The 44,286-nt window shown below is 42.3% G+C and carries 31 protein-coding genes (1 of these 31 running past the window's edge); 18 read left to right on the forward strand and 13 right to left on the reverse strand.

All coding sequences use genetic code 11. From position 1 onward, the window contains the following. Positions 1 to 1,009: the 3' portion of a TldD/PmbA family protein gene (locus NVS78_RS06405; RefSeq protein ID WP_286358412.1), read on the forward strand. Its footprint begins 698 nt before the window's first position; only the last 1,009 of its 1,707 coding nucleotides appear in the window; its start codon lies off the left edge, out of view; it ends in the stop codon at positions 1,007 to 1,009. Between the two features lie 49 nt (positions 1,010 to 1,058). Continuing rightward, positions 1,059 to 2,705 (forward strand): metallopeptidase TldD-related protein, encoded by a 1,647-nt coding sequence (locus NVS78_RS06410; protein ID WP_286358413.1) that lies wholly within the window; start codon positions 1,059 to 1,061, stop codon positions 2,703 to 2,705. A gap of 50 nt (positions 2,706 to 2,755) precedes the next feature. On the opposite strand, the gene NVS78_RS06415 is transcribed toward NVS78_RS06410, so the two are convergent. From NVS78_RS06415 to NVS78_RS06435, 5 genes are all read right to left on the reverse strand, one after another. After that, the gene (locus tag NVS78_RS06415) at positions 2,756 to 4,108 is read right to left on the reverse strand and encodes an efflux transporter outer membrane subunit (protein WP_286358414.1); all 1,353 of its coding nucleotides are present in this window, start codon (positions 4,106 to 4,108) and stop codon (positions 2,756 to 2,758) included. A gap of 37 nt (positions 4,109 to 4,145) precedes the next feature. Then, the gene (locus NVS78_RS06420; RefSeq protein ID WP_286358415.1) at positions 4,146 to 7,265 is read right to left on the reverse strand and encodes an efflux RND transporter permease subunit; all 3,120 of its coding nucleotides are present in this window, start codon (positions 7,263 to 7,265) and stop codon (positions 4,146 to 4,148) included. Continuing rightward, complete coding sequence (locus tag NVS78_RS06425) at positions 7,262 to 8,398, reverse strand: efflux RND transporter periplasmic adaptor subunit (RefSeq protein WP_041505145.1); 1,137 nt, start codon at positions 8,396 to 8,398, stop codon at positions 7,262 to 7,264. Before NVS78_RS06425 ends, NVS78_RS06420 begins: the two co-directional genes overlap by 4 nt. Before the next feature lie 278 nt (positions 8,399 to 8,676). Further along, positions 8,677 to 10,749 carry a M3 family metallopeptidase gene (locus NVS78_RS06430; RefSeq protein WP_286358416.1) on the reverse strand — a complete coding sequence of 691 codons (2,073 nt, stop codon included), beginning with the start codon at positions 10,747 to 10,749 and terminating at the stop codon, positions 8,677 to 8,679. Between the two features lie 91 nt (positions 10,750 to 10,840). Continuing rightward, on the reverse strand, positions 10,841 to 11,347 hold the full coding sequence (locus NVS78_RS06435) for a calycin-like domain-containing protein (RefSeq protein ID WP_059026259.1): 507 nt from the start codon (positions 11,345 to 11,347) through the stop codon (positions 10,841 to 10,843). Positions 11,348 to 11,423: 76 nt separating this feature from the next. Here NVS78_RS06435 and NVS78_RS06440 point away from each other — a divergent pair, with 76 nt between their 5' ends. From NVS78_RS06440 to NVS78_RS06480, 9 genes are all read left to right on the forward strand, one after another. Next, positions 11,424 to 11,888: a hypothetical protein gene (locus NVS78_RS06440; protein ID WP_286358417.1), complete on the forward strand. Its 465-nt coding sequence runs from the start codon at positions 11,424 to 11,426 to the stop codon at positions 11,886 to 11,888. A 66-nt stretch (positions 11,889 to 11,954) separates the two neighbouring features. Beyond that, a complete protein-coding gene (locus NVS78_RS06445) occupies positions 11,955 to 12,512 on the forward strand; it encodes an RNA polymerase sigma factor (protein ID WP_286137594.1) in 558 nt (185 codons plus the stop codon). Positions 12,513 to 12,625: 113 nt separating this feature from the next. After that, on the forward strand, positions 12,626 to 13,807 hold the full coding sequence (locus NVS78_RS06450) for a FecR family protein (protein ID WP_286358418.1): 1,182 nt from the start codon (positions 12,626 to 12,628) through the stop codon (positions 13,805 to 13,807). 186 nt (positions 13,808 to 13,993) lie between these two features. Then, the gene (locus NVS78_RS06455) at positions 13,994 to 17,494 is read left to right on the forward strand and encodes a SusC/RagA family TonB-linked outer membrane protein (protein WP_286358419.1); all 3,501 of its coding nucleotides are present in this window, start codon (positions 13,994 to 13,996) and stop codon (positions 17,492 to 17,494) included. A gap of 5 nt (positions 17,495 to 17,499) precedes the next feature. Continuing rightward, complete coding sequence (locus NVS78_RS06460) at positions 17,500 to 19,056, forward strand: RagB/SusD family nutrient uptake outer membrane protein (RefSeq protein WP_286358420.1); 1,557 nt, start codon at positions 17,500 to 17,502, stop codon at positions 19,054 to 19,056. Positions 19,057 to 19,080: 24 nt separating this feature from the next. After that, the gene (locus NVS78_RS06465) at positions 19,081 to 19,731 is read left to right on the forward strand and encodes a hypothetical protein (RefSeq protein ID WP_286358421.1); all 651 of its coding nucleotides are present in this window, start codon (positions 19,081 to 19,083) and stop codon (positions 19,729 to 19,731) included. Positions 19,732 to 19,743: 12 nt separating this feature from the next. Continuing rightward, on the forward strand, positions 19,744 to 20,142 hold the full coding sequence (locus NVS78_RS06470; protein ID WP_059026252.1) for a hypothetical protein: 399 nt from the start codon (positions 19,744 to 19,746) through the stop codon (positions 20,140 to 20,142). Positions 20,143 to 20,153: 11 nt separating this feature from the next. Next, positions 20,154 to 20,387, forward strand: coding sequence for a hypothetical protein (locus NVS78_RS06475; RefSeq protein ID WP_286358422.1), 234 nt, complete (start codon positions 20,154 to 20,156; stop codon positions 20,385 to 20,387). Positions 20,388 to 20,752: 365 nt separating this feature from the next. Next, on the forward strand, positions 20,753 to 21,304 hold the full coding sequence (locus NVS78_RS06480; RefSeq protein WP_286358423.1) for an RNA polymerase sigma-70 factor: 552 nt from the start codon (positions 20,753 to 20,755) through the stop codon (positions 21,302 to 21,304). A gap of 171 nt (positions 21,305 to 21,475) precedes the next feature. Here NVS78_RS06480 and NVS78_RS06485 read toward each other — a convergent pair whose 3' ends face one another. The 7 genes from NVS78_RS06485 to NVS78_RS06515 form a co-directional block, all read right to left on the reverse strand. After that, on the reverse strand, positions 21,476 to 23,770 hold the full coding sequence (locus tag NVS78_RS06485; protein WP_286358424.1) for a Gldg family protein: 2,295 nt from the start codon (positions 23,768 to 23,770) through the stop codon (positions 21,476 to 21,478). 20 nt (positions 23,771 to 23,790) lie between these two features. Next, a complete protein-coding gene (locus tag NVS78_RS06490; RefSeq protein WP_286358425.1) occupies positions 23,791 to 24,711 on the reverse strand; it encodes an ABC transporter ATP-binding protein in 921 nt (306 codons plus the stop codon). A 128-nt stretch (positions 24,712 to 24,839) separates the two neighbouring features. Continuing rightward, entirely contained in the window at positions 24,840 to 26,468 is a 1,629-nt protein-coding gene (locus NVS78_RS06495; protein ID WP_286358426.1) for a PKD-like family lipoprotein, read from the reverse strand. Positions 26,469 to 26,486: 18 nt separating this feature from the next. After that, a complete protein-coding gene (locus NVS78_RS06500) occupies positions 26,487 to 27,191 on the reverse strand; it encodes a DUF4843 domain-containing protein (protein ID WP_286358427.1) in 705 nt (234 codons plus the stop codon). An 18-nt stretch (positions 27,192 to 27,209) separates the two neighbouring features. Then, entirely contained in the window at positions 27,210 to 28,733 is a 1,524-nt protein-coding gene (locus NVS78_RS06505) for a RagB/SusD family nutrient uptake outer membrane protein (RefSeq protein WP_286358428.1), read from the reverse strand. An 18-nt stretch (positions 28,734 to 28,751) separates the two neighbouring features. Then, positions 28,752 to 32,162, reverse strand: a complete 3,411-nt coding sequence (locus NVS78_RS06510) for a SusC/RagA family TonB-linked outer membrane protein (protein ID WP_286358429.1) — start codon at positions 32,160 to 32,162, stop codon at positions 28,752 to 28,754. Between the two features lie 108 nt (positions 32,163 to 32,270). Then, on the reverse strand, positions 32,271 to 33,443 hold the full coding sequence (locus tag NVS78_RS06515; protein WP_286358430.1) for a FecR family protein: 1,173 nt from the start codon (positions 33,441 to 33,443) through the stop codon (positions 32,271 to 32,273). A gap of 306 nt (positions 33,444 to 33,749) precedes the next feature. On the opposite strand from NVS78_RS06515, the gene NVS78_RS06520 reads away from it, so the two are divergent. Beyond that, the gene (locus NVS78_RS06520; protein WP_286358474.1) at positions 33,750 to 34,319 is read left to right on the forward strand and encodes an RNA polymerase sigma-70 factor; all 570 of its coding nucleotides are present in this window, start codon (positions 33,750 to 33,752) and stop codon (positions 34,317 to 34,319) included. A gap of 82 nt (positions 34,320 to 34,401) precedes the next feature. After that, positions 34,402 to 34,788, forward strand: a complete 387-nt coding sequence (locus tag NVS78_RS06525) for a hypothetical protein (protein ID WP_286358431.1) — start codon at positions 34,402 to 34,404, stop codon at positions 34,786 to 34,788. 142 nt (positions 34,789 to 34,930) lie between these two features. Here the strand turns inward: NVS78_RS06525 and NVS78_RS06530 are convergent, their stop codons facing one another. Continuing rightward, positions 34,931 to 35,257 carry a cupin domain-containing protein gene (locus NVS78_RS06530; RefSeq protein WP_286358432.1) on the reverse strand — a complete coding sequence of 109 codons (327 nt, stop codon included), beginning with the start codon at positions 35,255 to 35,257 and terminating at the stop codon, positions 34,931 to 34,933. Positions 35,258 to 35,566: 309 nt separating this feature from the next. Here NVS78_RS06530 and NVS78_RS06535 point away from each other — a divergent pair, with 309 nt between their 5' ends. From NVS78_RS06535 to NVS78_RS06555, 5 genes are all read left to right on the forward strand, one after another. Then, positions 35,567 to 36,742 (forward strand): FecR family protein, encoded by a 1,176-nt coding sequence (locus NVS78_RS06535; protein WP_286358433.1) that lies wholly within the window; start codon positions 35,567 to 35,569, stop codon positions 36,740 to 36,742. 85 nt (positions 36,743 to 36,827) lie between these two features. Further along, positions 36,828 to 40,193: a SusC/RagA family TonB-linked outer membrane protein gene (locus NVS78_RS06540; protein WP_286358434.1), complete on the forward strand. Its 3,366-nt coding sequence runs from the start codon at positions 36,828 to 36,830 to the stop codon at positions 40,191 to 40,193. Between the two features lie 17 nt (positions 40,194 to 40,210). Continuing rightward, positions 40,211 to 41,797 carry a RagB/SusD family nutrient uptake outer membrane protein gene (locus NVS78_RS06545; protein ID WP_286358435.1) on the forward strand — a complete coding sequence of 529 codons (1,587 nt, stop codon included), beginning with the start codon at positions 40,211 to 40,213 and terminating at the stop codon, positions 41,795 to 41,797. Between the two features lie 24 nt (positions 41,798 to 41,821). Then, positions 41,822 to 42,580, forward strand: coding sequence for a DUF4843 domain-containing protein (locus NVS78_RS06550; RefSeq protein ID WP_286358436.1), 759 nt, complete (start codon positions 41,822 to 41,824; stop codon positions 42,578 to 42,580). Positions 42,581 to 42,600: 20 nt separating this feature from the next. After that, complete coding sequence (locus NVS78_RS06555) at positions 42,601 to 44,178, forward strand: PKD-like family lipoprotein (protein ID WP_286358437.1); 1,578 nt, start codon at positions 42,601 to 42,603, stop codon at positions 44,176 to 44,178. Positions 44,179 to 44,286 lie beyond the last annotated feature (108 nt).

Raw genomic sequence — 44,286 nt, forward strand, 5'->3', positions numbered from 1 at the left:
AGTCGTGCAGAACCGTACGTACGCTCGTATTATCATTTCTGCTTCCATGAAAGCCGAAGACGGGATGGATTTACCGTTGAATCTTTCTTATTTTGCTTATGAGCTGAAAGATCTTCCTTCCAACGAGCGTTTGATTGCGGATGCGAAAGATATGGTAAAAAGATTGAGTATTTTGCGGACGGCTCCGGTTGTTGATCCTTATACGGGACCGGCCATCCTTTCAGGGCCTGCCAGCGGTGTATTTTTTCACGAAATCTTTGGACATCGTTTGGAAGGTCATCGGATGAAGAGCGGCGGACAAACTTTTAAGAAAATGGTAGGCGAGCAAGTTTTGCCGGTTGATTTCCAGGTGTATTCGGATCCCACGCTGAGACAATATGCAGGAGATTATATGAACGGTTTTTATCTGTATGATGACGAGGGAGTTAAAGCCCGTCGGGTGGATGTCGTTACGAACGGAGTATTGAAAGAGTTTTTGATGAGTCGGGTTCCTTTGGAGGGATTCCCTCATAGCAATGCTCACGGACGTACTGCCGGAGGAGGGGATCCCGTATCCCGTCAGGCCAATTTGGTTGTGGAAACGACGAATCCCCGGACTGAGGCTCAATTACGCCAGATGTTGATAGAGGAAGCTAAGAAACAAGGAAAAGAATACGGATATTATTTCAAAGAGGTAACGAGTGGTTTTACTTATACGGGAGAGGGGGGAAGTTTGAACTCCTTTAATGTAACTCCGTTGGAGGTATACCGTGTTTACGTGGACGGTCGCCCGGACGAGTTGGTTCGGGGGGTAGACCTGATCGGTACACCCTTGTCTATGTTTTCCAATATCGTAGCCGGTGGAGATCAGCCGAGCGTTTTCACGGGAATGTGTGGCGCTGAGTCCGGATGGGTACCCGTAACGGCGAGTTCTCCCATGATTTTCGTTAATAAGATTGAAACGCAACGGAGAGAAAAGTCTCGGCAATTGCCTCCCATTCTGCAGGCTCCGAGTGAAAACAAGAAATAAAAGTCATTATACTTTGGTTTAAAGTCTAAAATCGTAAATCTAAAATAAGATGAGATATATATTAGCTGTATTTTTGCTTTTTTTGCTGGTTGCTCCGGTATCGGCACAAAGTGATTCCGATAAGGTAGTTTTCAAAGCTATGCAAGATGAGATCGAGCGGAATAAAGAAGAAATTGTTTTGCCGAATATGCAAAGACCTTTTTTCCTGTCTTACGCGTTGGGACATTATCGTCAGTTTGAAATAGTGGGGGTATTGGGAGGGGTAGTAAACTCCTACGTGTCGAATGGGAATACGACAGGGGGAGTCCAGTTGATGTTGGGTGATTATAATCACACGAGTGATGCCATGTACGTGGGACAATATGCAGAGGCGTCTATCCCCGAAGAGATGGATTATTTGGGTGTCCGGAGAGGTTTTTGGTTGGCAACCGATGTCATGTATAAGTTTGCCCTGCAATCGGCATCTGCCAAGGATGCTTATTTGAAAGCTAATCCACAATCTACTGAAGAAGCTCAATTGGCTGATTTGGAAAAAGTAGAACCTATCGTAAGGATCGTGGAACCCAAGGAGCCTTATACGATCGATCGTTCTAAGTTGGAAGAGATTGTAAAAGAATTGTCCGTTATTTTTAAAAATTACAAGGAGATATACAATACACGGGTTGTGGTAAGTGGTATAGATATGGAGTTGTATCGCCAAACGACGGATGGGGTTTCCGTGAAGCAACCTTCTCGTTTTGTGAATCTTTTTGCACAGGGAACCGTAACGACTCCGGAAGGCGAGAAGATTACGGATACTTATTCTGTTTTGGTAAAAACCCCGGAGGATTTACCTTCCATTGAGGAATTGAAGAAAAATGTAACGAAATTTGCGGAGAATCTGGTTAAATTGAAAGATGCTCCTAAAGTTGAAGAGTATTATTCCGGTCCGGTATTATTTGAGGACGGTGCCGCTTCTTCGATCTTCACTCGTAATCTGTTGAATAAACAAGGTCTGTTTGCTTATCGAAAGCCTAATTCAGACCGTGTTCAACAAGTAAAGACATTAGACGACCGAATGGGGAAGAAGATCATAGATTCTCGTTTGACTGTAAAAAATTACAGCACATTGGATAAATACAACGGAGTTTCTTTGATCGGTGCTTATGAGATCGATGCAGAGGGAGTTGTTCCGGAAAAAGAGATGACTTTAGTAGAGCATGGTATTCTTCGGGGAATGTTGAACGGTTGTGTACCTACATCGAAGGCTCCGCACTCTACCGGTAGTTCCCGGTTCGTGTATAGCGGAATTGCTTACGTGACTGCTCCCGGTACGATTCATATCCAAGTGGATAAAGGGATTAAGCCGGAGAAGATGAAAAAAGCCTTAATTAAAGCCGCGAAGGAAGAAGGGTTGGATTATGCTTACATCGTTCGTCGTATAAGTGGTATCGGATCTTTGCTTTATCGGGTGAATGTAAAAGATGGTAGCGAAACATTGACCCGTACGGCTGATATTTCTGCGATTACTTTACCTAAGATTAAGCGTGTATTGGAGATCTCAAACAAAGAAAATGTCTCCAATTACATTTTGAACAATGATGTTTTATCTTCTTTGATTTATCCTTCTGCAATTTTAATTGAAGATGTCGAGATCGGTAAATTGCCTGTTAAGGCCGAGAAAGCGCCTGTATTGACTTATCCATTGCAACGATAAAAGTTTTTTCATATAAAAAAAGCCGGATTTTTTATCCGGCTTTTTTAGTTTTACCATCCGCCGCCGAGGGCAAGGTATAAATAGACTACCGAAAGTAATTCGTCCCGGATGGCGTTATTCAGGCTGATTTGAGCGTCAAAATAGCCACGTTGTGCGTCCAATACGTCTAAGTAACTGATTACACCGTTAATGTATTGAAGGGTTGCCAAATCCATATAGGAGTGAGCAGCTTCTTCCAAATGTAAACGTGATTCTCGTATCTCTTTTATTTTCTGGTAGGAAGTCAGGGCGTTGTCAACCTCTTTAAAAGCGGTCAACACGCTTTTTTGATAGGCGTATACTTCCTGTTCGTAGGCAGCCTTTGCCGCTTTCAGTTTGGCCCTGTGTTTACCCATGGCGAATAAAGGTTCGAGTAATTCGCCTCCTATATACCAATAGGGTGCTTTCAAAAAATGACTGAGTTCATTATTCTCCAGGCCGTATACCCCGGTTAGTTTGAAATTAGGGAATAAGTTCGTGTAGGCAATGCCGACTTTGGCATTTGCTGCCTTTAGCTTTAGTTCAGCTTGCCGGAGATCCGGGCGGCGTTCCAATAATGTGGAGGGTAAACCAACGGGTAATGACGGGGGTAGAGCTTGATTTACGATATCTTGTCCGCGAGGGATTTGTCCCGGGTAGTGTCCGGTAAGTAAAGAGATTTCGTTTTCTTTTAATTTTATTTTGCGTTCCAAATCCGGAATCAAGGTTTTGGTTTTAGCCAATTCCACCTGTGCTTGTCTGTAAGAGGTCTCGGATGTCAACCCTCCTTCGAAACGGAGTTTAGCTAAATATACGCTTTCTTCCCGTGCCTTGAATGTTTGTCGTACAATACTTAGTTCTTGATCCAGTGCTCTGAGTTCAAAATAAGCTTGTGCGACTTGTGCGATCAGTGTCATTTGCAAGGCTCGTTTGCCTTCTACCGTTTGCAGATAAGCGGCTAAGCTTTCTTGTGTGGCCCAGCGCAGTTTACCCCATAGATCAACTTCCCAGGTGAGGTTTAATTTAGCCTCGAAGGTATTCTCCGGGGTTGCGTCATACTCTCTCTCTCCACCGATTTGTCCTTCGATTTGTGGAAATAAATCGGCCTTGCTGATCCGTTGGTAAGCTTTGCTTTCCTTGATCCGGGCAGCGGCAATCAACATATCTTTGTTGTGTTCCAACGTCGTTTTTATCAATCCCTGCAATACGGTATCCCTATACAGTTCCCACCATTTGATATGTTGGACGGAAAGGGTGTCTTTGCCTCCGGCAAGAATCGCTTGCGGGAGATTTAATTCGGGACGGGTATATTTTTGTCCTAATTTACAGGAGGTAAGAAGAACTCCTGTCAGTAGTCCGATGCTTATGAGCTTATAGTGTTTCATAGTCTTACATAACTTTAAAGTGGGTGTCGAATTTATTTCAGTTTGAAATTTCGTTTGGCACCCTGCGATGTTTTTTCTGCTTCAGTTTATAGATCATGATGAAGAAGAAGGGGACCAGAATAATTCCGAGCGTGATTGCGACGATCATACCGAAAAATACTCCCGTGCCGATAGAATGACGGCTGGCAGATCCCGGACCGCTTGCTATTACGAGAGGAAGCATACCTAAAACAAAAGCCAGTGAGGTCATTAAAATAGGACGGAACCGGGCCCTTGCGGCTGTAACAGCCGCTTGTACGGCATCGATACCCCGGTCGACTTCTATTTTGGCAAACTCCACGATTAAAATGGCGTTTTTGGCGGCCAGACCAATAAGGGTAACTAATCCGATTTGGAAATAAATATCGTTTTCCAATCCGAAAACCCATATCCCTAAATAAGCTCCGAAAGCGGCAACCGGAAGGGATAGTAACACGGAGACAGGCACGAGCCAGCTTTCGTATAGAGCGGCTAAGAACAAAAATACGAAGGTAAATACCAGAATCATGACGAGTCCGGTTTGTCCTTCTGCTTTTTTCTCCTGGAAGGAAAGACCGCTCCATTCGATACCCATATTTTCGGGTAAACGGGTCCGGGCTATTTTTTCTATGGTGTTCATGGCTTGTCCGGAACTGTATCCCGGTGCGGCAGAGCCCCGAATCACGGCGGTAGAGAACATATTGAATCTTTTGATGCTTCCCGGTCCGGTCGTGTATTCGGCTGACCCCAATGCCGTCAGGGGAACCATGTTTCCTTTGGCCGTTTTAACAAAAAACAGATTCAGGTTATCTTTGTATTTACGGTACGGGGATTCTGCTTGAATGTAGACTTTATATACCCGGTTGAACATATTGAAGTCGTTCACGTAAACCGATCCCGTGTAAGCTTTCATCGTTGAAAATATGTCGGCCAGCGGAATGCCCAATAATTGGGCTTTATCACGGTCTACATCGAAATACAATTGTGGAATCTCGGCTTGTAATGAGGAGGATATTCCTGTAATGGCCCGGGAACGGGAAGCGTATTTCATTAACGTGTCGACGGCTTCCACGAGATTTTCGAATGTGGCTCCGTTGCGTGCCTCTATTTGCATTTCAAAACCTCCGGAGGCTCCTAATCCTGGGATCACGGGAGGTGTGGATAAAAATACCTGTGCTTCCGGGTAATTGGAAAATTCGGAACGTACCTCCTCCATGACTTTCTCCAATGATAAGTCACCTCTTTTTCTTTCCTTCCATGATTTAAGTATGACGGTCAATTCTGCTCTGGATTGTGCCGTTCCGATCCTCGGACTGGTTCCCGTCACATTTTGTACATACTCGACAGCCGGATGTTTTTTCAGAAATTCTACGGCTCTTTCCGTTACGATACGGGTACGTTCAAGACTTGCCCCTTCTGGTAGAGCCAATTCGACTTTAAAATATCCCTGATCCTCTTCGGGTAAGAAACTGCTCGGAATAAACCGGTTCAACACGAATATGAGTATAAGGATCATGCCGAATCCGGCAATGATTCGGCGGGGGCAATTTACGGCTTTATATAAAGTCCGAATGTAAAAATTGTTGCCTCTTGCCAACCATTCGTTGATTTTGCGGAAAATAAAATTTTTCTCATGTTTATTCGGTCGAAGCATGATGGCACACATGGCCGGACTCAGAGTCAGGGCTACCAATGTAGAGATCAATACGGAGACGACTATTGTTATGGCAAATTGGCGGTAAAGCATTCCCGTGATCCCCGGAAGAAAACTGACCGGAATGAAAACGGCTGCCAAAACCAATGAGGTCGCGATCAAAGCGCCGGTTAATTCTTTCATTGCCTTGCAGGTGGCTTGGTAGGGGGAGAGTCCTTCTTCCATAAGGCGTTCGACACCTTCTACGACGACAATGGCATCATCCACAACAATGCCGATAGCCAGTACTAATCCGAGTAATGTCAACATGTTCAGGGAGAATCCCATCATGAGCATAACACCGAAAGTACCTATTAAAGAGACGGGAACCGCAAGTAACGGGATGACGGAGGCTCTCCAGTTTTGCAAAGAAAGAAAAACCACCATGATAACTAAAAAGAGGGCCTCGAAAAGTGTTTTGTAAACTTCATGTATTGATTCCGATATGTAAGTGGTGATGTCGAAAGGAATAGAGTAACTTAATCCTTCCGGGAAGTTTTTGCTGATCTCTTCCATGGCTTCTTTCACGTTATCGGCTACTTCTATGGCATTGGCTCCCGGAAGCATGTATATGCCCAATACGGCGGCATTCTCCCCGTTTATACCGCTTTCCGTGGAATAGGATCCCGCTTCCAACGAAACCCTGGCCACGTCGCGTAAGCGGATTATGGAACCGTCCGGATTGGCGCGAACGACAATTTCTTCAAATTCATTAATGCTGGAGAGACGTCCCGGGGCGGAAATAGGGATGGTCAGATCCGATCCGGAGATCGGTTGTTGACCTAAAACTCCGGCGGCGGATTCCCGGTTTTGATCTTTCAGTACATTTTGGAGGTCTTTGACCGTTAGTCCGAAGTTTGCCATTCGGTCGGGAAGTACCCAGATACACATGGCGTAGTATCGGCTTCCGATATTGGAAACCCGTCCCACTCCCGGTATCCGTCGAAGGATATCCAATACGTTGATCGTGGCGAAATTACTCAGATAAATTTCATCAAAACGAGTGTCGGATGAGGTGAGGCACAAGGTCATCAACTGACTGGATGACTGTTTCTCTACTTTAATGCCGTTTTGTATTACTTCGGCCGGAAGACGCGATTCCGCTAATTTAACCCGATTCTGAATATCCACGGCAGCGAGTTCTGCATCGGCCGAGATGTCGAAAGTTACGTCGATAGAGAGACCACCGGAGTTGGAACTACTCGATTCCATGTAAAGCATTCCCGGGGTTCCGTTTAACTCTTGTTCAATGGGTGTGGCCACGGCCTGAGAAACCGTAAGGGCACTGGCTCCCGGATAGGAAGCCGATATTTTTACTACCGGAGGGGTGATTTGCGGGTATTGATCGACAGGAAGAAGGAATAAACCGATAAAACCTATGATCACGATTACGATAGAGAGAACGGCCGAGAAGATCGGCCTATCGATAAAAAAGGTTAATTTCATAAGCTTTTTTCCTCCTCTTCTTTAGTGGCAACGACTGGAAGCACGAGACTTCCCGGGGTTAATTTATGGAAACCTTCCACCACGATAAGTTCTCCTTCTCCCAATCCCCGTTCTACGACGACCTGATTTTCAAATTCCGGACCTAATTCGATGAAACGTTTTTCTGCCGTACTGTCTCGTCGTACGACATAGATATAAGCACCTCCTTTTTCAGTTACGACGGCTTTCGTGGGAACGACGATGGCATGCTCCCGTACATCGAGCAACAGTTTTACTTTGGTAAATTGTCCGGGTAACAGGATACGATTCGGATTCGGAAGTTCGGCCCGTACCCCGAACGTTCCGGTTTGAGGATCAACCTGCGGTTCCGCGAAGTCAACGACTCCCTTTATGGGATAAACGGAGTTATCCGCCAGGGTTATCGTGACGTTAGGCTGCCAGGAGCGGTTAGCGTCTTTTTCTCCTAAGCGGACATTACGCTGCTGGCTACGTAAGTAGTCCAACGCGGTCAAACTGAAGTCAACAAGCACCTCGTCACTCTCCACGATCGTGGCTAAAAGCGATTTGGAACCCGGACCTACCAATGTCCCTATATCCACATAGCGTTCGCTAATGTAGCCGTCGATAGGGGACTTCACGGTCGTGTAGCTTAATTCCAATTCGGCTTGAGCCAGATCGGCCTTGCTCATGGCAACGTTGGCTTCTGCGCTTTCCGAAGCGGCTTTTGCGTTATCCAAATCCAATTGACTGGCGGCTTTTTGAGCGTATAAAGGTTGAAGACGTTCGACATCCCGGTCCGATTTGGCTTTTTGGGCGTTGTCTTTTTTTAGTTGAGCTTTTGCTTTATCCACTCTTGCTTTATATAAATCGCTGTTGATCCGGAACAGAGGTTGGTTTTTATGTACTCTTTTTCCTTCTTCGAATAACATTTGTTCGAGATAACCTTCTACTCTGGCCCTAACTTCCACGAAACGTTTGGCTCGAATTCTTCCCACGTATTCACCATATATCTCAACATCATCAACACCGACTTTTTCCACGGTTACAACTTGTCTTTCCGGTTCCTGATTTTTTTTACATCCGACTAAAGATACAAGCAAAAAAATAATAAGGACTTCACATAATCTATTCATACTTTTTTGTTTTAATTTCGTACACGATGTCCATTCCTATGAAAATGGCATGCTATTTTTGGATAATTCGATAATATTAATTGTATTCGATTGGTTATCAGCGATGTGTTTTACGTGCCCCGGATGGAAATTGTTTAATGTCCGGCCAAAATCTTGAGGCGTTTTTCCACGGTGTTGGGGAATTTTTCTACGTTGAAATGATTTTACAAAAAAATAATTAACATCCGGAATTTAATGAAGATGTTAACTATTTTTTGTTTTTGGAATAGGGCCGAATGTTATTTCAAGCCGCTTCGTTCAAGAAGAGCATCGACCGTAGGTTCCTGACCGCGGAAACGTTTGTAGAGAATCATGGGATTTTCCGAGCTTCCTTTTTCTAAAATGTTTTTGCGGAAAGAAGTTGCCGTTTCCTTATCGAAGATTCCGTTTTTCTTGAAAACGGAAAAAGCGTCAGCATCCAGGACTTCCGCCCATTTGTAACCGTAATATCCGGCAGCATATCCTCCTGCGAAGATATGCCCGAAGGCTGTTGAAAAGGCACTTCCTTTTACTGCTGGCATGATCTCCGTTCTACCCATAGCCCTATTCTCGAACTCGATCAAAGGTTCCGTCACCGGTTGGGTAATGGTATGCCACGCCATATCCACCATAGCGAAACTTAATTGCCGGTCGCTGGCATATCCGCTTTGGAAGTTAGCTGACTTCTTGATTTTGTCTATGTATTCTTGAGGCAGTTTTTCTCCGGTTTGGTAATGTACGGCCCAGGTATCCAGCCACTCTTTTTCCAATGCCCAGTTCTCCATGATCTGGGAAGGCAACTCCACGAAATCTCGATATACATTTGTCCCGGAGGTTGAGCCGTAAGTACATCGGGATAACATGCCGTGCATCGCGTGTCCGAATTCGTGTAAGAATGTGGTTACTTCATTAAAAGACAGGAGTGAAGGTTTCGTCTCTGTCGGTTTGGTAAAATTCATTACCATGGAAATCAACGGGCGGGAATCCTTGCCGTCTTTTATTTTTTGTCCTCTGAATTCGGTCATCCATGCACCGCCGCCTTTACTTTCTCTCGGAAAGAAATCCAAATAAAGTACACCTAAATAGGTACTGTCTGCATCGTAAACCTCGAATGTTTTCACCTCTTCATGATACAACGGAATATCGTGAACCTCTTTGAAGGAAATTCCATATAATTGGTTGGCTAAATCGAATATGCCGGATTGTACGTTTTCCAGTTTGAAGTAAGGTTTCAACATTTCATCATCAAGGGCATATCTTTCTTGCATGAGCTTATTAGAATAATAGGCCCAGTCCCAGCGTTGTAGTTCTCCTTTTAGACCAGATTTGCGAGCATACTCCTCTACCTCTTCTTTATCTTTTAAAGAGGCAGGATGGGATGCTTTATGTAATTCTTCAATAAAACTGTTCACGATCTCCGGTGTATTGGCCATGCGATCCGTGAGAGCGTATTCTGCATAATTTTTATATCCCATGATTTGAGCCAGTTCCAATCTCAGGGCGGTGATCTTTTTTATAATTTCTTCATTATTGTATTCGTTTTCGCGGTTTCCTCTGGAAGAGTTTGCCCGATACATTTGTTCTCTTAATTTCCGGTTATCGGCGTATTTCATGAAAGGAGCGAAACTGGGATAATGGAGCGTGAAAACCCAGCCTTCCTTGCCCTTTTGTTTGGCTGTCATTGCGGCCATCTCTTTTACTCCTTCCGGCAATCCGGACAGTTCTTCTTCTGTGGTCACGTGTAACTCGAAGGCATTGGTTTCCGCCAGTTCGTTTTTATCGAAGGTCAGACTTAATTTGGAGAGTTCTATGGAAACCTCTTTGAATCGTTCTTTGTCAGGACCTTCCAAATTGGCACCTCCTTTGATAAAGGCTCTCCATGTCTTCTCCAGTAATGCATTCTGTTCCTGGTTCAGATTCAGTTTTTCTTTTTGCTCGTAAACTTGTTTGATCCGGTTGAAAAGTTCTTGATTCATGTATATTTCGTGACCGTGTGCCGTTAACTTGGGAGAAACCTTTTGTGCTATATCTTGCATCAGGCTGTCGGTCATGGCAGAATTCAAGTTGAAAAAAATATTTGAAATATACTCTAAACGCTCGCCGCTGTTATCGAGGGCCACAACGGTATTTTCGAATGTGGGGGGCTCCTTGGAGGTGGCAATCAGGGTAACCTCCTTTTGGGCCTCTTCAATAGCTATGTCAAAAGCCGGTTCGTAGTGTTCCGCTTTTATTTTATCGAACGGAGGGGTCTGGTGCGGGGTATCGAAAGCCATTAATAAGGGATTTTGATCGCTTTTACCGCAAGAGGCCATAACGAGAATAATTGCAGCCATAAAAGTTATTTTTTTCATTTATAAAAGTCAGTTTAATTTATACTTCAAATTGCGGGTACAAAAATAAGATTTTTTCCGCTTTTCCGGTAGATTATTTTTTTCCTTTAAAAAGGATTTGAACTTCCAATATCATAGGAATGATACTTACCGTTATCTTCAAGTCCATTTCGTTTTCCTTGATCGTTCCGTTAGGAGAATAACCGATGGTTTGTTTGCCGTAAACGACGTTTCCGTTTCCAGCCAAATAGAACGTGTCTGCCGTTTGGGTTATTTGGCATTTTGCCGGTTCTATTTTGATTCCTTCTACGGGCATTTTGAAATCAATTAATTGGATGAAAATTTCCTCTTCCGCGTTTCGGGTTATTTCTAATTTGCAGGGAACCGGTTCGTCCGGTATTAATTTTTTCCCGTCGGGAGCCGGTTTGATCATACTTTTAATATGGTCCGGTAATTCGATGGTAGCTTCTCCTTTGTACACTCCCGGCAAGGAGGTGACATCATTTGCTTTTTTTCGGCTGCACCCCGTACAGGAAGTCATGAGATGTACCGTTGATGATAGTAAAAAAAGAATCCCGCAAAAGAGTAGTATCCGCTTCATTGTTTTTGATATTATTTTTTGTATTTTCGAACGGCTAAAATAAGAAAACCTTTTTAAGAATTAAACAGCTTGAATAATGAAATTCGTACGCGTATTCCTTTTTATTGTAATAAGTATTTTTGGGGTTGAAAATTGCCTGTTCGCGGGTGATAAGGAAAAAAAAGACAACGCGGCTTCGGTTGCAGGAGTATACGAGGGAACGGCCTTCGTGGAGATCATGCAACAAGAGATGGAATTGAAACTGGAACTGATACGAATTCATAAGGATAGCGTTATCGTGAAGGTGACGAATTTCGTACTGCCTAACGGTCAAAAATTCAATTACCGTTCTCAAGGTGTTTCCGTGAAATCGGAAATAAAGCAAGGGAAAACGATTTATAATCTTTATATATCTTTTTCCTATACCTACAACGGAATGCCGATGGAGGTAAAAGCTTCAGGAAAAGTGATTGACGGTCAGCTCGATTCTGAAGTGAAGGCTACCATCATGCAATCCATGGAAACCAAAGTGACCTATAAGGCGAAAAAACAAGAAAAGTAGTATATTCTAAAATTGATTGTTTGTTTGAACTTTTTTATATTTTTGTATACTTTTTGAGCGTAAATCGTGTATGCAGAAACGGATATAATAAAGAGTCTCAAACAGGGCGATCCCTTGTGTGTAAAGATGATGTTTGATAATTATTATCAGGCTTTATCCGTTTATGTTTTGCGCTATATTGATTCGTTTCAGGATGCTGAAGACCTTGTTCAGGATGTTTTTATCTCCTTTTGGGAAAATAAAAAAGGCACCCGTTTCGTCGGGTCCGTTCGAGGATATTTGTTCGGGTCCGTAAAAAAGGCTGCACTGAAGTTCTTGGAACGTTCGGGACGTTTTATTTTTGAAGAGATCGAGAATCATTTGAATTCACTTCCCGAACGCTTAGAAAATTTATCGGAGGAGGAGATTCGTTTACGTCAGCATAGACTGCAAAAAGAGATTGACCGATTACCGGAAAAGTGTCGAGAGGTATTCGTCTCTATTGTTTTGGAAGATATGTCTTATAAAGAGGTCGCTCAAAAATTATCTGTTTCGATGAATACGGTAAAGACTCATTATTCAAGAGCTTTGAAACAATTGCGTGAAGAGTTGGATGCTATCGTCCTTTTGTTGTTAAGGCATTGATGGGTATAATTTTCGCCTTTTTTGCCTGAAATGTATTTTTTTGAAAATATAGTGTTTTTTTCTTTCACCCGTTTTTGTTAAATGCGGAATGTAAGGGAAAGAAGCAACATAAAATGGATGGAATAATACAAAAATGGATAACGGATTACTGTCTTGGAGAAATTACCCGGGAAAATTTCGAACGATTGCAATTATGGATGCGAGAAAATGACAAAAATCAGAAGGTTTTTGAAAGTTATTTGCGTGTTCATAAAGAGAGTCGCGAGGTTGCTTTTTTAGTCCGTTTGGACAAGGAAAAAGCATGGAAGCAGATTTCCGGAAGACTTCAGAAATCCCGTTATTTATCATTTTCTTTTTATCGGAGAATGGCGGTCGTGGCTTCCGTTCTTTGGGTTTTGGGAATAGGAATGTATTATTTTATTTCTTCTTCCCCTACGCGGATACCTGAAAATTTTTCGGTTAATATTCAGCCTGGGGACCTAAAAGCGACATTGATCATGGCAAGCGGGGAGGAGATCGCGTTGAACAGAGATCGTTTCTTAAATGTAGTAGAGAAAGACGGTACGGAAATTTATCAGGATTCGTCGACGGCATTGGTATACGAGGGCATTGCGGATGCCAGTCACGGGATGTCCGGAGCAGAGAATACTGCCCCATTCAATACCATTAGAGTTCCTTTGGGCGGAGAATTTCATCTGACTTTGGCAGACGGAACCCGGGTATGGTTAAATTCCCAGTCGGAGTTGCGGTTCCCGACCCGATTTAACGGCGAGAAGAGAGAAGTATATATGGAAGGGGAGGTATATTTGGAGGTGAGAAGAGATGAAAAGCGTCCTTTTATCGTGTATGCTGGAGAGACGGAGGTCCGGGTATTGGGGACTTCTTTCAATGTAAAAGCTTACGCGGATGAGGGAGAGGTGGTGACTACTTTATTGAGCGGGAAGGTAAGCGTGGGGGTGGGAGAGCGGTCAGCGGAACTGGATCCGGGTAAACAGGCTATATGGAATAGGAAAGAAGACCGTATCTCCGTTCGGGAGGTAGATGCTTCTCGCTATATATCCTGGACAAAAGGCGTGTTCGAATTTGAAGATCTCTCTTTGGCCGAGATTACCTTGCAATTGTCCCGTTGGTATGACATACAGTTCGTGTTTGAAGATGAGGATTGTGCCGGGCGACGGTTTACGGGGGGGGTGAAAAGGTATGCCCCTTTGGTTAATTTCCTTGAGATAATAGAACAAACGACGAATGTGAAATTTGAATATGCAGGTAAAAATATAGTTATAAAATCACATTAAGTATTGACTATAAAAAAGTGGGAAATGTTGTGCACCATTCTCCCACCTTATGTTTAACCCGTTCCAAATGAACAAGTGAAGCCGTTTATTTGGAATAAAATTAGAACCATTTACAAAGATATGGAAAAAAAGCGAAAGTATCGCTATCTCCTTCGACGAATAGGGGATAGTAAAACTCTTTTAGTCATGAGAATTACATTATTTTTAACGATTGTACTAAGTTGCAATGTTTTTGGTTCGGTTTCTTCCCAAAACGTGAAGCTGAATTTTGAGAACGCTACTTTGAGGCAGGTATTTAAAGACTTGAAACAACAAACCGGTTTTCTCTTTATTTACAATGAAGAAGAATTGGATCGTCGGGCCAAGGTAAGTTTGAAAGAGGAGAATATTACTTTAAAGACTGCTTTGGAAAAAATATTGTTTGGTTTACCGTACTCTTTTGATTTGTTGGATGATATGGTGGTGATTAGACCTACTCCTCTTCTTCGGACGGCTCAGGATAGTGTAAAAGTAAAAAGTTATAAGATTGTGGGGAAGGTCGTTGATGATAAGGGGGAGCCTTTACCGGGAGTAACTGTAGTCTTGGATAGCACCCGGTTGGGGACGGCGACGGCTGCTGATGGAAGTTTCAGCTTGACTTTAAACCTTGATAAGGGGACTTTGGTGTTTTCGTTTATCGGTTTTAAAATAAAACGGGTTCCCTTTAAATACGAAAAAGATAAGCAGATCGTCGTAAAGTTGGAAGAAGACATTTCTGCTTTGGACGAGGTGCAGGTGGTGGCTTACGGGGAGACCACGAAAAGGACCGCTACGGGGTCTATTTCGGTTGTGAAAGCCGATGATATTAAGGGAATACCTTCTCCGAGTATAGCTAATTTATTGCAGGGACGAGTCGCTGGTATGGATGTAACGAATATTACGGGGGCTCCCGGTGGAGGTGGTACTCAGATTACTATTCGGGGGTATAATTCGTTGAGTGTGGAAAGCGGCCGCCGGTTTTCCAATCCTTTGTGGGTAGTCGACGGGGTACCGATGCCTTCGTTTACCTCCCCGGTGACCGGAACAAACGGATTGGCCGATTTGAATCCGGAGGTTATCGAGTCTATTCAGGTGTTGAAAGATGCTTCTGCCACCTCTTTGTACGGTTCTCGTGCGGCAAACGGGGTCATCATCGTGACAACGAAAAAGGGACGGAAAAATCAGGATGCTACTTTCGACGTCAATTTTTCTTACTCCTACAATGTATTGCCCGCGTATCCGAAACAGACGGGAGGTAAAGCGGAACGTTATTTCCGTTTACAACAACGGTTGAATGTGCGTAAAGCTTATAAAGATTACGATAAGAACATGTGGGTTTATCCGACATCCTATGAAGAGGCTTATCATAAAGGAGGGGCGTATGACGGTTTTTGGGGGGACGGTTATGTTTCCGATAAGGGGGCTAACGGTAGCGAATTGCAGGATAGTTTGAATCCGTTTTATAATAATTCGACCAATTTTTATAAGTATTATTTTCAAGCGACTAAAACGTTGAATGCTAATATACAGACTACCGGGGGAAGCGAGCGTATGACTTATTCCGTCGGTTTGGGATATTACGATGAAAAAGGGATTTTAAAGGGTACGGGTTATTCTCGCGTCAATTTAATGGGTAATTTTATTTTGAATCCGATAGAGGTGTTGACGGTCGATTTTCGGGCTTATCTTGCCTATTCGGACCGGAGTAGAGGGGTGAGAAAATCCGGTTTTTCCGGAGGAAACGAAGTAGAAGTGATTCCGGGAGATCCGTTGGAGCAATCCACTCTTTTGCCGGGGAATAGTGCGGTGACGGAGGAGGCTTTGAAAGGGTTGAAGGGCAAAGAGGAGAAGAATAATACCTACCGTTTGCGTTCGACATTCGGATTGAAGTTGGATGTAATGAAGGGATTGAACATTTCGAACACGATCTCTATCGATTATTCGCAAAACAACCGGAACTTTTTTTCTCCTTCCTGGTTGAATGATCCGAAAGAATCCATGACGAACGGGGAGGTGGCTCGCGAATACACGGTTTTGGATGAGGCCTTATTGAATTTTCAACGGGAATTTGCCGGACGGCACAAGTTGGAAATGATGTTAGGATATTCCTATCAGTATGATCAATACAATTACGTGGGCGGATCGGCCAAAAACGGTCCGAGCGATTACGTGCATTATGCCACGCAACACGGGTGGCCCGGAACTACGGATCGGGGATATTATGTCGAACCGATGAAGGATTACCAGTCCGATTTGACGGAAAAGAAAATGATGAGTTATTTCGGTCGTATCAATTATATTTTGGATGAAAAATACATGTTGACGGGTACGCTTCGTCGGGACGGTAGTTCTGTTTTCGGTCGGGACTTACGCTGGGCTACTTTTCCTTCGGTAGCAGTAGCTTGGAATTTTTCGGAAGAGCGGTTTATGAAGTGGTTCGGTGCGTTGAGTTTTGCCAAGATTCGTTTCAGTTACGGGGTATCGGGTAATCAATTCAATCAACCCTATCTGGCCTATGGTTTATTGGTAGGAGGACAAGGATCTTACGAGGGACAGCCCATCATCACTCCCGACCTTCAGGAGGGGTATTATAACCCCAAGTTGGGATGGGAAGAAACGACTCAATACGATTTCGGGATGGATATGGATTTTTTTGATTATCGTTTGTCTGTTGTTGCCGATTACTATTATCGTCGTACGGATAAAATGTTAAGTCGTACTCCGATACCCGGGAGTCATGCCGGTTTCGGGAGTGTATGGCGTAACGCCGGAGCTTTGTCTAACGAGGGAATGGAGGTAGAGGTAAAATATGATTTGCTTCGTGAGAATGAGATCTTTTGGAATATCTCGGTCAATTTTGCGAAAAACTGGAATAAATTGTTGGAGACTTATAACGGGAAAGATATGGAGATGACCGATATGATGAAAGAGAGAAGGAGCTATATTATCGGTAAACCGGTGGGGAATATTGTCGGGTATAAGACGAACGGCTATATTCAGTCGGATAGGGATATAAAGTATTTTTACCGTCAGGACGGGACTTATCGGGCTTTAGAAAAGAAATATTTTTCTGATGTGTTTTATTCTCCCGGAGAATTGCAGATTGCCGATGTAAACGGAGATTGCTATATCGGTCCGGAGGACGGGGTATATATCGGTAGTAGTTTACCCAAACTGTACGGTGGAATCGTGAACGAGGTGAAATGGAAAAATTTCGATTTGAATATGTTGTGGTCTTATTCGTTAGGCCGGGATATGATTAATATGTTACCTGTCGTTTCGATCAGTAAAGAGAACGACTTGTATCCGATATTTGCCGATTTGAACGGGGTAACCTTTTGGGAAAAAGAGGGGGATAATTCAACGTATCCGATGGTGAAATTAAACAATTACAATGACCACTGGTCGCCTATTATGGATCGTTACGTGGAACGTGTAAATTATTTGAAATTAAAGACGTTAACTGTCGGTTATACGTTGCCTAAAATGATTCTGCGTAAATGCTTTATCAAGGATGTCCGTTTGTTTTTCAGTGGTGAAAATTTATTGACGCTGACGAACTATTCGGGCATGGACCCGGAGACGGTGGATATCAACACGGGCTTGGACGAGGGGAAAAATTATCCTTTAGCCCGGAAACTAACCGTAGGTATAACTATAAAACTGTAATGACGATGAGAACAACACATATTTTATTTTTTCTGATGCTTTTGGGAGGACTGTATTCCTGCATGGACGGCTTGGAGGTCGTGCCTGAGAATTCCGTGACTTTCGAGAATTATTTTAAGACGGAAAAGGATCTCGAAACATCGGTGGATGCTATTCGGGATGCGTTTCGGGGTGCTTGTGCCTTTGATGCTTACAAGAGGCCTGTCGAGCTGGGATATCTTTACGATACGGTGTCGAAAGGAACCTATAACCTTTTAAATTGGGATGAGACGCAATTTACTCCTCAGATGGTCGATATGTTTTGGAATAGCCAGTATACTGTCATTTGTTTAGCGAATATCTTGTCTGAAAATCTTTGGAGGGCCAAGTTGCCTAAAGAGAGAGAGGCCTATTATGAAGGACAGGTTCATTTTTACAGAGCTTTTACTTATTTTCGAATCGCTCAGAAATGGGGAGAGGCCCCGATGCAGACAGATAGTCGGGATATCGGGAAGAAAGAAAAATCTTCTGTCGGTGAGATATTGCAATATGCTTTGAATGAGATTAATACGGCCGTACGTCTTTTGCCATGCCGGGAGGAGTTGATAGATGCCGGCGGTTCTAAGATTACGGGGAAATCGACGGCTTCCAAAGAGATTGCCCAGGCATTGAAACTGGATATTTGTTTGTGGAAAGCGGTTGTCAACCATGAGCCTGAATTATTGAAAGAGGCTCTTTCCGCGGCTAACTTTGTAATCGATTCGTGTGAGTATGCTTTGGCTGCTGATCCGGAAGAGGTGTGTGAAAAAGTGATTACCGGGGGAAGTAACGAGGGAATTTTTGAGATAAAATACAATTATCTGGAATCAACCCGTAATCCGTGGACGACGATGATATATTTTGTTTCTTTTCCCATTCGTCCGGAACAGGGACGGGGTGAGATAAAAAACGCGGATGCCCGATTATTTCAGAAAACGGTTGAAAAAATATACCCCGGTCGTTTTGACGGAGCCATTGCCGATGGAAAATATACCGGGGACAGGCGTCGGTTAGCCTATTTTTATGATTTAGATACGATTGCCCGAAATGAGGAGTGGCGAAAATTGGCTGGAGGGTATGCTTATCCTTATAAATTCAGAAAAGTACAGTTGGGAACATCTGGTTGGGGTGAGGGAAAATTCGAGAGTTTTGCCTGTGATCATGTGATCTATCGATTGGCGGATATTATCCTCTTGCGGGCCGAATGCTTGGTGCGAATGGGAAAAAACGATTTGGCTATTAAGGATTTGAACCGGATTAGACAGCGGGCTTACGGGGATAATAGTGCCGATTATTCGGCTGACGAGGGTGATTTGCGTTACGCCATTTTTAAAGAGCGGGAAAAAGAGTTGTTGTGGGAGGGTAAACGTTGGTATGATATTGTACGAAACGGTTACTGGAAAACGGAACTGTCCGATTTTCATGCCACGAAAATGACGCAACAGGATGTGGATGACGGAGCTTTGTATTTGCCTGTGGGATGGCCTGCTTTTGAAAACAACTCTTTGATGACTCAAAATAAGTATTGGTTGAAGCGTTATTAATGTAAATTTAAATAACAGATAAATATGAAATATATATTATTGATCGTATGGATGGTATTCTTGTCCGGATGTGATCCGCAAAACAATTATATCGACACGGGAATCTCCGATGGAAAACATGATTGTTCCATGTACGAATATTTTAAGAGCGATCCGGATAACTGGAGTTTTTTGGTACAAATGATTCAAAAAGCGGAGCTGGTTTCTTTGTTTGAAGGAGAAGATCCGGAATTTCCGCAGATAACTTTTTGGGGGCCCACGAATTATTCTATTCGCCGGTATATCCTGGATTGGGAGATAGAGGGAGGTATTGAAGGTATGAGTAAAGCATTTTGTGAAAAGATGCTTTTGATGCATGTCGTAGAAAAACGAATGATGAAAGAGGAGATTAATTTCAGAATACCGGATCCTTCCGGTAAATTGATCGGGGCTACGGAACTACTTACGGAAGGAGGGGTAAAGTTACTTGCTTACAAGGAGAGAGGCGTATGGGCCGGGGTGGCCAATGCCGGAGCCGTTATTTTGTATTTGCATTCGGAAAATTCCGATAGTAAAATTCCTTTGGCTTCGCCGAATATTGAAACCATCAATGGCGTTGTTCATTCGTTGAACGGTAATTACACGTTGGGCGATATGGTCACGGAAGATGATTTGAAAGAGATTCAAAAACTTTAAAACGAAAAGATCATGAGAATAGGATTATATATCATTTTTATTCTAATTACGGCGGCCTGTCATGAAGTGAAGGTCGGATACTTGGAGACAGAGGGTGCTCTCTACGATCCTGATACAATGGAGATAAAGATTATTACGGATAAAACAGAGACCGGCCCTCATTGGATTTCTCCTCCGATTCAGGGAGTAGAAGGGACCCAACCCATCTGTTATACGATAGAGGCGGTAAAAACGGAGGACGGGGATGAGGTGGAGTTTTTGAAAGAGATCAAGGTGAGGGGAGACGGCACCTTCGATATACCCTTCCATCATACGATTCCGGCCGGGAGTTATGTCGTTTCTTTAAGGGTACGGAACGAGGGTTATTCGAAAGTAATCAAAGATGTCTTTACTTTTCTCGTGAAAGAGTAATAATTTTTTACGTGGTATGCATTCATGAGGTAACCTCTCCGACGGGAGGTGATGCGGTTTTGTTTAAAAGTTTAGTGAAAATGAGGGGAGATGGGACATTGGAATTACCTGCCAATGTTTTGCCGGAAGGGATTTTCATGTTATCGATGAAAGTCGAGAATGAGGATCATGTTTCTATCGTTCCCCATTGCATTACCGTGAACGTGATCGGGGCGCCCGGTAGTTTTATGTTAACGAAAGAATAGGTTTCGTGTTTTTCCCTTATTGGGAATAGATAAACGAAAATGGATGGTTGAATAAACGTGGATTTTCCGTCATGCGGAGAATCCACGTTTTTATTGTCGGAGATACACGTACGTTATCGTTCGGGGAGATTGAATATTGGAATTGACATTGTTTTTATAAATAAGTTGTTATTTTGTGAATAATAGTTTTATAGGTTATATGTTGTAATTCACAGATTATTATAGTATTTGTATATTGGATTATATTGAAATACGGCTATTTTTTAACTTAAAAATGAGGGTTAATAGTAAGAAAATATTTGTATTGATGATAAAAAAAGTTATTTTTGACAAGTGTATGGGTGGTGACTAAAATAAGCAAAAGCATGGTAAAGTCTGTTTTTGATAGTAAAATGTTCGAAAAATTATTTCATCTTCATTTTGTAGATTTGATGGGCTTTGTTAATAGCTATGTAAAGGATGAGGAAGTAGCTAAAGATATTGTTCATGATGTTTTTCTGGTGCTCTGGAATAATAGAAAGCGATTAGACTTTTCCTATTCGATGAAATCTTATTTATTTACGTTATCCCGGAATTATGCCTTGAATTACTTGAAGCACTTGCGCGTCGTTGCGTCGAATGAACGGGAGATGACGGCTTTCATAGAGAGTACGAATGATGAATTGGAGCAACGTGAGAAGAGGTTGTTTCGTTTACATGAAAAGCTGCTTCTATTGCCTCAAAAACAGCAAGAAATATTGAAAAAGTGTTTTATAGAAGGGAAGGGGTATAAAGATGTGGCTGAAGAATTTGGAATCAGTTTGAACACGGTAAAAACCCATCTGTCCCGGGCGTTGAAATTTTTGCGGGAGGAGATGCATGACGAAGTGGTTTTATTGTTCTTCCAGTATAGAAAGATGGGTATGGGAAGATTTTAATTTCTATTCCGGAGGATTAATTAAAAGTGCCGGAGAAATCGTATTGTTTTCTCCGGCAGCACACTACGGCGGGTTGTTTGTTTTATGTTTAGGTAATTGGTTTCAAATGTTTTTGTAAGTACGTGGAAAGGGATATGAATACCCCTTTCTTGGTACTTGAAAAGAATGTTTTTATCTTCCCCGTCTCCGGATCCAGATGATGATAGCCGCGATCGCTAACAAGATCGGGAAGAGTCCCATGAGACTGAGTTTTGAAATATACATACCCGTTTCACTCACGCGCACGGCGTTGTCGGGCGGATTGGGGCGACGCACGTCTATGGGCACCTCCTCGTCCGACATCCAGAAGAAGGAGCCGGTAATAAGCGAGTAGTTGGAAGCTCTCACTCCTTTTCTGCTGATGCTGATCTCCCCGTTACTCAGGCAATCGGCATCTCCCAGGATAATGATTTTCTGTTCTTTCTCTCCCACCTTCCGGGTTAAGGCTAAAGCCGTGGTATAGATTTTTTCAATCTCTCCCGCTTCGGGGTTCAATTTCACCGTGTCATCCACGAAATCGGTCGTTTCCACCTCGTTCCAGCAATTGATCGTGTCGCTTCTAAAGAGGGGAATAACCGTGAAGCCTTTGTTTTCCGTATATTCTAAACCTGTGCAGCTTGGCATCGTGACCACGTATTCCCTCTTGATCATGTTGTCGAAATGATAGGAGAACTCCCCGGCCTCTCTCGTTGGCGTGGCGATGATAAAATCGGCCTGGAAATTTTCAGTCGGTCGAACCAGGCGTCCTGGCATGAATCGTACGCCGAATCGTTCCACGAGCGGGTTCATGACCTCTTGCCGCCTGGGCTCCCCGGCGATCATCAGGTTGCCACCCCGCTCGATATAAGCGTTCAAGCGCCGGTTCTCTTCCGGGGAGAGGGGTTCCCGCGTGTCGGCAATGACCAGGATATCGATGTTTTCCGGTATCTCCCTGTCCAGCGTCACCTCGATGAAGTCGAACCCGTTGTTGATCAGCGAGTAACGGAACGGCCTGTCTTGTGCGAACCGGTTGTAATCACGGTCTCCCTCCTTGATACAGTCCCTCTCGCCGTGTCCCTTCAGGAAAGCGACTTTCGGTAGTTCCATCACCAGTCGCTTGAAGGCGGCGGATATCTCGGACTCGAAAGGATGCACGTACATGTCATCGAAGACGCGCAAGAATGTTTTCTGCCCGTTCTCTCTCTCCAACACCCTCACGAACCTGTTTTTCTCTGGCGATAGATTTTCCATTTTCCTGACGTCTTCCGGCGTGATGAACATGTTGGTGTCCAAATTCCACGAATTGCATATTTTCACCATGCGTTCCCTGTCTGAAAGCCCCGGGTATCGCTTGTCCAGTTGCGGGTTTTCAGCCTTGTCGTAGTAATAGACGTACTTCATCTTGATCTCGGGTTTGAACCTTGTATATTGTTTAAACCGTTCCATATCCCGGTTAACGTTACGTGGTAAGGCTAACGTGTAGTAGTTGTCGAGGATATTGGTATAGGTCGTGATGGTCAACCCGCCTTCCATTTTTTTCACGATTTCCTGGCTGTTGGGGGTCAATGTTCTGGCTTTGGTACGCGTGGCATCGTAAAAAACCATCAAATGCGGACGTGAACTGAGGAAGCCGAGGAAGATGGCGATAAAGACCACCCCGATGTATTTCCCGCACGAGACAGTCCATGCGCTCTTTTGCCTGACCCCCTGCAACCGGATGATGGAAAGAGCCAGGAAAAGAGCGATCACGATGATGAAGTATAACACGTCGTCGCTACAAATCAGGCCGTTAATAAACTCGGAGGCGCGTCCCCTTATGGATAGCCAGTAGGTGATATCCCTCACGAAAGCGATATCCTGCCACGTGCCCCCGATGAAATTCAACACGGCCAGCACGGCCAGCGTTCCCATGGCGGCCACGACCTGGTAAGAGGTTAGGCTTGACATGAACAACCCGATGGCCGCATAGGCGCAGATCAAAAGATAGAGCCCGAGCAAACCCGATAAAGTGGCCACGAAATCAAACGATTTGATAGCGGCAGCCCCGTAGATGACAAAAACGAAAAGGATGAACACGAGCACGATCCCGTAAATCATCATGGATAAAAATTTCCCCAGTATGATCTGGGTGTTGGTAACGGGAGACGAGTACAGTAGTTTAATGGATCCGCTCCCTAATTCCCGGCTCATGAGTCCCATGGTTAACAGGGGTATGTAGAAGTAGAGGTATTGTTGCACGTTAGTGAAAAGTCCCCACATCCCGGCGTAGGTTCTCATGGTAACATCCCGTAGGGTATATCCTAATTCCTGGTTCCTGACGAAATTGCTGAAAACGTCAGAGAACGCCATGGCGGCCTGGAAGGTGAAAATCACGATAATCAACCAGGCCACGGGTGAATAGAAAAGGGTTTGCAATTCGGTTCGGGCTATTTTATATATCATTCTCATAACATCAATTTTAAGGGTTATTATTTCTTGGATAGTTCTGCAAAGACGGCATCGAGCGAGCTCTTCTCTATATTGATCTCCGTGAGTCTCCATCCCCTGGCCACGCTGGTCTCCACGATACGCTCGCAAACGTCTTGGGCATCCCCGAATTGCACCCGGAATTTCGTTCCGCCCAATTCTTCCACGGCCAATACGCCCTGTATGGCGCGTAACTCGTCGACAGGTGGAGCCGCCGCCATGTTGATCAGTAAAGTATTCGGAATGATATAATTATCGAATTCATCGACCGTCCCGGCGAAGACCAGATTTCCTTGCTCGATCATGCGGATGTAATCGCAGGTGGCCTGTACTTCCGGGAGGATATGGGTGGATAGTACCACGGTACGTTCCTCGGCGATCTCCTTGATCAGGTGTCGTATCTCCACGATCTGGTTAGGGTCCAACCCGTTGGTAGGCTCGTCTAACACCACGAAATCGGGGTCGTGCACGATCGCCTGGGCTATTCCCACCCGTTGCTGGTATCCACCCGATAGATTCCGGATCAGTCGCTTTTTGAAGTGGGTAATCCCGCATTTGCCCATCACCTCTTTCACGGCACGCTCCACCTCTTTACCCCTGAGCCATCGTAGATTGGCACAATGTACCAGGTACTCTTCTACCGTCAGGTCCATGTGCAGGGGAGGTTTTTGCGGCAGGAAACCGATATGTCTTTTGGCTTCCACCGGATATTTTCTCAAGTCGATTCCCTTGATGTAAACACTTCCTTGCGTGGGCTTCAGTACCCCGCACATGATATTCATCGTGGTCGATTTACCCGCCCCGTTAGATCCCAAAAGGCCGTATATGCCGTTACGGGAAATTTCGAAATTGATATCCCGAATGGCCCACTGAACACTATAACGGTGGGATAGATTTTCCACTTTTACAATTGTTTCTTCCATAGTTTTATTTGATTACATAACACATCCCTAATCATACAAGAAATATATGATATACAATTTTATAACAAGTAATTTAGGTGTTCATGAGGTCGTTTAATCACGACCTCATGAATGATTTTGGTCTATTTTTATCTGTATCTATCTTCTGCTGACGACCAGTTGGAGAATCTACCGTATTTGAAAATAGAGTGAACGATATTTCCCAATCCGGAATAGTGTTTAATCTCCAGTTCCGCGTTTACGGCAGGTGTGGAAGGATCTATATTACCCCGGGCGATAGCATTGACAACCTCTTCCGGGTCCAAATTACAGATATAGAAATGACCGTCGCTGAAAGCGATTCCCATTTCAGAAACAACGGCATTCGTGTGAATGGAAACAATTTTTCCGGTCGGAGGATTTTCTCCTAAATTGCAGTCTTTGTATAAATAATACTTATCATTTTGTTCCCGGTAGAAATAGACTTTTTTGTCTACCGTAAAGAATACGTGAGGACTATCCTGGAAGTAGGTATTTTGTCCCCGTAACATCCAAAATTGCGAATCTTCGGTGAGATCGTAACCTGCAGCAAATTCTTTTTGGACGGGTTGTGATACCTTTATGGTATTTGTTGAGGAATCCCAAGTCAGATAACACTTTTGGAAATAATATTTCCCGGTTTCCGTATCTTTTAAAATGTTTATCAGGTAACAGTCGCCTCCCCATTCGTCGCAGGTTTGGGCATATACTAATTCCATTTTTTGATCCATCCCGTTACAGAAGTCGAAATAATCCGGGAACTCTTCTTCGTCGTAGTTTTTGACCAACAAGGGTAACATTTTGTCGTTGCTGGAAGATTTGTATATGGCTAACCATCTTTTGTTTTTATTATCGAACATAAGTTGATAATAGGTCGGTTTGGGGAAGGTAAACATGGTGATCTCCATTCCACCGGGGTATTCAAGAGGAATCGTGGGGTATTGGGCCGTTTGGAATTGGCTCGTTACGGTTTTGTTCATACGGGCATACACTTCTCCTTTGGCCGTCAATAACAATTCGACACCGCTGATCGTTCCGTTGGCATAACATACTTGAACGGGATCAAAACCTTCGTACGGATATTTTTCGCCGATAAACTCATCTTTCGTTTGAATTACCTGACTGAAATTTCTTCCGTCCAATTCCACTAATCCGGGTTCTCCTCTCTGCATGACTAATATTTCGTCGTAAGCCGAAGTGAAATGCTGTTCCAGTCGGAACGGTTGGGAGCCGAGAGGTTTATCGGGATGCAAGGTTTTGTAAATATCGGGGTAGAGTTCATACGTGTCGATATGGATGAAGTCCAAAGCGGAGCGTCCTTCTTTGTCGGAGAGAATCAACCATCCTAAAAGATATTTGGCGCTGACCGTTACGGAAAGGGAAGCTCCCCAGCTAAGACCGGTAGATTTTTGTATTACCTGGAAGGTGACATAGGTACTTCCCGATTCGTTGAATGTATAACGACATACTCTTTCTTGCGAGATCTCTTCTCCGTTATAAGTCCATTTAAAATCGTATTGGGTCGAGTCTTCCGTTCCCCAGTTTACTTTACAATCCAATTCGCACTCTTCTCCGACGTAAGCAATTCTGTTACTACGGTCTCCGGATAGAGCCTCGTCTCCCAGGATCGTGATTTTGGGCATCGGAATCCGGGCTGTTTTCGATTTATCGTCATAGCATCCTGTAAATAGTCCCCATAAGACTAAAAACGCACCTAAATAATATATTATTTTTTTCATATACATCGTTTTTTAGTGTTAGATCAAATTCCCGAGAACCGCTACTTCCATTTCAGAACCGTCTTTTTCATACACGGTTCTTCCTGCCGCTTTTTCATCTGTCAGGTATTTTTTGAATAGAAGCGAATAATTCCGGAGTTCACTGTCCGTTGCATTTGTCAGGTCTACTTTTATCTTATCCAAGAATAATTGGTATTTTTCATCGGAATATTTACCCAAATAATAACTTACCACGTTGGAATTCCACCATTTGGGCTTTGCGATGATGTTATGGAACCAGATGATAGCCACTCTGTACTCTGTTCTTCCGGCTAAGAAATTTTCAGAATCCTTTATTTCGACCACTAAACGGACTTTTTTCGTGTCTAAAACAGGGTTGTATTTTAATTTGATGTAACAGGTATCGATAGCTCTTCCGGCTCTCATAATCGGATTCTCAGGGATTTCGTAGGTTTCTGCCGGGGCCGTGGTATATTCATCCACCACGGAAATTTTATAAGTCTGGTCTTGATCTCCCCTGCCGGTACATCTTACGCTGATCGGGAACTCGATCGTTGTCTCTCCGGGGTAAAAGAAGAAAGAGGTTTCGGTAGAGTCCGTTTCGGCCTTGTATAGATAAAGGTATCTATTGGAGGTCAAATCGTTGTATGTGGGAATATCTTCCCGTTCGCAACTGGTCAATAGACCTACGATGCTTATTACCAATAAATATATATGTTTCATATGATTTACTTTATAGTATTAATAATAAGATGTTTCACTATCCGGAAGAGGTAACACGAACCAGGAGTCGGGTACATCCCACGGAACGTTTGTTCCGTTATACATCTTTTTCCAGTTTAATTTTTTCAAATAGAACCAGGTTTGTCCCCGCGTCAGGAAATCCCGGCTCAAATCATTGATCAGAATTTCCATGAAAGAGTTGTAATCGTTTACCGTGCTGGGAATGGGGGTGGTGATATTGCGGTTGTCTTTTACCACTTTCAGCGTATTGATGGCCTCCCCGATTTTTCCCTGTTCGGCTAAATATTCTGCTTTGATGTAATAGATTTCAGGGATTTCCAATACCGGTAAGATAACCCGGACCTGTTCGATATAATTATCCGTAGAATAGGAAGAGTTGGAAGGATCCCATACGCGATAGCGGGAAGTCGATGCGTTGTAGAAAGCCGTGTAGCGGTAATCTTCTTTGATATCGTCCGCCCCGAACAGATCGTTTAGTTTTGTCATTTTGAAATAGCTTGTTCCCGCGGCCTTGCTGTAGTTTTCCGCAACTTTTGTATTCCACAGGCATATCAATCCCTCCGGACATCTTTTGCCGTCGATTAAATTAGGATTGTTGTTAGGTTTTTGATCCCAGGCAAATTCGAATCCGACACCTGAATCGATCCACTCCTCGATGATTTCATTTACATAAGGTATGGCTTTGTCATTTTCCCTGTTGTAGGAATATACCCGGGCCAATAAACCGGTGACTCCCCAGTAATTTAACCGGTATCCCCGGTAAGCGAAAAATCCGGCCGCGTTTCCGTTGGATCGTTGACCGTCGTCCTGTAAGTTTTGAATACCGTAAAACAACATCGTGCTGAAATATGACATGATACTTTCACCCCAAAGTATATCCACGTCGATGGGTTTCAGTATATCCCGGGCGTATTTCAAATCTTCGATTATATTTTTAATAATTTCAGAGGTCGATTTGTATTCGGGGGATATGTTAGGATAATTCGTCACGTAAGGAATGGCTTTATCCTTGTTTCCTAAAATAGGTGCCGGAGCGAATAAACGTAAAAGTTCGAAGTGCATCAATGCGCGCAAGGCTTTGGCTTCTGCCAATACCATACCTTTCTCCCACGTGTATTCGAAAGGTTTGTCCGTCGTTTCGACTTTTTTGATGATGTTATTGCAGTTCGCGATAACGTTATAACCGGTTTCCCAAATACTGGCAATGGCATCTTTGGTATAGGAACTTTCAAAGTTTGTATTGTCCATCGCGTATTTGTATTTGGTAGGAAGAGAGCTTGCGGTATAATTTCTGCTTAAAACGCTCATCATTCCCCAGGTTAATTCCTGTCCCCATAAAGGATCGGAGGCCGCAATCTGATAAGCTCCGATTAAAGCAGTCCGGAATCCTTTCGTTGTGGCAAAAGCATCTTCTTCGAGAATCTCTTCGTTCGAAAGGACATCTAACCATTTATCACATGAACTGACCAGGATGCAGGTCGATAGCGTGAGAAATAGTGCTATGATTTTTATTTTTTTCATAATCGATGTGGTTAAATATTAGAAACTGACATTCATACTGAAATTAAACGAACGCGCGAAAGGATAGCTCGTACCTCTTTCCTGCTTGATGGAGGAGATGGTTGCGATATCTTCCATGTTGAACTGTAATCTTAACGTACTGAGTCCCCAACGGTTCACTAATGCCTTGTTGAAATCGTAACCTACTGTCAGGGAGTTGAATGTTAACGTGTTATCATCCTGAACGAACCGGGAGGTTGGACGGGTAACGTAAGTCTGGTCTTTGATATCCTTTAACGGGGTTACGTCTCCGATCTCTTTCCAGCGATCGGTTAAAATACGCCGGTCTCCGCTATATGATTTCAAATCAACATTTTCGATGGCTTGTAAGGTTTGATTGTAAGCCTGTCCTCCCCAACGATACATGAAGGTAGTGTAAAGAGTGAAGTTTTTCCAGCGAACGTTAAGACCGAAAGATCCCGATATTTTGGGATCGGAATCACCCAAATTTTGTTGCTCTTCGGATTTCCACACATGCGTGGTAGTCCCGTCCCGTTTCACGTATAATTCATCCCCCCGGGCCGGGTCGATGCCCAAAGATTTCATACCGTAGATGGCGGAGAGGGAGTTTCCTACCTCATACTTCATAAAGGGAGTGGCAATATTCGAACTCGTGCTTGTAGAACCGTAACTACTGAAGTGTTCATCGATTCGTTTGTTGTAGTTTTCCAAAGCCTTTCCGATTTTGGTAATGGTATTTTTGTTGTGGTTGGCATTGCCGAAAAGATAGATACTCCAGTCTCTGTTTTCAAATGCCCTTATGTTGATATCGATATCGACCCCTTCGTTTAAGATTTCGCCTACATTACTTTTGTAAGAGGTAAAACCGGAAGAAGAGGGAATACTTACATCTTCGACCTGATCAAGCGTTTTAGCGTGATAGTAATCCACTTTCAGAGTTAAAGCGTTATTCAATACGGAGATTTCCGTACCGGCATTCCAGGTTCTTACTTTTTCCCATTTTAGGTTTTCATTACCGAGGGCTTTTAATTTCATACCCCGGATATTGGCATAATCTACATCGTATAGAACTTCGTACGTTGTCCTGGCCTGATAAGGGTTGAAATTGGCTTTTCCGGTTTGTCCGTAAGTCGCTCTGATCTTGAATTGGTTCAGGAAACTGATGTTTTTCATGAACGCATAATTGTGAATGTTCATCCCGGTACCGAACGACCAGAAAGTACCTGTTTTCTTTTTACTACCGAAGGCGGAAGATCCATCCAGACGACCGGAAACGTCGAACAAATAAATATCATTGAAACTGTAATTGAATTGCAGGTAAGTGCCGAAACGACGGCTATAACTGTCTTTATAGGTCGGTTTGGAACTCACGTCAACGGCACTGCTGGGGGAAGGAACACTCCCGAACGGGAATCCTTGATAATAAGCATAAGTAGCTTCCTGTTTGGTTTCTGATGCTTCCAGGCCTAAAGAGAAATTCAAATTATGTTTTCCTAATTGTTGGTTGTAAGAAAGCAAACCGTTGGCATTCCATTTGCTTGTACGGATTTCCCGGTCTGTGTATTTTCCTTTTAAATCGTTTTCACTTTGATAAAAATCTCCTGAGGCCGGATCCTTGTATTCATCTTCATCCTGTAATTTGAAAGAAGCGCTGAACGTCCCTTTTAACAACCAGTAGTTGTTGATATACCAGCTGATACTTAAGTTGTCGGTAAACTCTTTGTATTTGGTTTTATCGAAACTTTGTAAAGAGGCCTCATACAAGGGATTGTTGATCCGTGTCGCTCCGTTAGGCGGAACGGAAGTGCGATAGATCTCAAATTTTTTATAAGGATTTCCTGTCTCCGGATCATAAGGAGAGAGATAGGGTTTCATTCTTACGTAATCGCTGAATGAACCGTAAGGAGAATCTTCGGAAGACATAATACTTAATGAAGCCTGATTTTTAATCTGTAAGGATTTCCATCTGTAATCGACGGTAATAGCAGCTCCATATACATCCCGAAATGACTTTTTCATTACACCTCCGTTGTGTTGATAGTTTAATTCCAAGCCCCAGCGAAGTTCCTGAGAACCTCCGTCTATATAAAGGAAATGTTTATGATTTACTTCCGTTTGCAAAGGTTTGGAAATCCAATCCGTATCGATGCCGCGGAGGATGTTGTTGTATTGGTTGTCGTAATTGATGATTCCTGCCGCGATGGAATTGGCGTTCGTGCCGGTATATAATCCGGCCTGATATTCCGCTTCCAGCGCTTCGACCGCGTTTAACAGGTGATAACTGCTTAGATCCGGCGCCGAGACGGCTAATGTTCCGGCATAGCTGATCCGGATTTCTCCAGGTTCCGGCGCCGAAGTTTCGATAACGATAACACCGTTGGCGGCCCGTGAACCATAAACGGCGGTTGCAGCTGCATCTTTTAGGATGGTAACGCTCTCGATCCGATTGATATCCATATCGTATACTTTAGCCATATCCACTTCGAATCCATCCAAAATAAAAATGGGAGCACTCGGGTTGTTCGTTAAAGCGAATTGGGAGACGTCGTCGGCAGTTAGTTTGTCCAGCTCTTTCAATTCTGATGTGCCGGAGCGTCCCCGGATATAATACTCGGGCATCGTATTCGGGTCGGAACCCATGGCGTTGTTCTGAATTAATTTGAAAGAGGGATCGAAAACCTGTAAGGCTTTCATTACGTTCTGGCTGGATACTTTCAGGAGATCCTCTTTATTGACTTTGGTGGAAGCCCCGGTGAAACTTTCTTTTTTAATGTTAGCGTATCCGGTTACAACAACATCATTTAAAGAGGTCGTCTCTTCTACCAGAATAATAGTTAAAAATTCTTCTTTCGTGTATTTAATCTCCTGGGGTTTCATCCCGATAAACGAGAAGATTAACACGGGATCTTTTGTTTCCGGTATGGAAAAAGAGAATTTACCTTCCCGGTCGGTTGCCACACCGATGGCCGAACCTTTAAGACGAATCGTTACGCCGGGAATGGCAACAGAGTCTTTATCCAAAACTTTTCCTTTAATAACCATCTTCTTAATCTCATCCGGTATATTTTTTAGCGGGGATATAACGATGACGTTATCGACTATTCTGTACTTGAATTGTTTTCCGAAAACAATTCGTACGGCCTCTTCCAGAGTCGCTTGTGTTAAATTGATCGTGATTTTCTTGTTTACATCTATCTCTTGCTTGCTGAAAAAGAAATCTTGTTTTAGTTGTTTCTCCAGTTCTATAACGGCTTTTTCGATAGAAACATTCTTTAATTTGAGATTAATTAAAGAATTCTGGCTTTTAACTTCGGCCGATACGTGGGCCAAGCTTACCAGCATTATAAAAATCACGATTTTCATTACTCGTAATAAGTTAAAGATTTTTTCACGCGTGCATAAAAAGCACCAACTTCGTTTTTTTTTCATAACTTTGTAGTTGAAAATTAATACTAAGATTCTCTCAGGAGGATGGGCGAGGGTTGTTCACGGCAATCCTCGTTTTTCTTCCTTTAGTAATAAATAAGTAATCTTTCTTTATCGTTTTGATATGGTTATTATCCGACCATTTATGTTAAATGCTATATTCGTTGTTTCTGATATAATATTTAAAACTTTATCCAAATTCATGTCTCTGTTGATCACTCCTTTGAATTCATATTGCTTTATTTCCGGATTTTGATAAAAAACTTGGATATCGTACCAGCGTCGGAGTTGTTGCATGATGGATTCCAACGTCATGGAATGAAATACGAAACGTCCCTCTTTCCAAGAGATATAATCTTGTACATCTACCTGTCTTATATCCGTATTTCCAGTACGTGTGTTCATTACGCTTTGCATTCCGGGTTTCAGAATGACCTCCTGTTTGTTTTTTTCAGAGACGAATCGTACGGAACCGTTTACGAGTGTCGTATATATGTTTTCATCATCGCCGTATGTGTTTATATTGAACGTGGTTCCTAATACTTCGACAGATGCATTTTCTATGTGCACGATAAACGGTTTGGTACTGTCTTTTTTCACCGTGAAATAAGCCTCTCCTTTTAAGGTAACTTGCCGTTTGTCCGACAGAAATTTGACCGGGAAACGTAATTCCGATTCGGAATTCAACCATACCCGCGTTCCGTCCGATAATTCCAGCGGGTAGAATCCGCCCGTGGGTACGACTAACGTACTGTAAATCTCCGATTCGGCCAGATTTATATCGTTGATATGAACTTGTTTGTAGCTAAGTCCTAATAAGGAATCATTTTTGATCCCTTGTACAAAAGGAACCTCTACTCGTTGATTGGTCGATTTTAGCTTGGTCACTTTCCCGTCGGGCAGGATCAATTGGGCTTTTACTTTTCCGGGTGTGATGGCAGCAATCGGAGTTTTCTGCGTGACGCACTCTTTTTCTATCGAACGATTTATGACTTGATTAGCCAATAGGCCGATCGCGATCAGGATTGAAGCGGCTACCGACCATCGAATCGTATGGCGGCGGCTTTGTTGTTTTTGTATGGATTGCAAAAGACGGGAATGTACCTCTCCTTTTATGATTTCGAAGTTTTGAGAAGAGAAGGATTGTCGGATTGCCGCTATTTCATCCAATAGTTTCAGGTGTTCCGGATTTTTCAACCAGGCGGTAATTTCTTCTTCATGTAACTCCTTTCTGTGATTTAAGATACGATAGGCAAATTCTATGTCTTGATCGTTGTAATTCATCCTTTTTATGTTATTTTATCAATAACACAACGACCCCCTGAAAACGGGTGACAAACTTTTGGATTTTTTTCTAAAATAGAACGATTATAAAGATTAAATTTAATCAACTTTAAACCAAGTTGTGTAGTTGTTGGTATTGGATATAATTGTAATAATATTTGATAATTTGTAGTTGATGAGTTGAAATAATTTTAATATTTTTGAAAATTCCAATAAATGGATGTTGTAAGCTAAAATAAAAACCGGGATTAAAGATATAAGAAGTTGATAGTTAAATCAAAGGAGGACAACATTTATATTGAGGGATTGAAAAAAAGAGATCCCGAAGCGTACGAAATAGTATTTAAAATGTACTATAAGGTGCTTGTCTTGTTTGTGGAGAGACATATTGGAGATCGGAATACGGCCAAGGATTTGGTTCAGGATATTTTCTTAAAATTGTATGAAAATAGTTCTTCTTTTCCGAATGATTTTAATTTGAAATCTTGGCTGTATTGTCTGGCACGGAATGCAGCCATCGATTATTTACGACATTTGAAAGTAATGGATCGTAATAAGTTTTTGATGGCGGAAGCGATGCTCTATGCGGCCGATATAGATAAATGTGTGGATGAGAAATTGTACGCTAAGATACAAAGTGCAATCGAGACATTACCGGATCAATGTAAGCGAATCGTTTTAATGAGCGTTGTCGAAGGGAAAAAATATTGGGAGATTTCTAATGAATTGGGGATTACGATGAATACCGTCCGTACCCAGATTGCTCGCGGGTATAAAAAGTTGAGAGAACAGTTGAGTGATGATAACATGGCTGTTTTCTTGCTAATGGGGTTGTTTGCGATTGCGAAAAAGAGGGAAATAGGTCGGCAAAATTAACGGATACTTCGAAATAGGAGTCGTTGAATTTGCATAAAAGAAAAGTCAAGATTAACTTTGAAAGTCATTTAATTAAAGAATAATGAAAAATATCGGTTTTGTCGGGTTAGTTATTTTTTTAGGGATGGTACTCTCTTGCAGTAAAGGGGAGGATTCTCCTTATAATTCGAAAAATGTGGAGTATGCTGTCGGTTTATCCGAAGATACGATCGTGTTGGGGCAGTCTGTAACGGTTTTAGCAGAAATAAATCAACCTTTATCTATGTCCGTTTACGTGGAAAAGAAGGATAAAATTCAAACTTATATAGGGAAAATAGAATCTCCTAAAGGAAGTTTGGAATGGACGCCGAAGCGGGAAGAAGTAGACTGGGGGGAGAACTATATTGTTGTCCGTGTTTATTATTCGTCATCACATAGCATATCCAAGTATACACCGATCTATATAAAAGAATCCGTCGATGGGGATTGACGGGTGGAGAAAGAAAATGATTTCGGTACTCGTTATGAAACGGCTGTAAAATAGAGATATTTGGCCTGTAATGAAGTTCGTTTGCAGGTTGAATTGCCATTAGATCACTACCGATAGATTTATTTATCAGGTTTTTTTCCGGTTATCCTTTGATCATTGTAAGTAACATCTTAAACCGTTCGACAGCATTTAGGGCGTGAGGAGTGTTTGCCGGCATGATAATCGCTTCGCCGGTTTCTAAGATAAATGATTTTTTATCGATGTAAATTTTGGCTTTCCCGTCGAGGATTTGCACCAAAGCATCGAACGGAGCCGTGTGTTCACTTAAGTCCTGTCCTTTATCGAAAGAGAATAGAGTGATATTACCTGCTTCATTCTTAATGATTTGTTTGCTGATGATACCCTGATCGGCGTATTCAATCATTTTTCCCATATTCAGGATGCCTGCATGGAGATCTGTCGATTTCATATTATCTTTTTTTTGATAACGCAATAGAATGATTAGAGTTTATTTTGTAATATTAATAATATTGAAATAAAACGAAATATAGATAAAGTATAAGGTTGCCGGAGCGTACGAATCTTTTTATTGATAGACCCGTTAAGGGGGACTTTTATGTATGTCCAGCATGCGCCAATAGCTTGTTGCCGCTAATTTGTTGTATGGCAAAGGGGTATAATGAAAATATTTTTTCAAAAAAAATATTGAAAATTTTTGTCGCACAAAACAAAAGGGTCTCCGTTTTAGAGTATAAAAAGATAAAAGTATTGTGTATAAATGGAGATTTCAACGATTCTAATTTATAGGAAAATAGAAGGAACCTTGTCGGAAGAAGAGAATCGGAGGTTTGAAACGTGGCTAAACGAGAGTAAGTTGCATCGGCGATACTTCGAAAAGATGAAGAAAATGAATGAGATGCCAAAAGCCCAGCGGCTTTCAGAAGAAGAGATTGAGGCAGCTTGGATCGTATTTGCTCGTAAGCTGAAGAAAAAGCAACGATTGAGCTATTTTCATCGACCAATGTTTGCCTATTGGAGTGCCGTGGCCGTGATATGTATAGGGTTGTTTATCTTTATTTTGTTGAATGTTAAAGAAGACAAATCTTTAAGAGCTGTTCCTGCTGTACATCGGATTACGCCAGGACATAGGGATGCCATATTGTATTTATCGGATGGTAGTCAACACCGTTTAGGTAAACAAAATAATTCTTTCCAAGAGAAATCAGGTATTGAAGTAAAGGTAGATAGTACTCGTTTGGTGTATTCCGCTCGGGTACAAAAGACGGACTCTATGCGAAAATTGATCTTTCACAAGTTGGATGTTCCAAGAGGTGGGGAGTATACGGTAGATTTGGAAGATGGAAGCAAGGTATATATAAATTCGGAATCTTGTTTGACTTATCCGGTTGCTTTTGTCGGAACGAGCCGTGAAATTTATTTGGAAGGTGAGGCCTACTTCGAGATACAAAAAGATACCCTTCGTCCTTTTATCGTACATGCCGGAGACATGGTGATTACCGTTTTGGGGACGAGCTTTGGTGTGACTTGCTACAGAGACGAGGAGGAAGAGCATACAACTTTAGTGCAGGGAAAAGTTGAGGTGAATTTTAAGAGCAAGTCGGGCCATCTTTATATTTTAGAACCGGGGATGCAGCTCCGGTACGATAAGAAATACGATTTAGTGGTGAAAAAGCAGGTGGATGTTCAGGAGTATGTAGCTTGGCATGATGGGAAATACATCTTTAAGAAAAAGCGCTTGGAGGATATATTAACGATTTTATCCCGGTGGTATAACTTTACGGTCTTTTATCAAAATGCCGACGCGAAGGAAGCTCTGTTTTCTGGGGAGTTGAAGCGTTTTGATAATTTCAATTATATCCTTCATTTGTTGGAGGAGGTAGGTGATGTGAGATTTGCGGTGGATAAAAATGTAGTGAAAGTACGAAAACGATAAGACAGGAGAATACAATTCTCCTGTCTTCAAAGGAGATAAGTTTGCCGACTTGCTCCTTAGGTGTCTAATTTAACTATACAAATTTATGAAAAAAAGAAGAAAACTGTACAGACCTTTGCAAAAAAGGTGGTGTCGTAAGGTGCTATTATGTATGAAACCCCTTTGTTTATTTTTGTTAGTGTTCAACTTGGGATTGAATGCAGCGGTACATTCCCAAGATCAAAGAGTAAGTGTAAAATTGAAAGATGCCGGTATCGAAGAGTTGATTTCAGCGATTAAGAGTCAATGTGAGGTCGGTTTTTTGTATGACTATAATAAGGTGAAACGGGTTAATTCCATTACCGTTGATATGCAGAATGCTTTGTTAAAGGAGGTGTTGGATGCGGCGTTGAAGGGGACTGGCTTTAAGGCTGAAATAGAAAATGATATGATCATTATCAAAGAAGCAGTTGCGAAAGATGAAAAGAAAGAAGTTCGAATTGCCGGTAAAGTCGTGGATGATAAGAAGATACCGCTTCCCGGTGTTGCAATTGTGATTAAAGGTACACATTTAGGAACTACTACAGGTGTAGACGGAAAGTATTCGTTGAGATTGCCGGAAGTGAAAGATATTACATTGATATTTAAATTTTTGGGGATGGAAACTCAGGAAATTAAATATACCGGACAGGATACGATTAACGTAACCATGAAGGAGGAAAAGCAGAGATTGAAAGATGTGGTTGTAACGGGATACAACACGATACGAAAGGAGAGTTTTACCGGAAACGTGACAAAGGTAACCAAGGAACAATTAATGAAGACCAATAATAAGAGTTTGATCGGGGCTCTTCAAATATTTGATCCTTCTGTTCGTTTGAAAGACAACTCGATTTGGGGATCTGACCCTAATGCTTTACCCGAATTCAATATTCGGGGTGAGTCCAGTATTGCTATGGCCAAAGGTTTGGATGTGGAATATACCAAAAAAACACAACGGACCAACGTGCAGGATAACCCGAATCTTCCGGTTTTTATTTTGGATGGATTCGAGGCGTCCGCTCAAAAAATATACGATATGGATATGAACCGTATCGAGAGCGTGACAATTTTGAAAGATGCTGCTGCTACGGCTATGTACGGTTCAAGAGCTGCAAACGGTGTGATTGTTATTACGACTGTCGCTCCTCAACCCGGGGAGATGAGAATTACTTATAGTTTCACGGGTGAAGTGGTATTACCGGATTTGTCCGATTACAATTTGTGTAATGCTGCTGAAAAGCTGGAAGTGGAGAGGTTGTCCGGAGTTTTTTCCGATGATGTGTACGGGGAGATGGAATATAATAAGAAATTGACGGAGGTGTTGCGGGGGGTAGATACGGATTGGTTGGCTCTTCCTTTACGTAATGTATTTAATCATAAGCATAGTTTCTATTTGGAGGGTGGTGTCGAAAGTGTACGGTATGGTTTAGACTTCAATTATGATAGTAATGACGGAGCGATGAGAGGATCGTATCGTAGTCGTGCGGGAGCCGGCTTAACGGTGGATTTCCGTTACAAGGACAAACTTCAGATTCGTAATTATGTCTCTTACACGATGACTCGCTCGGAGGATTCACCGTACGGAACATTCAATGAATACGCCAATAAACAACCTTATCTTGCTTATAAAGGTGATGACGGTAAATTGTTGTCCCAATTGACGGACGGAACTACGAATCCCTTGTGGAAGACCACGTTGGAAAGTTATTCCGGAAAAGGACATATTTATGATTTAACCGATAATCTGGATATTAACTGGTATATTTTGGAAGGACTTCAGTTTAAGGGGCAGTTTAGTGTTACGAAAAATGATTCCAAAACCGAATCTTTTACGGATCCGGACGATCCCTCCTACCAGTATACGGCAATTAAAGAGAAGGGGCAATTATCCCGTTCTTTGTCGACAGGATATAATTGGAATATAAACGCTATGTTTTATTATAATCGTGCTTTTGGTAAACATTTCATTAATGCGACGATGGGGTTGAACATTAAGGAATCCAAAACGGAAGGTTATAATATGCTTTTTAAAGGATTCCAATTAGGAACGATGAATACTCCTGCTTTTGCGGCTACACAACCGGATAAAACGGACGTTTCCAGAAACCAAGACCGGTTATTTGCCTTTTTGGCTTCGGTGAATTATTCGTTGGATAATATCTATTTATTGGACGCTTCTGTTCGTTTCGACGGTTCTTCTCAATTCGGGTCGGATAAGCGCTTTGCTCCTTTCTGGTCTGTCGGGCTCGGAGTAAATTTCCATAACTATAAATGGCTGCAAGATCACTGGCTTGTCAGTACATTGAGGATTCGCGGATCTTACGGAAGTACGGGTAAGGTGAATTTCCAACCTTATACGGCCGTTACTACTTATGAAACGGATGCCGATAGCTGGTATTATACCGGTCCGGCGACTAAATTGGTTTATTTGGGAAATACGGATTTGACCTGGGAAAAGACAAATACGTTGGATTTCGGTATCAACTTGGGATTTTTTAATGATCGTTATACTATAGAGGCTAACTATTACCACAAGAAAACGAATGATTTGATCGATCAGGTGACCATTCGTTCCTCATCCGGTTTCGATCAATATTATACCAATTCCGGTAGTGTGGTAAATAAGGGATTCGAGGTGAATCTAAGCGCTACCGTGTTTCAGAATGATAAATGGGTAGTTACTTTGACCGGTAATATGGCGGGTAATAAGAATGAGATTACCTCTCTCGGTAAATCGACGGAAGAGTATAATAGAAAATTGAATGAAGAGTACGATTCCAGTTGGCCTTCTTATGGAAGAGAATTCATGGCTACACCTTTTACCCAGTATTATGTAGGAGCTTCGACTACGGCTATTTATGCCGTACGGTCAGCGGGCATTGACCCGGCAAACGGTAAAGAGAAATTTATCAAGAAAAACGGGACCAGTTCTTATACTTGGTGTGCGGACGATCAGGTCGTCGTGGGAGATCAAAGTCCTACCGCTAACGGAACTTTTGGAATCAATGTGAATTATCGCGGATTTTACGTGAATGCTTATTTCTCTTACCAATGGGGCTCTCAGTCTTATAACGAAACTTTACGGGCAAAAGTGGAGAATGCTAATATTAAGAATAATAACGTGGATAAACGGGTTCTTTCACAGAGGTGGAAGAAACCGGGGGATATTGCGCCTTATATCGATTTGACTAATAATACGACAACCAAACCGACTTCACGTTTGGTTCAGGATGATGATTATCTGACGTTTAGCAGTTTATCTGTCGGGTATGATTTCAAAAGAGAATTGTTGCAAAAAATTAGCTTGACCTCTCTTGGAATCCGGTTCAATGCAAATGATTTATGTAGGTGGTCAACAATAAAAGAAGAGCGGGGAACCAGTTATCCGTATGCTAAGAATTATAGTTTTACCATTAGTGTAGGTTTCTAATTTTTAAGATTAATCATATGAAAATTATAAATATAATAGTAGTATTGTCTGCTTTGGCTCTCACGTCTTGTGAGGAGTGGCTGGATTTGAAACCGGATACTCAGGCGACCGAAGAACAAGTTTTCTCAACGTCGGCCGGATATCACTCCGTATTGAACGGGTTATATAAATCTATGGGATCCTCTAATTTGTACGGGGTTGAATTGGCATTTGGAATGGTGGATTGTATGTCTCAGCAATATTCTTTGAAAATTGCCAACAACGTGACCAGTAGACAACTGTATATCGATGCGGGAGATTTCAATTATACCAGCAGTTATTTAACACCGACGATTGAAGCCGTGTGGTTGGCAGCTTTTAATGTGATTGCCAATGCCAATAATCTGATACAAAATGTGGAAAACGCATCTGAGGATTTGTTTAAGGAGGGAAAGATGGAGAAAGATATGATCTTGGGTGAAGCTTATGCCTGTCGGGCTTTGATGCATTTTGATATGTTGCGTCTGTTTGCACCGGCGCCGGTACATGATGATAACCAGATATATGTTCCTTATGTCGACCGTTACCCGAATATTCAAGCGAGCGGTATAACCGTTACGCCTTTTTTGGAGAAAGTAATTACCGATCTGGAAAAAGGACGGGATCTGGTAAAAGAGTGGGATACTTCGGAGATCGGTGTCGGTTTGCAGATTACGGGTAAAGCTCGTTTTAATAATCAATTTTCTTTTGGGACCGTTATCTATGATGATTATTCGAACGGTTCAAAAATAGATGCTTTCTTTAAAGGAAGAGGCTATCGTTTGAATTATTATGCCATTACGGCATTGTTGGCCCGTGTATATCAATATGCCGGAAAGCATCTGGAGGCTTTTAATTGTGCCAAGGAGATTATGGATTTCCAAGTGAAAGATTACTACGGAATGCAATCTGCTTTTGGAAAGGATGATTACAATGGAATTCGTAAAGGCGATTGGGATTCCAAGACGGATTTGAAGGTTATCTCTAATTTGATTTTTGCCGTGTACAATGAAAAGGCGTATAACGACTTAGGCCTGGAGTATTTCTTTAAACGGGAATTTTATAGCGGTTCCTATCCGACGTGGTTGGTTATCAATCAAGATGTGCAAAAGACATTTTATACGCGAGGAGGAGTTGATGAGTCTAAAACCGACTATCGCTCTCTCAATATGATTTTCTACGCGACCAACAGCAATGGGCAGTATCCGATTTCTGGAAAATGGTTTATCAGTGAGAATGAGGAAACCCGGGACGAAAATCTATGCGTTCTTCCCGTTATCCGGGCTACGGAAATGCGTTATATCATGGCCGAATATCATGCACGTAACGGAAACTTCGGTGAAGCTCAGAATATATTGAACGATATTCGGGAAAAGAGGGGATGTACGGAAAAAATAACGGTTGGTAGTTGGAACGATTTTGTAGATGAATTGATCAGAGATGCTCGTCGGGAATGGATTTCCGAAGGACAGCTTTTCTATCTGTACAAGCGTTTGGATGCTAATATCGATTTTGGAAAAAATGTTGTTCGTCCGATGAGTCGGAGCGAGTATTTGGTACCGATTCCAAGTAACCAGAGTTTATAATTATTGATTGTAAAAATAGAAATTATGAAAAAGTATTTATTTCCACTTTCCATCTTAATAACCCTGTTCTTCTTTTCTTGTGATGAAGATAAGGTTTTGACATTCCATGATGGGCACGAAATATTTTTCGATAAGTTTTATATGAATGCCTTTTCTCCCGGAACGGAAGAAGCAGATTCCACGGTAACCTCTTTTTTCTTTTATCCGGAAGGAACGACGGATATAACGGTTCCTGTCGAAGTTCAGCTTTCAGGAACTCCTTTGACTTCTGAGATTAAGTTCGGATTGAAGGTCATAGAGGAGGAGACAACGGCTAATCCGAATGAATACGATTTGGATGATTTTTATGTTTTCCATACGAATACCATAGGAGAAGATGCTAAGGTGATAAAAGATACGATATATATCAAGTTGATTAAATCGGATCGTTTAGATGATCTACCGGAAGGTGTACGCCTTGTAGTAGAGTTGGTTCCGCCTGATGGCGTGGGTTTGGGACAGGTAGAACGCAGACGGGCGAAAATTATTATGACTTCAGTTGCGATGCAACCGGAGTGGTGGACACAGGAGGTCGTGGACGGATTGTTAGGAAAGTATTCGCAAAAAAAATACCAGCTTTTCTTGAATAATGTTGATAAAGAGGCTCGAATGGGAAAAGAGTTGATAGAAAAACATCCGGATGAGGCGATCAAATTGGTAATGGAATTTAAGGAGTGGTTGTCTGAACAGCCGATAGAGGACATTACCGACATTGATGGTAGTATAATCGAAGTTGCAATTTAATCTGATTAATAATGAATTCTATGAAAAATATAGTTTTATTAGGTTGTCTTCTTTTAGCATCTCTTTTAACTGGGTGTTTTAAAGACGAAGGTAATTATACATATAAAGATTTGGGACTCGCTCCGAAATGGATCATAGACCCGAATACCGAACCGATACGAATTAACGGAACGCAAGGTGAAATGATGAAATTCATGCCTCAAGGCAAGGATTTTACTTTTGGAGAGGATTCTGTGGCAGCATTGGATATTTTCCGGTATGAATGGGAGATCAACGGTACAATTATCTCGGAAGAGTCCAATTTCGAGATGAAAACGGATACCGTGATGGCAAGAGCAAATTTAAATAAAGCCGAAACAGGCATAACCGGAATATTACGTATTATCAATAAGCAAAATGGTATTACCTATATAGGAAGAGCTTATCTTGGGTTCCGGCCGAAATTTTATATCGGAAGTTTTGTCGTGGTGTCTGATAAAAATACGGATGCGACCAAATGTTCTTATTTCCGTTTGAAAACAAGATACGACGGTCCTAATTTGGTTTACGAGTATTTTATGGAAGATGATCTTTACTATCAAATGAATGGGAAGGATATTCCGGGTAAACCGCTTAAGATACGGAATTGTTTGGCACCGCATATTTCGTCTACTTCGGGAGCTTCTCTTATTACGACAACAGAAGGAGTATATCAGTTAAATAATGAGACGTTTACGATGTATACCGATATGAAAGACGAGTTTTTGAATGGAACTCCGGATAATTTTAAGCCGGCTGATGCGTTTGACAACTTGCGTCTTTCCTGTATCGCTACGCAAGACGGACGTATTTTCAAAAGACAAATGTCAGAGAATTATCTGACCGGAAAATACTTATCCGATCCTTATTTTATTGATAGCAAGGGATATAAAGTAACTAAATTTAGTACTTACGTGTCCCGGGATCGTGAGCCTCTTTGTTTTGACGAGAAAAACAGAAGGGTATTGATTATCCAATCCGAAAGTAATGGTATGAATGCCACAATACGTCCCTTGGTTAAGGGTGACGGAAATTATTATCCTTTTCCTCTTTGGGAGATTCCGGCTGATGTGGATGTAGTACACTTGTGTCCGACTTACGATCGCAAAACTTATGTGTCCGGGAATGCCATTTATTACAATCAGGGAGGTAAAACCTACAAGTATGATTTCAGGTTTAACTCTTCCGATATGAAGGTGTTGGAGAACACGGAGTCGGCTCCCGTTGCTTTACCGGTATATTTGACGTCGGAGGACATACTTATGACCTTCGGGTGTTATTCCGGTCCCGCGAATAAAATGGTTTATGCTAAAGGCAATGAAATACATTGTATTAATTTCGGGGAGAATTATTCGGATAAACTATGGATCTCTGTCGATTCTAAAGTTACGGTACTACTATATACTGTTGTTTATAATAGTTATAAATATATGGTTGTCGGATGTGAGAATGGAGATGTTATGGTTTATGCTGTCGATAATGAGTTGCTTACTTATAGATTGGTATCGAAAGCGAATGTCGGAGGAAGGGTTGCGGGTATTAACGAAACCGGTTTCTATTATGGAGCGGATACGTTTTAATCACTATTATAAAGTAAATCTATTGTATGGAAGAATCAATCGTAAAAGTTGAGAATTTATCCCATCGTTACACGATCCAGTGGGCTGTGCGGGATATCAATTTCGAGA

This window comes from Gabonibacter chumensis (assembly GCF_024741215.1).
Lineage (GTDB): Bacteria > Bacteroidota > Bacteroidia > Bacteroidales > Marinifilaceae > Gabonibacter > Gabonibacter massiliensis.

Bases quoted from the DNA above. Each gene is read 5' to 3' on its own strand.
- NVS78_RS06410 (WP_286358413.1), top strand. From the start codon at position 1,059: ATGAGATATATATTAGCTGTATTTTTGCTTTTTTTGCTGGTTGCTCCG.
- NVS78_RS06415 (WP_286358414.1), bottom strand. From the start codon at position 4,108: ATGAAACACTATAAGCTCATAAGCATCGGACTACTGACAGGAGTTCTT.
- NVS78_RS06420 (WP_286358415.1), bottom strand. From the start codon at position 7,265: ATGAAATTAACCTTTTTTATCGATAGGCCGATCTTCTCGGCCGTTCTC.
- NVS78_RS06425 (WP_041505145.1), bottom strand. From the start codon at position 8,398: ATGAATAGATTATGTGAAGTCCTTATTATTTTTTTGCTTGTATCTTTA.
- NVS78_RS06430 (WP_286358416.1), bottom strand. From the start codon at position 10,749: ATGGCTGCAATTATTCTCGTTATGGCCTCTTGCGGTAAAAGCGATCAA.
- NVS78_RS06435 (WP_059026259.1), bottom strand. From the start codon at position 11,347: ATGAAGCGGATACTACTCTTTTGCGGGATTCTTTTTTTACTATCATCA.
- NVS78_RS06440 (WP_286358417.1), top strand. From the start codon at position 11,424: ATGAAATTCGTACGCGTATTCCTTTTTATTGTAATAAGTATTTTTGGG.
- NVS78_RS06450 (WP_286358418.1), top strand. From the start codon at position 12,626: ATGGATGGAATAATACAAAAATGGATAACGGATTACTGTCTTGGAGAA.
- NVS78_RS06455 (WP_286358419.1), top strand. From the start codon at position 13,994: ATGAGAATTACATTATTTTTAACGATTGTACTAAGTTGCAATGTTTTT.
- NVS78_RS06460 (WP_286358420.1), top strand. From the start codon at position 17,500: ATGAGAACAACACATATTTTATTTTTTCTGATGCTTTTGGGAGGACTG.
- NVS78_RS06465 (WP_286358421.1), top strand. From the start codon at position 19,081: ATGAAATATATATTATTGATCGTATGGATGGTATTCTTGTCCGGATGT.
- NVS78_RS06470 (WP_059026252.1), top strand. From the start codon at position 19,744: ATGAGAATAGGATTATATATCATTTTTATTCTAATTACGGCGGCCTGT.
- NVS78_RS06480 (WP_286358423.1), top strand. From the start codon at position 20,753: ATGGTAAAGTCTGTTTTTGATAGTAAAATGTTCGAAAAATTATTTCAT.
- NVS78_RS06485 (WP_286358424.1), bottom strand. From the start codon at position 23,770: ATGAGAATGATATATAAAATAGCCCGAACCGAATTGCAAACCCTTTTC.
- NVS78_RS06490 (WP_286358425.1), bottom strand. From the start codon at position 24,711: ATGGAAGAAACAATTGTAAAAGTGGAAAATCTATCCCACCGTTATAGT.
- NVS78_RS06495 (WP_286358426.1), bottom strand. From the start codon at position 26,468: ATGAAAAAAATAATATATTATTTAGGTGCGTTTTTAGTCTTATGGGGA.
- NVS78_RS06500 (WP_286358427.1), bottom strand. From the start codon at position 27,191: ATGAAACATATATATTTATTGGTAATAAGCATCGTAGGTCTATTGACC.
- NVS78_RS06505 (WP_286358428.1), bottom strand. From the start codon at position 28,733: ATGAAAAAAATAAAAATCATAGCACTATTTCTCACGCTATCGACCTGC.
- NVS78_RS06510 (WP_286358429.1), bottom strand. From the start codon at position 32,162: ATGAAAAAAAAACGAAGTTGGTGCTTTTTATGCACGCGTGAAAAAATC.
- NVS78_RS06515 (WP_286358430.1), bottom strand. From the start codon at position 33,443: ATGAATTACAACGATCAAGACATAGAATTTGCCTATCGTATCTTAAAT.
- NVS78_RS06525 (WP_286358431.1), top strand. From the start codon at position 34,402: ATGAAAAATATCGGTTTTGTCGGGTTAGTTATTTTTTTAGGGATGGTA.
- NVS78_RS06530 (WP_286358432.1), bottom strand. From the start codon at position 35,257: ATGAAATCGACAGATCTCCATGCAGGCATCCTGAATATGGGAAAAATG.
- NVS78_RS06535 (WP_286358433.1), top strand. From the start codon at position 35,567: ATGGAGATTTCAACGATTCTAATTTATAGGAAAATAGAAGGAACCTTG.
- NVS78_RS06540 (WP_286358434.1), top strand. From the start codon at position 36,828: ATGAAAAAAAGAAGAAAACTGTACAGACCTTTGCAAAAAAGGTGGTGT.
- NVS78_RS06545 (WP_286358435.1), top strand. From the start codon at position 40,211: ATGAAAATTATAAATATAATAGTAGTATTGTCTGCTTTGGCTCTCACG.
- NVS78_RS06550 (WP_286358436.1), top strand. From the start codon at position 41,822: ATGAAAAAGTATTTATTTCCACTTTCCATCTTAATAACCCTGTTCTTC.
- NVS78_RS06555 (WP_286358437.1), top strand. From the start codon at position 42,601: ATGAAAAATATAGTTTTATTAGGTTGTCTTCTTTTAGCATCTCTTTTA.